The organism is Janthinobacterium tructae (genome assembly GCF_006517255.1).
Classification (GTDB): domain Bacteria; phylum Pseudomonadota; class Gammaproteobacteria; order Burkholderiales; family Burkholderiaceae_D; genus Janthinobacterium; species Janthinobacterium tructae.
Map to the genome: position 1 here is coordinate 1,594,700 of NZ_CP041185.1, position 57,083 is coordinate 1,651,782.

Annotated in this window: 53 protein-coding genes and 3 pseudogenes (2 of these 56 running past the window's edge); 19 read left to right on the forward strand and 37 right to left on the reverse strand. The window is 54.3% G+C overall.

The window, feature by feature from the left end; all coding sequences use genetic code 11:
• A protein-coding gene (locus FJQ89_RS07030; RefSeq protein WP_141169628.1) for an N-6 DNA methylase crosses the window boundary here: on the forward strand, positions 1-822 show its 3' portion. 660 nt of this gene lie to the left of the window's left edge; the window shows 822 of its 1,482 coding nt (coding positions 661-1,482); its start codon lies off the left edge, out of view; it ends in the stop codon at positions 820-822.
• A 10-nt stretch (positions 823-832) separates the two neighbouring features.
• Here the strand turns inward: FJQ89_RS07030 and FJQ89_RS07035 are convergent.
• The 3 genes and pseudogenes from FJQ89_RS07035 to FJQ89_RS07045 all read right to left on the reverse strand — a co-directional run bounded on the left by FJQ89_RS07035 (position 833) and on the right by FJQ89_RS07045 (position 4,802).
• A pseudogene (locus FJQ89_RS07035) lies at positions 833-2,013 on the reverse strand (IS3 family transposase).
• Between the two features lie 177 nt (positions 2,014-2,190).
• Entirely contained in the window at positions 2,191-3,168 is a 978-nt protein-coding gene (locus FJQ89_RS07040) for a hypothetical protein (protein WP_141169629.1), read from the reverse strand.
• Between the two features lie 2 nt (positions 3,169-3,170).
• Complete coding sequence (locus FJQ89_RS07045) at positions 3,171-4,802, reverse strand: AAA family ATPase (protein WP_141169630.1); 1,632 nt, start codon at positions 4,800-4,802, stop codon at positions 3,171-3,173.
• Between the two features lie 360 nt (positions 4,803-5,162).
• Between FJQ89_RS07045 and FJQ89_RS07050 the strand changes: the two genes are divergently transcribed.
• Entirely contained in the window at positions 5,163-5,987 is an 825-nt protein-coding gene (locus FJQ89_RS07050; protein WP_141169631.1) for a hypothetical protein, read from the forward strand.
• A gap of 15 nt (positions 5,988-6,002) precedes the next feature.
• On the opposite strand, the pseudogene FJQ89_RS28350 reads toward FJQ89_RS07050, so the two are convergent.
• The 4 genes and pseudogenes from FJQ89_RS28350 to FJQ89_RS07070 all read right to left on the reverse strand — a co-directional run.
• Positions 6,003-6,170, reverse strand: a pseudogene (locus tag FJQ89_RS28350) (IS5/IS1182 family transposase); the annotation flags it as partial.
• A gap of 409 nt (positions 6,171-6,579) precedes the next feature.
• Positions 6,580-7,056 carry a hypothetical protein gene (locus FJQ89_RS07060; protein ID WP_243136456.1) on the reverse strand — a complete coding sequence of 159 codons (477 nt, stop codon included), beginning with the start codon at positions 7,054-7,056 and terminating at the stop codon, positions 6,580-6,582.
• A gap of 256 nt (positions 7,057-7,312) precedes the next feature.
• Positions 7,313-8,080 (reverse strand): GNAT family N-acetyltransferase, encoded by a 768-nt coding sequence (locus FJQ89_RS07065; RefSeq protein ID WP_141169632.1) that lies wholly within the window; start codon positions 8,078-8,080, stop codon positions 7,313-7,315.
• Positions 8,081-8,282: 202 nt separating this feature from the next.
• Positions 8,283-12,038 carry a hypothetical protein gene (locus FJQ89_RS07070; RefSeq protein WP_141169633.1) on the reverse strand — a complete coding sequence of 1,252 codons (3,756 nt, stop codon included), beginning with the start codon at positions 12,036-12,038 and terminating at the stop codon, positions 8,283-8,285.
• Positions 12,039-12,610: 572 nt separating this feature from the next.
• Between FJQ89_RS07070 and FJQ89_RS07075 the strand changes: the two genes are divergently transcribed.
• Positions 12,611-13,312 (forward strand): caspase family protein, encoded by a 702-nt coding sequence (locus FJQ89_RS07075; protein ID WP_168208389.1) that lies wholly within the window; start codon positions 12,611-12,613, stop codon positions 13,310-13,312.
• Positions 13,309-14,208, forward strand: coding sequence for a hypothetical protein (locus tag FJQ89_RS07080; RefSeq protein ID WP_141169635.1), 900 nt, complete (start codon positions 13,309-13,311; stop codon positions 14,206-14,208). The genes FJQ89_RS07075 and FJQ89_RS07080 overlap by 4 nt, the downstream gene beginning before the upstream one ends.
• Before the next feature lie 61 nt (positions 14,209-14,269).
• Here the strand turns inward: FJQ89_RS07080 and FJQ89_RS07085 are convergent.
• Both FJQ89_RS07085 and FJQ89_RS07090 read right to left on the reverse strand, forming a co-directional pair.
• Positions 14,270-14,449: pseudogene (locus tag FJQ89_RS07085) on the reverse strand (efflux RND transporter permease subunit); the annotation flags it as partial.
• A gap of 506 nt (positions 14,450-14,955) precedes the next feature.
• A complete protein-coding gene (locus FJQ89_RS07090) occupies positions 14,956-15,705 on the reverse strand; it encodes a hypothetical protein (protein WP_141169637.1) in 750 nt (249 codons plus the stop codon).
• A 986-nt stretch (positions 15,706-16,691) separates the two neighbouring features.
• On the opposite strand from FJQ89_RS07090, the gene FJQ89_RS07100 reads away from it, so the two are divergent.
• From FJQ89_RS07100 to FJQ89_RS07145, 10 genes are all read left to right on the forward strand, one after another.
• On the forward strand, positions 16,692-18,005 hold the full coding sequence (locus tag FJQ89_RS07100) for a GTPase-associated system all-helical protein GASH (RefSeq protein ID WP_141169638.1): 1,314 nt from the start codon (positions 16,692-16,694) through the stop codon (positions 18,003-18,005).
• Between the two features lie 172 nt (positions 18,006-18,177).
• Positions 18,178-18,963 carry a TRAFAC clade GTPase domain-containing protein gene (locus FJQ89_RS07105; protein WP_141169639.1) on the forward strand — a complete coding sequence of 262 codons (786 nt, stop codon included), beginning with the start codon at positions 18,178-18,180 and terminating at the stop codon, positions 18,961-18,963.
• A gap of 3 nt (positions 18,964-18,966) precedes the next feature.
• Positions 18,967-19,803, forward strand: coding sequence for a TRAFAC clade GTPase domain-containing protein (locus FJQ89_RS07110; RefSeq protein WP_141169640.1), 837 nt, complete (start codon positions 18,967-18,969; stop codon positions 19,801-19,803).
• Between the two features lie 11 nt (positions 19,804-19,814).
• On the forward strand, positions 19,815-22,295 hold the full coding sequence (locus FJQ89_RS07115; protein WP_141169641.1) for a GAP1-N1 domain-containing protein: 2,481 nt from the start codon (positions 19,815-19,817) through the stop codon (positions 22,293-22,295).
• A gap of 16 nt (positions 22,296-22,311) precedes the next feature.
• A complete protein-coding gene (locus FJQ89_RS07120; RefSeq protein WP_243136457.1) occupies positions 22,312-23,466 on the forward strand; it encodes a caspase family protein in 1,155 nt (384 codons plus the stop codon).
• A 936-nt stretch (positions 23,467-24,402) separates the two neighbouring features.
• A complete protein-coding gene (locus tag FJQ89_RS07125; RefSeq protein WP_141169642.1) occupies positions 24,403-24,912 on the forward strand; it encodes an HAD family hydrolase in 510 nt (169 codons plus the stop codon).
• 5 nt (positions 24,913-24,917) lie between these two features.
• Positions 24,918-25,421 carry a hypothetical protein gene (locus tag FJQ89_RS07130; RefSeq protein WP_141169643.1) on the forward strand — a complete coding sequence of 168 codons (504 nt, stop codon included), beginning with the start codon at positions 24,918-24,920 and terminating at the stop codon, positions 25,419-25,421.
• Between the two features lie 122 nt (positions 25,422-25,543).
• A complete protein-coding gene (locus tag FJQ89_RS07135) occupies positions 25,544-26,029 on the forward strand; it encodes an ankyrin repeat domain-containing protein (RefSeq protein WP_081344878.1) in 486 nt (161 codons plus the stop codon).
• 474 nt (positions 26,030-26,503) lie between these two features.
• Complete coding sequence (locus tag FJQ89_RS07140) at positions 26,504-26,947, forward strand: T6SS immunity protein Tdi1 domain-containing protein (protein ID WP_141169644.1); 444 nt, start codon at positions 26,504-26,506, stop codon at positions 26,945-26,947.
• 215 nt (positions 26,948-27,162) lie between these two features.
• Positions 27,163-27,630, forward strand: coding sequence for a hypothetical protein (locus FJQ89_RS07145; RefSeq protein ID WP_141169645.1), 468 nt, complete (start codon positions 27,163-27,165; stop codon positions 27,628-27,630).
• 74 nt (positions 27,631-27,704) lie between these two features.
• Here FJQ89_RS07145 and FJQ89_RS07150 read toward each other — a convergent pair whose 3' ends face one another.
• Complete coding sequence (locus FJQ89_RS07150; protein ID WP_141169433.1) at positions 27,705-28,865, reverse strand: IS30 family transposase; 1,161 nt, start codon at positions 28,863-28,865, stop codon at positions 27,705-27,707.
• 474 nt (positions 28,866-29,339) lie between these two features.
• On the opposite strand from FJQ89_RS07150, the gene FJQ89_RS07155 reads away from it, so the two are divergent.
• Genes FJQ89_RS07155 through FJQ89_RS07170 form a run of 4 tightly spaced genes read left to right on the forward strand, consistent with a single transcriptional unit; the run spans position 29,340 to position 32,173 of the window.
• Positions 29,340-29,570 carry a hypothetical protein gene (locus FJQ89_RS07155; protein WP_141169646.1) on the forward strand — a complete coding sequence of 77 codons (231 nt, stop codon included), beginning with the start codon at positions 29,340-29,342 and terminating at the stop codon, positions 29,568-29,570.
• A 1-nt stretch (position 29,571) separates the two neighbouring features.
• Positions 29,572-30,249: a GNAT family protein gene (locus FJQ89_RS07160; protein ID WP_141169647.1), complete on the forward strand. Its 678-nt coding sequence runs from the start codon at positions 29,572-29,574 to the stop codon at positions 30,247-30,249.
• 3 nt (positions 30,250-30,252) lie between these two features.
• A complete protein-coding gene (locus FJQ89_RS07165; RefSeq protein ID WP_141169648.1) occupies positions 30,253-31,107 on the forward strand; it encodes an ImmA/IrrE family metallo-endopeptidase in 855 nt (284 codons plus the stop codon).
• Positions 31,097-32,173 carry a beta family protein gene (locus tag FJQ89_RS07170; RefSeq protein ID WP_141169649.1) on the forward strand — a complete coding sequence of 359 codons (1,077 nt, stop codon included), beginning with the start codon at positions 31,097-31,099 and terminating at the stop codon, positions 32,171-32,173. Before FJQ89_RS07165 ends, FJQ89_RS07170 begins: the two co-directional genes overlap by 11 nt.
• On the opposite strand, the gene FJQ89_RS07175 is transcribed toward FJQ89_RS07170, so the two are convergent.
• The 4 genes from FJQ89_RS07175 to FJQ89_RS07195 form a co-directional block, all read right to left on the reverse strand.
• On the reverse strand, positions 32,100-32,732 hold the full coding sequence (locus tag FJQ89_RS07175; protein ID WP_141169650.1) for a sce7726 family protein: 633 nt from the start codon (positions 32,730-32,732) through the stop codon (positions 32,100-32,102). The genes FJQ89_RS07170 and FJQ89_RS07175 overlap by 74 nt on opposite strands.
• A gap of 401 nt (positions 32,733-33,133) precedes the next feature.
• Entirely contained in the window at positions 33,134-34,375 is a 1,242-nt protein-coding gene (locus FJQ89_RS07185) for an RNA-guided endonuclease InsQ/TnpB family protein (RefSeq protein WP_141169651.1), read from the reverse strand.
• Between the two features lie 122 nt (positions 34,376-34,497).
• A complete protein-coding gene (locus FJQ89_RS07190) occupies positions 34,498-35,496 on the reverse strand; it encodes a S49 family peptidase (protein WP_141169652.1) in 999 nt (332 codons plus the stop codon).
• Positions 35,497-35,527: 31 nt separating this feature from the next.
• Positions 35,528-36,097 carry a hypothetical protein gene (locus tag FJQ89_RS07195; protein ID WP_141169653.1) on the reverse strand — a complete coding sequence of 190 codons (570 nt, stop codon included), beginning with the start codon at positions 36,095-36,097 and terminating at the stop codon, positions 35,528-35,530.
• Positions 36,098-36,249: 152 nt separating this feature from the next.
• On the opposite strand from FJQ89_RS07195, the gene FJQ89_RS07200 reads away from it, so the two are divergent.
• The gene (locus FJQ89_RS07200) at positions 36,250-36,582 is read left to right on the forward strand and encodes a hypothetical protein (protein ID WP_141169654.1); all 333 of its coding nucleotides are present in this window, start codon (positions 36,250-36,252) and stop codon (positions 36,580-36,582) included.
• Between the two features lie 2 nt (positions 36,583-36,584).
• Here FJQ89_RS07200 and FJQ89_RS07205 read toward each other — a convergent pair whose 3' ends face one another.
• The 23 genes from FJQ89_RS07205 to FJQ89_RS07315 all read right to left on the reverse strand — a co-directional run.
• Positions 36,585-39,461, reverse strand: coding sequence for a conjugal transfer protein TraG N-terminal domain-containing protein (locus tag FJQ89_RS07205; protein WP_141169655.1), 2,877 nt, complete (start codon positions 39,459-39,461; stop codon positions 36,585-36,587).
• 38 nt (positions 39,462-39,499) lie between these two features.
• Positions 39,500-40,921 carry a conjugal transfer protein TraH gene (locus FJQ89_RS07210; RefSeq protein WP_141169656.1) on the reverse strand — a complete coding sequence of 474 codons (1,422 nt, stop codon included), beginning with the start codon at positions 40,919-40,921 and terminating at the stop codon, positions 39,500-39,502.
• Between the two features lie 10 nt (positions 40,922-40,931).
• Entirely contained in the window at positions 40,932-41,786 is an 855-nt protein-coding gene (gene traF / locus FJQ89_RS07215) for a conjugal transfer protein TraF (RefSeq protein ID WP_141169657.1), read from the reverse strand.
• On the reverse strand, positions 41,783-42,196 hold the full coding sequence (locus tag FJQ89_RS07220; protein WP_141169658.1) for a hypothetical protein: 414 nt from the start codon (positions 42,194-42,196) through the stop codon (positions 41,783-41,785). The genes traF (FJQ89_RS07215) and FJQ89_RS07220 overlap by 4 nt, the downstream gene beginning before the upstream one ends.
• Positions 42,190-43,503, reverse strand: a complete 1,314-nt coding sequence (traN, locus tag FJQ89_RS07225) for a conjugal transfer protein TraN (RefSeq protein ID WP_141169659.1) — start codon at positions 43,501-43,503, stop codon at positions 42,190-42,192. Before traN ends, FJQ89_RS07220 begins: the two co-directional genes overlap by 7 nt.
• A 2-nt stretch (positions 43,504-43,505) precedes the next feature.
• Positions 43,506-44,219 (reverse strand): type-F conjugative transfer system pilin assembly protein TrbC, encoded by a 714-nt coding sequence (gene trbC, locus FJQ89_RS07230; RefSeq protein ID WP_168208390.1) that lies wholly within the window; start codon positions 44,217-44,219, stop codon positions 43,506-43,508.
• Between the two features lie 49 nt (positions 44,220-44,268).
• Complete coding sequence (locus FJQ89_RS07235; protein ID WP_141169661.1) at positions 44,269-45,276, reverse strand: TraU family protein; 1,008 nt, start codon at positions 45,274-45,276, stop codon at positions 44,269-44,271.
• Positions 45,273-45,899, reverse strand: a complete 627-nt coding sequence (gene traW / locus FJQ89_RS07240) for a type-F conjugative transfer system protein TraW (protein ID WP_141169662.1) — start codon at positions 45,897-45,899, stop codon at positions 45,273-45,275. Before traW ends, FJQ89_RS07235 begins: the two co-directional genes overlap by 4 nt.
• Before the next feature lie 11 nt (positions 45,900-45,910).
• On the reverse strand, positions 45,911-46,243 hold the full coding sequence (locus FJQ89_RS07245; RefSeq protein WP_141169663.1) for a hypothetical protein: 333 nt from the start codon (positions 46,241-46,243) through the stop codon (positions 45,911-45,913).
• A 15-nt stretch (positions 46,244-46,258) separates the two neighbouring features.
• Positions 46,259-46,783, reverse strand: coding sequence for a conjugative transfer signal peptidase TraF (gene traF, locus FJQ89_RS07250; RefSeq protein WP_243136458.1), 525 nt, complete (start codon positions 46,781-46,783; stop codon positions 46,259-46,261).
• Positions 46,780-47,124 (reverse strand): hypothetical protein, encoded by a 345-nt coding sequence (locus tag FJQ89_RS07255; protein WP_243136459.1) that lies wholly within the window; start codon positions 47,122-47,124, stop codon positions 46,780-46,782. The genes traF (FJQ89_RS07250) and FJQ89_RS07255 overlap by 4 nt, the downstream gene beginning before the upstream one ends.
• Before the next feature lie 5 nt (positions 47,125-47,129).
• Complete coding sequence (gene traC / locus FJQ89_RS07260; RefSeq protein WP_243136460.1) at positions 47,130-49,697, reverse strand: type IV secretion system protein TraC; 2,568 nt, start codon at positions 49,695-49,697, stop codon at positions 47,130-47,132.
• Between the two features lie 27 nt (positions 49,698-49,724).
• Positions 49,725-50,396, reverse strand: a complete 672-nt coding sequence (locus FJQ89_RS07265) for a TraV family lipoprotein (protein ID WP_141169666.1) — start codon at positions 50,394-50,396, stop codon at positions 49,725-49,727.
• Positions 50,397-50,398: 2 nt separating this feature from the next.
• Positions 50,399-51,175 (reverse strand): DsbC family protein, encoded by a 777-nt coding sequence (locus tag FJQ89_RS07270; protein WP_141169667.1) that lies wholly within the window; start codon positions 51,173-51,175, stop codon positions 50,399-50,401.
• The gene (locus FJQ89_RS07275; RefSeq protein WP_141169668.1) at positions 51,159-52,541 is read right to left on the reverse strand and encodes a TraB/TrbI/VirB10 family type IV secretion system protein; all 1,383 of its coding nucleotides are present in this window, start codon (positions 52,539-52,541) and stop codon (positions 51,159-51,161) included. Before FJQ89_RS07275 ends, FJQ89_RS07270 begins: the two co-directional genes overlap by 17 nt.
• A gap of 6 nt (positions 52,542-52,547) precedes the next feature.
• On the reverse strand, positions 52,548-53,354 hold the full coding sequence (locus FJQ89_RS07280) for a type-F conjugative transfer system secretin TraK (RefSeq protein ID WP_141169669.1): 807 nt from the start codon (positions 53,352-53,354) through the stop codon (positions 52,548-52,550).
• A complete protein-coding gene (gene traE / locus FJQ89_RS07285; RefSeq protein ID WP_168208391.1) occupies positions 53,305-53,907 on the reverse strand; it encodes a type IV conjugative transfer system protein TraE in 603 nt (200 codons plus the stop codon). The genes FJQ89_RS07280 and traE overlap by 50 nt, the downstream gene beginning before the upstream one ends.
• Before the next feature lie 17 nt (positions 53,908-53,924).
• Positions 53,925-54,224 carry a type IV conjugative transfer system protein TraL gene (gene traL / locus FJQ89_RS07290; protein WP_141169671.1) on the reverse strand — a complete coding sequence of 100 codons (300 nt, stop codon included), beginning with the start codon at positions 54,222-54,224 and terminating at the stop codon, positions 53,925-53,927.
• Positions 54,225-54,268: 44 nt separating this feature from the next.
• Complete coding sequence (locus tag FJQ89_RS07295; protein WP_243136461.1) at positions 54,269-54,649, reverse strand: hypothetical protein; 381 nt, start codon at positions 54,647-54,649, stop codon at positions 54,269-54,271.
• A 171-nt stretch (positions 54,650-54,820) separates the two neighbouring features.
• Positions 54,821-55,390 carry an OmpA family protein gene (locus FJQ89_RS07300; protein ID WP_168208392.1) on the reverse strand — a complete coding sequence of 190 codons (570 nt, stop codon included), beginning with the start codon at positions 55,388-55,390 and terminating at the stop codon, positions 54,821-54,823.
• Between the two features lie 137 nt (positions 55,391-55,527).
• Positions 55,528-56,151: a lytic transglycosylase domain-containing protein gene (locus tag FJQ89_RS07305; protein ID WP_141169673.1), complete on the reverse strand. Its 624-nt coding sequence runs from the start codon at positions 56,149-56,151 to the stop codon at positions 55,528-55,530.
• Positions 56,152-56,241: 90 nt separating this feature from the next.
• The gene (locus tag FJQ89_RS07310; protein ID WP_141169674.1) at positions 56,242-56,748 is read right to left on the reverse strand and encodes a hypothetical protein; all 507 of its coding nucleotides are present in this window, start codon (positions 56,746-56,748) and stop codon (positions 56,242-56,244) included.
• A 155-nt stretch (positions 56,749-56,903) separates the two neighbouring features.
• Positions 56,904-57,083 carry the end of an IncC plasmid conjugative DNA transfer DtrJ family protein gene (locus FJQ89_RS07315; RefSeq protein ID WP_141169675.1) on the reverse strand. It continues 435 nt past the right edge of the window, so the window shows 180 of its 615 coding nt (coding positions 436-615); its start codon lies off the right edge, out of view; the stop codon is at positions 56,904-56,906.

Here is a 57,083-nt window from a genome sequence, read left to right on the forward strand (position 1 = left end):
GAAATATTTGGCCAAGAAAAAAATGGTGCCGCTTGGGCAATCGCTAAGTTAAATTTATTCTTGAGCGAAGCAGATAAAGTAACCGTCACTCTAAGTGACTCATTGCGCTCCCCGCCAGTTGACAATCATGGAAATTTAAGAAAATTCGATGTATCCGTGTCAAATCCACCATGGAATATGAAAAAATGGGGCGATGACATCTTAGACACGGACCCCTTCCAACGGTTTATTCTTGGAGCGCCAAAATCAAGTGCTGATTACGCTTTTATACTGCACATGCTGGCGATGTTAAATCCGCGAGGCGTTATGGCAACAGTAAGTCCGAACGGCTTACTATTTAGATCAGGAGGTGACGGTTTAATTAGAAGAAATCTGGTCGAGCATAACCTCATCGAGGCCATTATTACACTTCCTCAAAAGCTTTTTTACAATACAACGATTCCTGCAAACATCTTATTATTCAAAAAAGACAGAAAGGAAAGCGATATTTTTTTCATCAATTGGAATGAATCTGAATTTTTCTCCAAAGGAGTTAGCAGGCTGTCGCCTGCAGCAATCGATAAAATATCAGATTTATATATCCATAAAATTGAACTTGACGGCATTTCGCGTTTGGTTAGCATCGCCGAAATTCGTGGAAATGAGTACAACTTATCATCAAATAGATATATACAAAACGAAAGTACGAGGCAAGTGGTTGACTTAATTTCTTTGCGCAAAGAAAAACATGGGATTGAGCTCGCCCTTGAGGAAATATCCAAGAGACTAAATCAGGCGATTATCGATAGCGATGAAAGGAACAAATATCTTAACTTTGAGTGAAATGCGGTGATCAAGTAATTTCGGACACAACGATAGGTTCACGTTCTGCCATTTTCTGTTCGTAGACAGAGGGTGGCAGATTGCCCAATGCTGAATTGATGCGCTTGCAGTTGTAGAAGCCGATGATGTAGTCGGTGATGTCGGCTTTGGCCTCGGTGTGGTTGGCGTATTGACGCTGCCAGACCCGTTCCATCTTGAGGTTCAAGAAGAAGCGTTCAGCGACGGCGTTGTCCCAGCAGTTACCCTTGCGGCTCATGCTACAGACAAAGCCGTGGCTGGCCAGCAGGTCTTGGTAAAGCTCGCTGGCGTATTAACTGCCCCGGTCGGAATGGACGATCAATCCGGCTGCCGGCCGGCGCTGTTGGATGGCCATCGTCAACGCGTCGCAGACCAGCTTGGCTGGCATGCTTGGTGCCATGGCCCAGCCCACCACTTTGCGCGCGTACAAGTCCAGCACGGTTGCCAGATACAGCCAGCCGGCGCCGGTACGGATGTACGTGATGTCGCTGACGTACGCTAGGTTCGGCGCGCTCGGATTGAACTGTCGGTTCAGCACGTTGGCGGCCACTGGCAAGTCGTGCTTGCTGTCTGTCGTATGAACGAACTTGCGCTTCCAGACCAGCTTCAAAGCCTGCTGGCGCATCAAACTGCGCACCTTGTAGCGCCCGATGACGAACCCTGCGCTGGCCATGGCAGTGACCAGTCGGCGGCTTCCGTAGCTCTGATGGCTTGCCATAAACGCGGCCCGTAGATGAACGCTCGCTTTGCACAAAATCGGTTTAGCAGAACGACGCTGCGCCTCGTAAAAGCAGGATCGGCTCACGTCCAGGACGCGACAGCTGTGCTGGACTGGGATGGCCTCCTTTTGCAATTGGCGAATGAGCTTATGGGTCACTTCATTTCGCGGGCAAAGAAGGCCGAGGCCTTTTTTAAGATGGTAACGTCCTGCCGTAGTTGCTGATTCTCCAGCTCCAGTTGGCGGATTCTTTGCTGCTCGGCAGTGAGCGGCTTGCCGATGCCGGGCTGCCCGTTCTGCTCGGCACTGTACTGCTGCAGCCAGCGACGGATCGCGGTCTGGCCGATGCCCATGCTTTCGCTGACGTTCTGGACGCTCTGGCCCTGCTCATTGATCAGCCGGACCACTTCCAGTTTCAGGCTCGGCTCGAAGGTTCTACGTTTTCTTGTTGTCATGCTTTTTCCTCAGATGGTGGATTTTCCACCTATTGAGGTGTCCGGGCAAATTAAACCACTACAGAAAGATTACATACGCGGACAGCCCCCTAGTTTCTATCCTATCTGACTTGGCCCAGCACCAGTCATCAGTCACATACGATGCGCCCAGATCTTCCACTTATAGCTCACCGATATTTACCTTGGCACCATCTCAAGTAGATGTTCAAGTATGCTATTCAGGCAAATTCCAAGTGCCCTCTCCTCACGGTCTACCTCTTTAAACCCTAAGACCATATTCCGCAGCGCCGGCTCCAATGGGCTATCCGCATCAACATAGCTTCGGTAATTGTTGTGCATATCCTGCACCTCATGGGCGTACCACTGATAGCGCTCAGGTAAAGCAAAGAAGTCAACGTGCCTACGCACCACCTCCCTTCTCGCTTCAACATTAATCTTAATATCCCCCAATGCAACTGGCCTATCATAAGCCAAAATATTATCCAATCTAAATTTTACTGCTTTTTCCGGAAATTTAAATGGATGAGGCAATTTTTCAGATAAAGGATCATCTTGCAGCTTAACCCCCGAATTACACTGATGGCACGATGGAATCAAATTATGAATAGATATTCCCAAATAGGGATATTTTGCACGCGGGTAGTAATGATCAAGTGGAGGCCGCATTTCCAATTTCCTCACGCTGCTTTTTTTCTTCGGAAGTACATCATAATGGAAATTCACATGATTGATATTACAATAGGGGCAAAGGCGAATATCATAAGCTTTCACCAAAAGATACGCGCTCCATTGCGATCGAGATTTGGAGAAGTCATCATAATCGAACGATTTCCTAACTGCATGGAGAATATAGGTTTTATCATGATCATAATTTTTACTTCTCGCAGATGGATTTTTTTGCGCATAAGAATGAAAAATAGGAAATTTATCTTCAATTTCTCGAATACATCTTCTTATTTCCGCGACACTTCCGGCAAGTAGTGATGAAATGTTGTCTTCCAGATAAATCTTTAATTCGAGAGTGGTGTTATTTATTCCCAACGGAATGATCGGAATATTTGCAAATTCCGTGTCGATATTTTCTAAAGTTAATTTTTCAAGCGCCGCAAGATGCTTGCTAAGGATAGTCGCATTAATTCGCTTCAATCTAATCAAAATTATTTCCCCTGTTTGATTCGTTCGGTAAGATATTGGCGAACTTTATCATCCGCCAGTGCTGCAGCAGTTAGCAAGGCTTCAGATTTGCTAATTTTTCCCTCACCATCACCAAAATAGGAAGTTAATTTAACAAGTGCAGGATTTGTAATTTCTCCCGACAAATCCACAACGTCGTATACCTTTTCCAATAAACTCTTTGGACCTAATCCAAAACCATTGATGGTTCTGGATTTGTCGATATCGATCAGGGAATTGGGAGGAGTATCGGCAGCAATTATGAGTGAATGAGAAGACACAACAATGTGAGCACGAGCAGCCAAGCCGGGGAACGCTTTAACCAGTCTCAATATCCTTCCGATGTATTCACGTTGCCACTTGGGATGAAGAAACATTTCTCCCTCATCGATGAGCAGAAAAAAAGGGGCGATCGATTTCTTATTTATACTGAGCTCTTTCAACGCACCATGTAGTGCTGCACTAAATACTGCCAGCGCCGATTCTCCTGAACTCAGGTTTGCAATTGAGAACACCGCTAACCCTAGCCTACTGCAACGCCCAAGTGCATCCCGATCCGGCAGAAATTTTTCAAGATTAGTTTCGAATATTCTTGGTGTTGCCTGAATCGCCCCGCGCTTGCGCGATGTCAGCCATTCAGTTAATGCCCGCATAGTTTTCAAGATTGGCTGCAATTTTGGGTAGTCCAGCTCCACCCTAGATTGAAACTGAAGCGTAATTTCGTTGAGGAGAAATTTCCTTCGCTGGAGCGACAATCTTCTTGCAGAGAATTCTTCAAAATTTTTGAATGCACGATCCAATTCCGTATGGATCAGTTCGAAGATAATCTTTGCCAAGTGATTTATCCAAGTATTCGGTAGCCGATTAGATTCTCCCCTTGACTCAGCAATACTGCAAAGTACTCGTAGCTCCAGCGTCTGGCTCCTAAGTGAGTTTCGACCGCTCTTCCACAACAAGTCCCTCAAAAACCTGCCAGCGTCAATCTTTGAGAAGACATCCGAAAGTCGCTCGCATATTTCTTGGATTGACAGCAAGTTATGGGTGATGCCCATTTTTGCACGTCGAACAACGCTATCGGGAAGATCTCTTTGTAGCTCTAGCAAAGCCAACCCATCAAGCTGGTTGAGCTCACCATATCGGGGTGACACATCACGACATTCTTCAACAGAAAGCATTGCTGTTCGACGCGCAGATTCAAAAGGAGAACTTGTATAGAAGATCGAGTGCAACACTATTTGCGCGTCATCAACACGCGTCACAGCGGCTCCCACAATTTCATGGTCATTCACTCCTGGTGAGGCGTAGAAAAAAAGCTGTTTCCTATGAGAGTAAAGAACCGAGACTTCACCGGCACCGGTTTTACTTGCAAATCCGGCAGCAATACGAAGAAGAATATCTGTCTTTCCCGATCCATTCACTCCAAACAATGTATGAAAGGATGCGATACCCTGCTCCAAGCTACGAGGCATCTTTTGCCCATCCATAGAAGTGATGGTGATACGCTGATCTGACACTGAAACGTCATAGTCGTTGCTAAGAAAAATGGGCAGCGGGCCATTTTCGGAGGGGACGATTAGCAAATGAAGGACTGCTTGAGATGGAATTTTTTTCAGCATAATTTAAGTGGATTGGTGAATGTAATATTGCCAAATACACATTTCCATCAATAGTAGTTGCGCAGGAGCACGACAATAAACTATTATTACCTAAAAAGAAATCCCATTACCAGCGCCGATCCGACTGATCCACGTCGTTCAACTACCTATTGAGGTCTACTCATGGCACATCTGGCCGCCTCAACTTGGGAAAAATTGGACCTGCACGTCCATACGGCAGCTTCAATTGCCCATAACGATTAAGGCCGCGACGACGAAACGTGGGAGCGATTTCTCAACGACTTGGAGAGAATTAATACCGAATTCAAAGTCATTCTGAGCAATGACTATTTGCCACTATCCCTCTAACATGAAACAGAAATGACTCATCCAGAACCAGTCCAAAAAGGTAACCCTCATAAATTGTCGCTTGACCAGCACACATTCCCAACCAAGAGTATTATAAGATTTTCCGAGGGCGGTGGGGTTGAAGTCCACGAAAAACGAGTCGGCCGCACATTACGCCGTCTTCCAAAAGACGTCTTGTTTTGTGCGAGACGCTTATGGGATCACAAGTCCGAAATCGGATACATGCGAGATATTGAAAATCCATTCCAGTCATTGATCGACAACCTATTAGGAGGGAAACGGAACCTATCTGCAGACAACCATTCACTAATTACAGATTTTTATTTTCTTTGGAATCTTCGTCAAAGAGTCCGGATGGAAGAGCCAATACATTCACAACTTCCTGGTTGGACGCCAGAGAGAGTAATTAGGAAGAAAGACACTCAAGAAAAGTTGGAAGGAAAGGGCATTCTTTTTTGGGATGAAAACGGTGAGATCCCCAATCGAATACTCACTGGAACTAGCTTGCAAATGCAGTTGTGGGCCGAGCGCGAGCGGATGCCGGTTACCAGGTGGGGTGTCATAGAAACCCTGCCTGGACAGGGCGAGTTCCTAGTTCCCGATAACCTCTGTCAGCACACACTCATACCAATCTCTCCGAACGTCTGTCTTGCGGCTAACAATCCGGATCAATTTGTCGATATGTCGTTTGTAGCATGGTACAACGGTTTGGCGGTCGAAAACTCCGATAACTACTATTTCGCACGAAACATAAAGGATTGCCCAATTTTGAAACATACGACTCTACGAACTGAACTTAAGGATGTAGGGCTGCTCAAATCTGCGCGAAGGGCTTAGAGGGTGTAGACAAAATCAACGCTTAAAAGCGAGTCTGTTGAGTAGCATACGTGCTTCAGCCAACCACACCCAAGCTGCCGAAACAGTGAATTTGCGGTCGTGATGCGTCACTCTGCGGCACCAGCGTTCCATCCACGCGTGTGTCCGTTCGGCGACCCAACGCATGGGCAGGACCCTGAACCCGGCATGCGCAACCGCAGCATCTTCAGGGGGCGTCTTGGGTTCGTGCAGCGTTCGGTCGTCCCATTGGCTGGATGACTGAATCGCCACCAGTAGCTTAGACTTTCCTGATCCATGGTTCTCGGACGATGAGAATCACGGATCGTGTCCGAGGTCTGGGTTTCGTGCCAGGCACCAGGTGTGCGATCTCGTAGCTGCCTAATCCAACGACGAGATCGGGTCTGGCCAGTCTATCTCCCCTGCCCTGCAGAGACTCCTGCAGCACTCAAGTAAAAGCTTGCCTGCCCTCGCCATAATGGACAACGAAGGATGTCATATCCAGCAGGGTGAGCAGATTTGCTGCATCGGCCAGCTCCTCCTCTAACCGAATAATGCGCTTTTGAGTGCGCCGTCACGACAATCTGACTGATCATTACGCTTCGCTTCCAGGCGGATTGACTGTTGGAGCGACGACTGTGAAGCCGTGATGTTCGAGAACAGCCCGGCACACGGCGAGGAAGGCTGGTACATCCAAGTCGTGTTTGGCATCGTTGACGCGCCAGCCACAGATTTTGAAGTCAGCCGGGCCGAGGCCGTCGCCGACGTGGTCGACCGTTGGCAGCAGGGCGAAGTCGTGTTTGTAGGTCCGGCCGCCCTCTGCAGAGTCGGCGTTATCGTAGGTGCCTAATAACGTCCAGTCGAGCGGCTCGCCGCTATAGGCGTCACACCCACTGCTTGCCCCCACTGCCGCGTGAATAGCGATCCGGTAAGCTTCGCCGATCGCAGTGGCATTGCCACGCTTGCGGTCGCGCTTTACATGGGCCTGCGCCTTGTGTACCAACCAGCGCTGGTAGGCCGTTGGTTCGACGACGCCGACAAGGAAGGTGGGAAGCGCGTATTTTCTTGGCACGGTATCTCCATCATGTTTCTTGAGGACATGATACCCGACTGCCCCGCATAAATATAATGCTGGTTCGGCAACACGGTCCTAAGGACTGCGCGACCTTGGCCCAGTCCGACTATGCACCAGACCGGATCTGCCATGCATCAAAAAAAATCCATTTTCGGAATCAAGGCTTACCTAAGGGCTCGATGGCACCTCGTCTGTCGGCGTGGGTAGCCGCAGAGCCATTGGGCAGCACACATTTCGGACCAGATTTAGGACATCAGACCAACTTGAAACCACTCCAAGCCGCTGCCACGACGCCGACAACCGCGATAGCGACCCCAGCAGGGCGATTCCTTAGCCACGCACGGGCAATCCACCTGACGGGATGGCGCTCGGCAAAACGCAGTTCGCCGTAAAGCTCTTTGAAATCCCGAACTTGTATACGCGCTGTGACTGCCATTTTCTCTGCGTCCGAGAGCGCCGCGCGCAGATAGCGAGGTAGATCATGCTCGGTGATTGTTTGAGCCCAGGTCGTCACTTCCTTGAGGTTGCCTGCAAGGATGGAACGCGATACGCCAGCTGACTTGTCCTTGTCCGTAAAGTCAAATTCCAATCCAAACCTTTCATAGAATCGATTTCGTCGGATCCTGTTTTGCGGATCGCCAGCATCACCGGCCAATAGAGTCACTTCCCGCACGGGGGTATCAGGCCATTGTTTCGCCCATGCTACAATTTCATTCATCAAATAGGTCCCCAGCCGCCCTCCCCTCAACCGTGGCGGGTCTACTCTGACATATCCGCCTGTGCTCAGGCTCGAGGAGGTGATCGAAATACCGTCGAAGCCCTTGTCGTAAAAGCCCAAGAATTCGCCATCCGGGATATCGGAAGCAGTTCCGGCGCTTAGATCCCAATAGAAAACGCTGATCTTGCCGCGATGGATTTCATTGGTGCGTGGATCCCGCTCCAGCTCCTCCTTCCTTTCGATAAGTATCCAGTCGACGCGCCCAGCATCTGTGGAGTCAGCGACGCGCTTGATCTCAAGCATGCGGACATCAGGCTTCCTGCGAGTTTGTCCATGGCCCTGGGGCCGAAATGATGAAGTGATCAAGGTTATTCCAAATAGGTTGTTTCCATCAACGACCGACCGCTAAAAATCGATCCTCGCGGTCGTGAGATTCAGTTTCAGTTGAAAGTTGACGCGGCCAGCCGCCACAAAGCTTCATCGCAAGCGGCTGCCTGTATCGGCTTTACCTCTTCAACTTGCTCTTTTCCGCCTCGACGTCCGCTCGCTCCGCACTTCGAGTCCAATCCTCTGAGATTGCTATCAGCATCGCTGATGTTCGGCGGTACTTCAGCGTCGCGTCCGCCCATGCTTTGTAACGCGTCGCAAGTTGGTACTCCTGCTCTCCGCCCTCGTTGATGCCCTTACTATATGCGCCACGCTTATTAAAGCACTCGATCATCAGTCCACTTTCGATCTGCACAGACGCCTCCGCTTCGATCACTTTGCATACTGCTGAAGGAGGCCAGAAGTGTTCGTCGACGTCTTGAGGAGCATAAGCCAGAACGAAACCAATCCGGTTATCCCCAATATCAACGAGATCCTTGGCTGCAGCCAGAACTCTTACAGTCTTCACCCAATCGGATAGCATATTCGCGTCGATCTTCCCGTCAAGCAAACCGGGCACAATCTTGAATTCCGAAAGCAAGTCGTACGATGTATTTGCCCGCGCCTTCGCCTCCTCAGTGAGAATTTGATCGGCGGGCGCGCTTTTGCCCCTGAAAACATGGGACAGCACATCGACGAACATCTCAGGGTCTGATGCCAACAAATCGTAGATGACCAATGGTTCTCGCTCTTGACGCAACAGTGGCAAGTAGGCGTATTCCGCATTGGCGATCTGCCTCTTTTCGACATCAGTGCGCGTTCGCAGTTCCTTCAATGCCAGTCCGATGTAATAGGGAAGCATGTTCCCCATGCGCTCGAATCCCTCGGCCGCCTGGCCAACACCCGAGGCAAGCATGTCCATCAGCAGGCCCGACGGTACGTCTTTACTTCTCCTCTGCATCCAGCCCAGTACTTCAATGTCCCGACCAACGCTTCGGTATTGGTCGATCGCAAACAGAAGATCGTCCACGGATCCTTCGATGGGCAACATGCTCAGGTGATGCCAATATTGTTCCCGCACCTCGCCGCCGAGGACTTCGACATAGGCCCAAGTCTCCCGAGTGCTTGGCCAACCTAGTAGGAGTTTGGCCTTTGCCGTGTTATCCGGGACTTGCGACAGAACACGATCCTGGAAGCGGTTCATCCATTGGTCGCCGAATCTGTTGAAACCATGTGTCGAGACGTAATATGAAAGGCTCGGTGGTGCGTTAGGGTCCAGAGCGCCCTCCATCAACTCGAACATTTGCTCGAGTGAACACGGAATCTGACCCAAGGTTTGGCCGAGAAGTTCCGGCAATTTAACCATCTTCGAGAGCTTCAGAATGCCAGGCACGCCGTCTCGCCCAAGCACGCGCTGGAGGACGTCCTTGCGCAAGTTTTGTGAGTCGTCGAGCACTTCTGCACCCGGGATGTACTTGCCAACATGCGGCGTCCAGTCATCAAAAGCATGGCGGTCAGACACAAGAGGATCGGTAGGACGATGACGTTCGACCAGATCTTTCATAGCGGTAAGCTCCTCGCCTCTCAACGCCCAGTCAGAACCACCGAAGTATTCATTGCGCGTCGCCTCATCTTTGAGGGCATGCCAAATCGCATTGCCTTCAGCAACGCTGTGTGCAACGAGATAGATGTCGATGTGGGCGAGCACCTTCGCCCGATTTAACGGCTGTAATTTGCCGATCTTGTTGACAAAGGTTCCTAGACGGTCCTCGTCGTCGCCAGCTGCGCCAAGGGCTCGCTCGACGACCGCGGTTTCAAAGTCCCACACCAATCCGTAAGTAATCTCTTCGAGCTTTTCCGGCGCCAGGTCGCGTAGCTTTGGATGCTGGGTAGGAGTGGTCGAGTCCATACTTGAGGGTAGAAGCTTTTTTAGCAGTTGCCACCCGACCTCGGGACATTCCGCCAAGACTGAATCAAGGCATGCGATGCGCTGAGGCTGCAATGCATATGTGTTGGGCGCCCACCCCAATAAAATGTCGCGCAGGCTGTTGATGGGTCGGTTGACGTGATTCGATTCCGGTTCCGGATCCAGTTGTCCAAGCTTGGCCAAGACCACTGCGGCACGGTTTAGATATCGGGGGTCCCAGGCTATAGTCTCCAACGCCCAAAGAAAACGTACATGTGGACTAGACGGGCCGAAAAAGTGCTTTTCCTCTGACTCAAAGATCTGTGCCAACTGCTCCGGGGCGCCCGCGAGCATAGACTCGAGGGCCTGCAAAAAAGGGTTTGGGGCGGCCTCCGCGATCAACGCGGTCTGGTCGCCAAGGCATACTATCGAATGGTGCAGTCTCCCCCATTCGGGCAACGCATTAATCACATCGTCGACGTACCTCTGCGGCGACTTACCCTTGACGTACAGGTCTGCCACCTCATGCATTGACGCGATGATCAGCAGTGTCAACGCAAGACCATCGCGTAACCATTGACTATAGTCTGACGACGCAAGTCTAGCCTGATTGAATTTTTGCTCTCGAGACGGCTGTTCGGGCTGTGTGCCGAAGACCTTGATAATGGCATCGCGTAGCCGCGTCAGGTCGTCATCGGTAAGCTGCCGGCCGTAGAAATAGAAGGCGTCCACCGGAGCGCGTACCTGCCACACCTCAGCCTCTCTGTCGACAGGGCGATCTGGCATGCCGAGCGTGGGCATTAGGATCCCCTCAAGCATGCCATAGGTGGCATAGCCGCCAAGCTCTTTGAGCACATCGCAGTCGGCGGGGACGTCGCTAGACCAACCACCGGCGAGAAGCGCTGGTTTAAGTGCAGTCGCATGCCCCACCCATACGGGATCGGCAACGGGCGCGTTTTTGATGAGGCGTTTCAGGATAGTCAGGCTGCGTCCACAGCGATGCGCCAGCTCGTAGCCCTGCCCATGATCAAGCCCCATATCGATGAAGCCGGGCACCATGCCTGAAGCCGTCGGCCGTTTTAGCACGGGGCCGCGTCTGGCCTGTGCGCCCGTTGCAGCGGACAAGGTGGGGCAATTCTTGGAGAGCATTCCTGCTAGTGATTCGGCAGTGCCCGTAGCGATGACGACCAAATTGGATTTCATCGCTAAGAAGCGGGCGGCGGCATCGGTGCGAACGATCAACGTCCTGGACTCCAGCGATTCACGCACGCTAGGCTCCGCACGGCGGATCGCCGCAACCGCGAAAGCTATAACCTCCTCGGACGTCTCGGCGCCAAGCATGAAGGATTCGGGTTGCCCGAGAAGTTTGGCAATCAGCGCGTCGGCCTCCTGCTGTCTATCAGCGATGACAAGTTTCTCACTGAGCTGCGGCTTATACTGTGTACTGAATTCCTCCCAATACTCGTCGGTGCTCAAGGCATCGTGTTTCGGAGCTAACTTAAGGACATCGCGAGCGTAACGAGCAGCAATGGCCGGATGATCGTCGAGCCAGTGGACCAAAGACGAACCGTCAAGGTATCGGACATCCTTCCACTTCCCTTCGTTACGGCGCTCATCCTCCCATTCGGGGATCTTTTTAGCGGGCGTGTCCCAACATTCCAGATTGACTAGGACGAGCGTATTCTCGGCCATCTCGGCATCCGAGGTTTGGCCGGTCCGCTTGTTATAGTCGTTGTCGGCCTTCTTAGCACCAGGACCGGTACCAAATTCCCATTTGGACTTACCCTCTGGAACAAGGCCCTTCGCCATTTCCGTTTCCAGGTCGCCATCCCACCCGCGAACCTGACTGGCCTCGCCATTTGGGAAGCGAAATCGCGACGCATCGACGATCGTAGCGCGGATCAGGTCTGACACCATGGCCGGCAACTTCTCGCGAGCGTTCAGGAAGCTTGCCCAATTATCTAGGGCGATTGTGTCGATCCATTGCATGCCGCTCTCTCTCTTCTCTTATGGCGCGTAGCGCCTTCGATATTAATTGATTAACGCGCGTTGAGAACTCTGAATCCACCTCGATGCGTCAGCCACTTATTTGACCGCGCAATCGTACACCGTCGAGGTTCTCTGCAACAGAGTTTTCTATGACTTGAATCGCCATCTTTAGCTTAGGCCCTCTTGAGTCATAGTTTTAAAGCTATGAAAAACCGATCGATCGTGTTAGTGGCCAGTGTGTCCTTCCAATCTCGTAGCGGCCTGATTCAACGACAAGATCGGGTACGAGCCGTCTGTCCCCCGGTACGCCGTCGCAATAAGAGCGTGATGTTGCAGTGAAACGGAAAACTACGGGGGGTTCCCAACTCTCTTTTCCAATTAGGGACGCCCACACAATACTGAAAAAATAATACGCTAAGGATTTCCGCCGGTCCGAAGCGGACGGAATTTTCGTTCTTCAAAGTTCCGACTCCGCTCCCAAACATAGTCACCGGTTACATTGATATGTTACCTGGGAACTATTCGTGTCAGCTTAGTGTTAAGCTATGACAATCAAAACTATAGGGGGAATTATGAAACGTAGAGCACTGCTTATCGGAAATACCGGGGGACTTGATGGTATCGGCGTTGATATTAAACACACGGCTAGATTCTTGATGAGTAGCCGCGGTGGTCAGTGGTATTCGTCTGAGATAACAACACTAATGGACCCGTCTAAGAAGCTCGCTACTGAGACAATCGCCCGAATCCGCGCCGAGAAGCCCGATTACACGTTTTTCCTTTTCACCGGGCACGGAAGCCACTACGGCCAAACCGAACTCTGCGTGAACGACAAAGAAACGATTCTGGAATCAGATCTGAACGGTATGGGTGATCGTCAGTTGAGCATATTTGACTGCTGCAGGGTTGAACGCCCACTTGTAAAGGCCACAAACGAATCGTACCGGTCTATCGCCATGGATTCCATGGATGCCACGCGAGATCGGTATGGCATGCGAATTATGCAGGCCGCGAAGTACCATGCAAAACTCTACGCATGCTCTGTTAATGAATTCTCTTATGACACACCAGATGGAGCGATGTACCTTTCGAATCTTCTGCGCGCGGCGGCTTCTTTCCCGGTAGGTTACTCGACCGTGTCCGTTGAGGAAGCCCATGCAACTGCGCGAGAAAAGACGATCGCGGCCGCCGCTCGTGACGGTAAAAAACAGACGCCGGCCGCATCGCAGGCAAAACTGCCACGCGACATGCAACTGATTCTGTCTATTAAATGATTGCCGTTTCGGAGACGATTCCATTGCCTAATTCAAACTGCACCGCTGCGCTACCAGAGGCCCAAGTCACGGAGAAAAATTTACCCAAACATTTTTCCCTTACGGCCGGGGCACACGATCCAGAATTAGGGAAGACAATCAAGGACATTGTTATGTGTTCTGAATTGTTCATAGTTTACGTGGATACCGAACTCAATATTCAGTGGTTCACACTGGATGCACATACCTCGCCAGACTACTGTGGTGACGTCCTCAATTTAGTGGCAAAACTTGAGGCCGAATCGAACTTCATTACCGACAAGCAGATGTTGTTCAATTACCGAAAAAGGATCGGTGAAGGCTTGGCGAGATGTCTTTCATGTTACCCAAAAGAAACTGCGCTCGCTGCACTCAAGGAAGTCGCAGCTGAATTGAAGGCGCGAAACAAGGAGGTCTCTTGGGGTTGGTATTTCCAAGCGTCTTACTGGGTCACTCTTGTCTTGGCAATGGTTTTCGTCCTTTTTTGGTTTGCGCGCGACAGTCTTCGTGCAGCCATCACACCGATAGCTTTTGAGGTTGTCCTCGGCGCGATTTGCGGAACTTTCGGGTCGTTGTTTTCTGTAACGGCCCGGAGCAATCGCCTCACGTTTGACGCAAATGCAGGCAAAACACTTCACATGCTCGAAGGTTTAGCGCGAGTGGCCGCCGGCTTCATCGGAGCGTTGTTAATGGCTTTAGCAATCAAGGCTGGCCTAATCCTTGGGGGGACAACATTTTCGGGCAATCAACTAGCACTGCTGCTGTGCATTTGCATTGCAGCAGGTGCTAGCGAGCGTATTGTTCCATCGTTGATATCCTCCGTGGAGAAGGCAACTTCGCGTTCAGACGGCGAACGTAAAGAAGAAGACGGGAAATAAACCATCCTTTACCAGGGTGTTGAGCTAATCGCCGTGCCCGTTAAGCGGTACGGCGATTAGTTCAAGACCCTGGTAACGTAGTATTTTTCAGTAACGTAGCCAAGATCAGCCCTCCAATTACCACCGTGGCAAGCGGTCGCTGCACTTCGGCGTCAGCACCGTTAGCCAATGCCATCGGGACAGATCCATGCAACGCGACCAATACAATCAAAAGTATTGGCCGAAGACGCCGCAAAACACCTGTTTGGCGTCAGGTTACCTGCGAAACTGGTAGTTAGAAATAAAATTCTTTGCTTAGCAATCAAATTCCAATAGTGTTCGCCCAATACAGTAAGTCGGCAAGCTTACTGTTCATCGCTGCGAAATACATATGATCTTCTCCGATTGGATTTACCAAATTTAATCGATTCAGCTTCTGGAGGATCGCGAACTTTCTATTGTTTTCGGGATCAGGGGTGATGCTTTGATTCGGAGCTGGTGGTTGAGGCTCAAACTAGGATCAAGCGGAAACTCATAGCTAGCCGTCTTAAACAGAGCCTTAATTTGTTTTAGATTTCGTAACTGGATGGGTGGCGCAACTTTACGCGATGATGTAAACGCCTTGACGTTTGTTTTGAAAATAGTCCGCTATTCCCACTCCCCTAGTGATTGGTCGATATGTGCATAAATGCTCAGGAAAGTGGCGCTAACTAAACGATTGGCTGTGTCTGGTTATGGGGAGGGAAGGTCAAGGGTGATTAAACAGATTCAAAATCCAGGCCATGAAATGGGGGCACTTGTACTGCCGATATTGGGAGTCGATTCCGCTGCGCTGTAGGAGCCAATACTTACAAATTGCAAATCAGCACACCAGCGACTACCCACTGGACCGAAAGGGCCCCATCCGTACCAAAAAGTGAAGATTAGCCACCTGTAGAAGTAGGCGGAAGCATAGCATGAATGTCTGACATTACTGACGATGAGGTTCCCGGTTTGAAGCTTGGCCTGCTCTGCCGCAGGTTTGAGTATCTCATCTTCGTTCACAGCAATGCAAACGTTTAGTGCGGTCTCGAAAATCTCTGTATTCATCACCGCTATAATGTCTGGAGGAACTTGTCGTCCCACCCCGGAAATTTTGCAGCCAAGAGTCTTTGCGAAGTATTTAAAAAGATTTACCTGTTCAATTCTCCAGTTATCTCCGTAGACGGATTCGAAATCGATTTGCCGTCGAATTAACAAATCAGCCTGGTGAGCATCCACATATTGAATAAATTTTTCGTATGCGCGATCAATCGGCTGTGTCTTGTGGTTATTGCACGGAGCGCAGAGGTTATTAGGCCATTTTACCAACTTCGAGTCCGGTCCTTGAAGGATGACGACAGTGTCATCACTACGAAGATAGTTAAGCGATGCCGACGTAAAGGAATCACCTCGGCCGTGTACTCGCACGAGGTCTGATTTCTTGATCTTGTGTTCGGCTGTTGTCGCGGGGTTTCCACATATCCAGCAAGCACCCATTTCTAATCCAACGTAAATAAGATGTCATATCCAATAGGTATTTCAAAGAAATTTCACCTAATGTCGAGCTTTCGGTTCAAGCCTCGATGGTAGAAAGTAAGATCGATGTAATAACCTCCAACGCAAAACAAAGGCCTGCAAGGTTCTTGCCGGTCAAATTTATTTGACTGTACATGGCGCCGATATACCCGCGATGCTGGCAACTTACGAACGACCACTCTTGGTGATAATTCGGCTACTATGCGCGAAGCATTTATCAGTATCCCCTTATACCTGTTGGATAGTGCCTGATAGTTCACTATTGTACAAGAAATCTTCACAAAGACCCGTCGCTGAAGTACCTTCGCCTCTTCCACATGGAGCTACATGTGGAATGCTTTTTGGCTGAGACCTGCCCGATTGAATCGATACCTCATGTAACCGGTGATGTTGTCTTCATGGGAAGAAATCAATAATTACCTATCTGATAATTCACACCTTCACAAGTCGGTTAGCGATGCCATATTAATTTCATCCAGCGATTGTGCAGGGTCATCAATTAGCACGAAGGCACTTTCTGCACATATCCAATTTAGCGACAATAAGAATGATAGACTTAACGCAGAAAGCCGCCCAGAACTCATTGCTCGTGTCCCATCAAGCGCAAGACCTATTAAACCAGGGATGACGCCAAACAGGACATCTTCAACGACATCGAGATGTTCTACAATCCCAAGCGTCGTCACGGGTTTAATGACAGGCTTTCGCCAACAGAGATTAAGCGAAGGTACTTTGAACGGCTCGCGGGTGCCTATCAGACTAGTGGTGATTCAACTGTTAGTTAAATTCTAGCAATCTCCCTGTATAATCCGACCACAACTTCGATTTGGCTGAAGAGAGACGTATTGCCCTGCGCCGCCGCGCTGGCGTAACTGCATCGTCCGCAAGAAGCCAAGTTCGCATAGACATCATTGTGCAAGCTAAATACCACGTTCAGAAGGCTAAGGATGGGACAAGAATTTTTGCTGCAATTTCTTGAAGTCGGCGTCATCGACCTCGGTAGCGACGATAGCAAACTAGAAAAACTTCGAGAGACGGCTAAAGACCTGTCTGCAGCCCTACGGCAAGCTCCCCCGAAAACGTCGAGCTTCACGATGGCTGCAGCCGACCCAGTAATTGCATCGACCGATCCAACGATCGTCGAAGCCATGGAGGCTCTCAAGAAGCAGTGGCAGACGATTTCCAATACCCACCGTAGTCCGCCGGTCGCCATCCTTCGTGCCATCCTGCTCGACGCCATCATGCAGGCCGCGCGGGCGGATGATGCGATCGCCGTAGCGTTTGTCAATACTGCGCGTAATGCCCTCGCTCACGCCTCGGTCGCCGATGAAGCGGACATCTGGCGCACTGCTGTCAGCGAAATTGAAACTAAGGTAGATTCACGCGCTGAAGCCGAATGGGCAACGCCCGAGATGATTTCGGTCAAGCCGTTGAAATATGTCCCGCCGAATCCCAAGGGAGTGGACTACGAAGTAGCCAGTATTGATAAAGAAAAGCTGCAGGCGCACATTCTCTCCGCCTCTGGCCCTTGGGGCGGTGGGAAGCAAAACCGGTATTGGATACATAACAATCCTCAAGAATGGGGCCAAGACTTTGCAGGGCTGATGTCCGCGGCAATAGCTGAAGCAGTCGATGCTGTGACCTCCCAACTTAAACCGCCTTCAGTAGACATCAAGTCGCCCCTTTCGGCCCTGGCGAATGCGGTTTCTAGCCATGTTAGCGACGCGCTAGATGGCTTCAGTGGCGCGACCACGGGGCTGCAGCGCCGCACAAACCTCCTATGGTGGAAAGAGGCGATGTATTCCCCCAGCGCCCACGAGAGTTATCAGGACCTGCCGCTGTTTGAAGCAGCCGCTCTCATGGCGTTGGACCTGCACGAACAGGTGCCGACATATTCGCCAGCGAGTGTCTCAGCCCTGCTACGACAGACGATTCAGGCGCTTCCCGTAGGAGACGGCGGTCAGGACGCCAGCCCACGCGGATTTGCGAGCCTGGTACAAGGCGCAATCAGCTCCACACACATGGAACCATTCCGAGCGCTGGCAGCAGCGTATGCACCTGCTCCCGAGGGCCGTGGACCTTTGCTGTCGCTCATTGGGAATCCTCGGGAAGCTAAAGCTATCGAGTCGGAAAACCTCCGCGATTATGTCGGCGTGGACGCGTCAACGGTCATGAGCCCATCCGAGTGGGGCACGCACCTGTTCCGAGAGCTGCAGGCCGCGCGCGCCACCAGCCCAACCAATCGCGCCGCGAAGAAATAGGTGGCTCATGGACGGCTGCCGACACCTGCATTGTTTTGCGGACGACAACATCACCTGCACGCTTGGCCACCTCAGGAAGGATCAGTGCCCTGAGTGGCAAGGCTCGAATGACGCTCCAGCTTCCGCCTTGCCGGAAGCTGGCCAAACGCTCCTTCCATGGAGTGGTTCGGCCATGGGGCCAAAAGACCTCAACTTTCTGAGCGGGGTTGGGAAGCCAATTACTGTTGCCATCGTCGGCCCGGAGAGTGCCGGCAAGACCACGATCTTGGGTGCGTTCTACCAGCTCCTTTGGCAAGGCAAACTGACCACCGACGCGCACAGCTTCAGCAATTCCTATACCCTTAATGGCTGGGAAGCCGTTGCGTCCGCACTGCGCTGGAAGCCAGATACCCCCCCAAGCTTCCCGCCACACACGCCCAGCAGCGAAGCGCGCGCACCCGGCATGCTGCATCTCGGTTTCCGTCTCGAGAATGGTTCTCTTCGCGATTTCATTTTCGCCGATGCCCCTGGCGAATGGTTCCAGAAATGGGCAATCGACGAGCGGGCCGCCGACGCCCAAGGCGCCGCCTGGATCGCGCGAAACGCTGACATCACCCTGCTGGTGGCCGACAGTGAAGCGCTCTCTGGCCCCAAGCTTGGCACCGCGCGCAACGACTTTCAATTGCTCGCGCAACGTGCGATCGCGAACGCCCATGGTCGCCCCATCGCGTTGGTTTGGACTAAGGGTGACCTTCCAGTCCCCCCCGTCTTGGAAGCTAAGATCCGCAGTATGTTAGCCTCGGTGTCGCCGGTGGTTCCAGAGTTCACTGTAAGCGTGCACGGGGCTGACGACGAAGCCGTTGTTGACGGCTTCCGCCAGCTGTTCGGGTGGATTCTTGAAGCGAAGCGGCCGGGCTTAAATTTGCCAGCGACCGACGCACCAGGGCACGACCCACTTTTCCGAATTGGCAGGAGATAGGCATTGGGAGAACAACACACCATCTTGCTAGTCGGTGAATCCGGCGTAGGTAAAACTCACTACGGCGCCCAGTTCTTGAAGCGCCTGTCGGTCCAGACCTGCGCTCTCAAGGCAGCCGTTGCTCCGTCGAACGTGACGCCATTTGCTACGGCGCTGAGTTGCTTGACCGAGGGACTGGCAACCCACCATACGCCAGCGGATTCTTACGTTGAGAGCGTATGGCCAATTCGTGATGATGCCGGCCGCGTCGCAGATCTGGTGTGGCCCGATTATGGTGGGGAACAAGTGCGCAATCTTGCCGTCCAGCGTCAAATTCCAGAGGCCTGGCGGGAACGCGTACTCAGCGCCACGGATTGGGTTTTACTGATTCGACTGCAGTCGATTCGGGTGGAAGATGATCTGTTTTCCCGGCCTTTGCAGAAACTGAGCGAGTTGAAGCCCCTGCCGACAACAGCGGCTCACGCCATCTCAGACCAAGCCAGGATGATTGAGCTCCTTCAAATCCTGCTTTATCTGGGGCAATTCCATCTCGAGAAACCGCTCCAAAGGCCTAGCTTGACTATTTTACTGACCTGTTGGGACGAGGTAGACGACCCGCGCGTCCCTACCGAGGTTCTCGCAGATCGGTTGCCGATGCTGTGGTCCTTTGTACGTAGTAACTGGGCGACGCCCACCATAATGGGATTGTCCGCTCTCGGCCGGGCGCTTAGCACGGAAGATGCAGACGTGGAGTTCGCTAGCCTTGGACCAGAGGACTTCGGTTACGTGGTGCTGCCCGACGGTCAACAGAGCGCGGATATCACCCTGCCAATCCGACGTCTCATGAGCGGGCGGAGCTGAGCGATATGCGCGTGGAACAAGCGATCTATGGTGAGGTTGCCCGCCGTGGTCATGGGCTCAGGGCCGCCAGTCCAAATGCGCTGATGGCGGAAGGCATTGCATCGAAGCTCGACCTGCCTGACACCATTCCGCCAGGCGATCTGAACTGGGCACCGTTTGTCCGCGGCTTCCCTCTCTCGGACCACTACGTCCTGGCTCGTACGTTTTTGGACCCAACAGCGTCGCGCGGGGGCATGGTGCTCACCCACGCCCTCTTCATTCCATTGGACGAGATGTGCGCCGCCAGCAGCCTGTCCCCACTTTTCGCCGGGCTACACTCTACCGCTACAGATTGCGTAGGACAGCTAGAGCACCTGCAGCTGGCAACATCGGGCGAAACTCCAGTAGCGCCTCCCGATCTGATTGGCACTGCCAATGCATTGACGGCCGGCGGGCCTGGCCCAGTGGTCAGGGTTGGTGTTGACGGTTTCGAAGAGCTAGTCGACGCCTTGTGGCGCAATCTCTGGCCCTCGATTAGGCGCTCCTTCGCGTTTAGGCTCAGCTTCGGCCCGAACGATGTCATGATGCAGCCTCCTCCGGTACTCGTATGCACGCCCGCGCAGCGGCAAGGTCAATGGACCAAGCATCCTGTCGTCAAGCCCGGTGATCTTGTGTGGGCGAACGAGTCGGCCAAGATTCTGCTTGGTCAACGCAGCATTGCGCCAATTCTGGTACTGGCCAACGACCTGGGGCTGGACGTTCAGTCTTTCAAAGATTTGGCCCGGTTGGAACGCTTGGAGGCCCTGCTTCCCACTGCCACCACGTTGGACGCGCTCCTTTCTGTCATACGCATGGTCGATGGGTTGTCCGGTCAAAAGACTTGTGGCGAGCGATTGAAGAACCAATTAATCGATCGCTTTTCGGCCGTGCTGGCCAGCGCACAACCCAGCCAACTACTTCAACTCAGGAATTTGGGTCTCGATGGATTCCCTAGCTCAGCGGCCGTATGGAATGCAATGGAACAAGTCGTCGGTGATCTCGATTTCGCGCCCCTGGACGATGTCAGTACAATGGAATTGGTCGCTGCCTCCGTTAATAGTGATCTCGCAATTGCACCTTGGCGCGGAGCCGCTAGCGCCGGGCTAGGTGTTGCTGCTCACCGTACTAAACATACCATCTACAGCGCGATCTGGAGATGGGCCGAGGTGAACTCCGAGGCGTTCGTCACGGCCCTCTGCGTGCTGCCGGATGACTCCGAAGTAGAACTGAGGCTGGTCCAGGTCGCCCCAAAAGCTTTGGCCGCCGCCAGCCAGGAGGCACTGCTATCTGCTCTGATAAGAAAGCGCTGGTTGATCGCCCACGGTGCGGCCTTGGGTGCGATTGCGCCGCCCCTGGAAGCCGTGCGGCGCCAGCTAGTCGCGGAAGTTGATCAGACAACAAGCCAAGGTATCCGAGCGGCCATGCGGAATGCAACCCCCGCGCAGGCGCTTGAATGCACCGTCAAGCTGAAAGATGCTCGCCTCGTGGATCTGTGCGTCGAGCTGGCTAGGGAGAACCCAGATTTACTGGCCGATATTCGCTGCGAGGAGATTACTGAGCAGAAGATCTGGGCAGCAGCAATTGCCAGACAGCCGGCACGGTGGAACTCTCCTCGAAACGCGGCCGCTGTACGCGACACCGTTCTGAGGCGGTTCGCCGGTGGGCATGCGGTTGAGTCCGGTCTGCTGGACGCGCTCTCCCATACCCCTCTTGCCAATCTAAATGGTACTCCGGAGCGAGCGCAACTTTGGTCACGTCTGCCTGCAGCGCTGCTCCCCCGCTATTTGGACGCGACTGCCCGCGGTTGGTTGGACGTGGCTACGGCCTCTAACGTGACGCAACCAGAACCAGTCTTGGAACGCGCGATCGTTGCATGCCCCCGGTTAAAAGAGGTGCTCGGCGACGAGCTGAAGCCATTTGAAACTCGCCTGGTAATTGTCGCCTCCCTGCCTTCATTCGGTGAAGAAGCGCTCATCACTTGGCTCGGCGACACATTACGAAGCATCCGTGCATTGTCCACTAGCCAAGCCGAGCAACTCGGAGGTTTGGTCGCGGCTCGTGGTTGGAAACGAGCTGCCAAGTTCCTTGAGGAAAAACGCAACTGCGATCGTAGCGACCTCTTACCAGCGCTAAGGAAATCCGAGCACTTACTCGACTTTTACCTGCGTTTGAAGCTGAAGCTCTCGACACCTAGTAAAGCCGAGAAATGGGAGGCACTTGAACGTGAGGCTTGTGAGCTGTATCCGGATGGACCTGAAACGAACGAACTCTGGTCGCGCGCCGGCGGCAAAAACTACCAGCTTGGAAGGGGGGCCCAGAATGGTATAGCACGTTGGCACAGCGCGCTGTCATCAGTGCGCATGGGCTCCGGCCCTAAAGCTAGCGAACTCCTCGCGAAAATGTACCAGGACTTTCCAAACAACGAGCATCTTCGGTTGTACGCGCAAGATACCGACATCGTTGGGCACCATTGAGATTGGAGGAACCACCATGTTTTTCTACTACGACTTCCAAAGCACCAGCCCTAACACCATGACAACGACAAGCTACCTACAAGGCTACGCGCTCCTCATCGGCGTGGCGAACTACCAAAATATCTCGAGCCTGCCGGCCGCGATCCTGAACGACGCCACGGACGTGGCGGCAACGCTATCGTCAACGCAGTATTGCGGCTACCCGCTGGCCAACGTCGTCACCCTCCTTGATGGCGCGGCTACTCGGGCAGCGGTATTGAAGGGCTTGGCCGACCTTGCTGCTCGCACAACTCCGGACAGCACTGCATGCGTGTTTTTCTCAGGCCATGGCGGCATCGTGGACAACAATGGCCAGGAAGACAGTGTGTGGGCAACGGTGGACACGGATCTGGACGACCTTGCGGGCACATCAATCAGCTCCCAAGAGCTGGCCAGCGCATTTGCCAACATCAAGGCGAAGCAATTGCTCGTCTTCATTGACGCATGCCATGCCGGCGGCGCGGCAATTTCTAAGCAGTTGACCGATGGCAAGGGCCACGTGATGAAGTCAGGCTATTCGCAAAAGGCCTTTGAAAGACTGGCTGCAGGGACCGGCCGCGCCTTAATGGCGTCCTGCCGTGCTGACGAAACTTCTGGGGTGTTTACCAGCGCGCGCAATAGCGTTTTCACTACGACTCTCTTGGCGGGACTGAAAGGCGCTGCCGACAAAGGCGCCAGCGGCGTCATCAAGGTATTCGATCTCTTCAACTACATCTCCGAAGAAGTGCCGAAGCTGATACCAGATACCCAGCATCCAATCTTCAAGGCAGACAACTTGGAGATGAATTTCGCTGTCGCGCTAAGCCAAGGCGGCGTGAAATCGGCAAACGCTACGGCGAATGCCCAGACGAACGCGCCCTCTGCCCAGCAGCCCGACCCTTGGCAACTGCTTGAGCAGGAGCTCGTCGCCGTGTACCCATTCGGACCGAGAGACCAGGAAGTTTGGAGCCGCGCCGGCGGGGACCTGTCGCGATTGCAGTACCAGTCGTCTGGCCAGGCCGCCTGGCATGCCGCGCTACGCTCCCTCAAGCAGGGCGGCGGCGGTGCCAACATCAGCTTTGCTAGCCTGCTTCGTACAGCTAAAGAGGACTACTCACAGAACCCACAACTCGCCCAATTGCAAGCGCCCTGAGAAACTATCCATAAAATGAAAAGGCCCGGCCTTCCCATCACGGGAGAGCCGGGCCTCACTTTTTCTAAGTTGGCTAAAGTATCATCGATCAAACTGATCCGTCCGCGTACGATGTACTCGCCAGCTCCGCCTAGTTTCGGATTCAAGGGCTTGTGAGCACGGCTGAACCCCCGTTATCTGAACCCAGTTTCGCCGTCGCAGGTTGCGAGCAGGTTATCAGCAGCCCAGTGACGATTTTCTGGCCTCAATCCTTAGTGGCCGTTCGAGCGACTTCATTGCCTTTTTGTCGACGATGAAATCCAAGCGAATTGTTGGCTGCGATCGGCAAGACTAGGTAGCTGCGTTCATGCGAATATTCACTCAAATGGCGTGATTGCGGCGTCGTGAGAGTTGCGAAAGAATTTCGTATGTTCTCGAAGAGAGTACTGAATCGCCACCAGTAGCTTAGACTCTCCTGATCCATGGTTATCGAAAGAAAAAGAGCCGATGTTCGTGTTAGTGACCTGGGTGTGCTGCCACACTCCATGTGTGCGATCTCTTAGCAGCCTGATCCAACGACGAGATCGGGCCTGGCCTGTCTATCTCCCCTGCCCTGCAGAGACTCCTGCCACGCGCTAGCAAAAGCTACTTGAGCTTCGGGAGGCTCATGCATTAACGTTCCCGCGGCAAAACGCCTTGCGACGGTAATCTTGGGCTTCGTGTGTCGCGGCGCAATCGATTCGAGTTCTCTTTCGCATCATTTCCGCTCTGCAACGATGCATTTAAGTTAAAGTGTTGCGTTGATAGATTGAGTCCGCAGGCGGAACCTGCCGACGACCGCAACCGGCCACAAGCGGTCATTCGCGGCAGCGTGACAATTTGTGAGTTTTTCTGCTTAGCAATCCGCTATGCTCTGGTGCCGCTACCGGCCAGAAGCGGACAACGAAAGGCAAGAACATGGCGCGGGTTCGACTGATTGTCTTCGACTTAGATGAAACCTTGGTGCATGCTACTGAGGTTGCCTTACCTTGTGCTCACTCCTTTCGCATTGGCCCATATTTTGTCTATGTACGACCGTTTGCATCTGACCTGATCAGGTTCTGTGCGTCGCACTTCGATATGGCAGTCTGGTCTTCATCGAGCGAACGCTATGTCGAGATAGTCACCGAGGAGCTGTTTGGAGCTTCCTATCCCGTTGCATTTTCATGGGCGGTATCAAAGTGTGTTCAGAAGGTTGATCCGAAAAGTAACGGTTATGTGTACATAAAGGATCTGCGCAAGGCGTTGAAGCACGGGTATGCCGCAGACGAGATCATCATGATCGATGACAGTCCCGAAAAGCTCCAGCGTCAACCCACGCGGCATCTTTGCCTAACTGAGTTCACAGGTGATCCGTGTGATACGGAACTTCTTGGCGTTATCGAACGCGTTAAGGCGATGGCGGAAATGCAGTCAACGACGGCCTGAAGCGAATGTCTGAAATGGGGCGTAACCTGCTAACGACGGCAACCGGCCAAAAGCGGACATCGATTTCCCTACGCACCTGGCAGGTGTCACCAAACATTGAATCCCTAACGATGATTAAACGTGCGCTCCTAAGTTTCCTTCTACTGGCGAGTGCTGCTGCAAGCGCCCAATACGCTAACGTGGAAGGGCAGTTCCGTTCGCAAGCAAGCTCTCTTGATTTGATTGCGCTCGACGCGGAGTCAGGGGCAATCGCAGCAAAAACCACGGTAGTACAAGGCAGTTGCTCAGGCTCGGTGGCCGGTGTAGGCAAGGTTGTAAAGAACGTCCTGACGTTCTCGCCTTATACGAAGGTTGATAAGGACGATGCTTGTGTCATTACCGTAACTTTCGATAAGCAGAAGAACACCGCCAAGGTGGAGGGCGCCTCTTGCTCGATGCATAGTGGTGCAGCTTGTGGTTGGGAGGGCGACATTGTGCGCCGCGTGAAAGAAGGCCAGTCCCGTAAGTAATTAGCCAAGCCGAACGTCCGGATTGGGTCGGAAGCTGTCGCACATGAACGTCGGCAACCGGCCAAGAGCAGCCATTTCCAATTGTCTATTTTGCTAACCATGTACCGAATAGCGATATCATCATGAATAAATTAAAGGCAGCCTACGACGCCATTCAGGAGCGGCGAATTGAAAGCTTAGAGCAGCTATTACGCGAAGATTTGGCTCTACTAAACAGTCAGACGCCGTTCGGTCCTCTTTTGCATGTTGCAGCAGGTGCTGGAAATTTAGAAGCTCTCAAACTCCTCCTATCCTGTGGTGCTGACATTGATGCAAGGGGCGGTACCTTTGGTGGTGATGCCCTAAATTATGCTGCCTCAAAGGCCCATGTGGAAGTCTGCAAATTTCTCCTAAGTCAAGGAGCCAAGTTTGATGTAAGTGAGCCGGAGAGAAACGCGTTATTCAGCGCAATCTATGTTGGTAGTACCGAGTTGGCTGAATTATTTATTGAATATGGAATTGACTACAGCGTGGCCTATACAGGTCAATCAATGACAAATATGGATGCAAGAGCGTTTGCAATCGAACGTGGGCAAAAAGAAGTTTTGGCAGTTTTACTTACTCAGTAACTTCCGCTTTGGGGCGGAAGCGGACAGTGCCATTGAATCACCACCAGTAGCTTAGACTTTCCTGATCCATGGTTCTCGGACGATGAGAATCACGGATCGTGTCCGAGGTCTGGGTTTCGTGCCAGGCACCAGGTGTGCGATCTCGTAGCTGCCTAATCCAACGACGAGATCGGGTCTGGCCTGTCTATCTCCCCTGCCCTGTAGAGACAAACACCTCGCGCTAGCATAAGCTACTTGAGCTTCGGCGGGTTCCCGCATGAACGTTCCCGCGGCAAAATGCCTTGCGACGGTAATCTCGGGTTCCGCGGGGCACAGCGCCATTGATTCGGTTCATCATTCGTATCATTTCTGTTCTGCAACGTTTTATTTAAGTTAAAGTGTTGCATTGATCGATTGAGTCCGCAGTCAGAAGCGGACAAACGACTTGATAAGCTTGTGCTCTTGGGCGACATCGACGGAAAGGGAATATATATCATGTACCGATTGCTGCTTCAATCTACGGCCGTGTCGCAAGCGATGGGACGCTGGGCCAATTTTGTCGGCGAATTCGACGAAGTCTTTGGATATAGCTATTTGAGAGACGTTTTCTTACGTAATCCTTCCGGTGGACAATGTGCAGTTCTTTTTACAGTAAATCCGGAAATCGTTCCACTAGGAATGAATTCAATCACTGCCTTTATCGAATCCTTTCTTACTCATCCCGAGACCAAGCGATTGATTCTAAAGGAAGAAAAAGTCGTCGAAATTGAAACCCGACTTGGGGCTCTCGATAATGGCGAGATTTTCATTCCTGTACCTTTTCCATTTATGGGTGGGGACAGCTCAGTCGCGTCATACAAGAAGGGGAATTTCTTCACATATGTGGAGTTGGTGGGTGGATTGCAGGATATCGAACCGTCTGGAGCGGTGGGAACGTAGCCTAATGTGTCGTCCGATTTTGGGCGGAACCTGCCAACGACGGCAACCGGCCAAGAGTAGACCTTTCAAAAAGATAAGAGGCAGCTTACAGATTGCCTTTCTTGCATAAATAAATCAGAACTTGCACTGAGCGGACATGATCTTCAAAGGGCAAAAAGTCAGCCCAATCTAAATAGTCCAAACCGACCATACTTGTAACCAATCTAAAGAAATTCATGAAGAAAATTTTTCGAGCTCATCGCCTGAGCGAATTACATGAGCAGCAAGGTATCCTGGTCAATCCATATCTGAAAATAGCACGGCAACCAAGAGATACGTCTGGTGAACTACACAGGCTAGCAGATGCTTGGTTCGAGCAGCAGTTTGATTTGGGTTTTCGAAGCAAGACTTTGTTTGGTAGTGGAAATCGCTCTGAAGCGGAACACTATTGTGATGAAGAGCACGTATTGATATCCATCGAACCGATCGATGATTATGTGCTCTGCTATTCGCCTAAGTGCCGCGACATGTTCGATCACTTCCAGCGTGTCGGCCGCCATCCGTGGCAACAGGATTTTGTGTGGCAGGAAATGAAATCGTTGCAATATCAGCTAGTCAACAATACATCTTGGGACGCTGCAGCAACCAGTAATTGCGAAATCATGATGTACGCCCAAAAATTCAAATATAGAAGGGAAGATTGAAGGGGAGGTGTTAAGCACGTACATAGAGGATGGCGATTTGTCTAATTTTACAATGTCCGCTTTGGGGTGCGGATTCAATCGGTCAACGCAACACACTGTTCAAATCGTTGAGCCGGTGTTTGGTAGTGTAGCGTCTTCCTGGGGCGCTCGTTGAGTCTTCTGGCTACCGCATCGAGTTGCTCTTGCGAGTAAGTGGAAATATCCAGTCCTTTGGGGAAATACTGCCGCAACAGGCCGTTGGTATTTTCATTTGAACCGCGCTGCCACGGATTCTGTGGATCACAGAAGTAGACCTGGATGTCAGTGGCCAAAGTAAAACGCTTGTGGCCAGCCATCTCTTTGCCTCTGTCCCAGGTCAGTGATTTATACAGTTCGTGGGGTAGCCTGCGGGCATTGTCGATCAGCGCATTGACAACCGTCTCGGTGTCCTTGGCGGCAACTTTCACCAGCATGACGTAGCGCGTCTGGCGCTCGACCAAGGTCACGATCTGGCTATTGTGGCTGCCGAACAGCAGATCACCTTCCCAGTGCCCGGGCACCGCTCGATCCGCTGCCGTCGCTGGACGCTCGCTGATCGGCACGGCGTCGACAATTCTGCCGTGGTTGTCAGTCTTTTGGGTGTGATGACGTGAGCGGCGCATGGCGCGCGTCCGGCGCAAGTGCTCCAGCAGTTCCTTCTTTAAGGCACCTCGGGCCTGGATGTAGAGGCTGCGGTAAATGGTTTCGTGCGACACGTGATACTCCTCGTGGCGCGTGAACAGCTGCTTGAGCCAGCCAGCAATCTGTTCCGGCGACCACTGCAATTGGAGCTTGCTGGCAACCATGTTGGCCAGCATGCGGCTCTCCGTCAGCTTACAAGGTTTGGGGCGACGCGCCTGATCCCAAGCATGCTGATCCGCCTGAGTCGCACGATATGCTTCGCGGCCACCATTGCGCCTGAGTTCCCTGCTGATGGTCGATGGTGCGCGTCCGAGGCGTCTGGCAAGTGCGCGGATGGATACGCCGGAAACGACGGCACGCGATATCTCCTCGCGCTCAGCCAGCGTCAGCGCCAGTCTGGAACGGCATCGCTGTGCTGGCTGTATGCCACCAGATTCAGCCAGAATCCGCTGTATCGACGAGTGATTCCGATCAAATAGTTGGGATATCATCTGCAGGGAGTCGCCTTGCTTCCAGCGTTCCCACATCAAGGCCTTCTGGCTCTCGGTGTAATAAATGCGTGGTTTCTGTTTCATCTTCAACACTCCTGTAACCTGGGCGTTTAGGTTAGAGTGTTGCGACCACCGATTGAATCCGCAGGCGGAAGCGGAGGATGCCATTGAATCGCCACCAGTAGCTCAGCCTCTCCTGATCCATAGTTCTCGGACGATGAGAACCATGGATCGTGTCCGGGGCTTGGGTTTCGTGCCAGGCGCTTGTGGCGTGCGATCTCGTAGTTGCCTGACCCGACGACGAGATCGGGGCTGGCCTGTCTATCTCCCCTGCCCTGCAGAGACTCCTACCGCGCGCAAGAAAAAGTTGACCTCCCCTACCTATCACTGCCGGCGAAGGATGGCTTAGCTGACCGAGGCAACAGCAGAGCACCTGCTTTTGCGCGCGATAGCGGCACAGTTGGCTACGATAAACTAGCCCGTCTTCTGCTTCGTGCGCTCGGCCAGATCGGGGACTTTGCGCGATGGCGGTGGAGTTGCGATCACGGCTGACGCGACATGGCACTTGCCAGCATCACGCCAAAACAGAAGCTTGCCATGGCCGCTTACCATCTACTTTTAGAGCGCTCTAAAAATGGGGGGATTTCCGAGGGCGGTGATAATTCGCGTATTTTCCAGATAGACATAAATGTTAAGCTTAAGGTAATCAACGGCGTTGAACCAACGGTCATTGCTATAACTATTTTTTTCGGCACTGGCCTGCCCACAGTTGCGAAACCAAGGAGATGATTTGAACTTCACGATCGAAGATATTCGACGGGCGTTAGATGCGGCGTCACCTACAATCATCACTGCTGGCATCATCTCTACCGGCAAGTTAATTGGGAAAGCTGGTGAAGTCGAATATTCGATCTACGCCGGATGGGACTTGTTGTTTGCAAATTTATGTGACCGATCATGGGGAGGATTCAATGTAAGCCTTATGCGTCATATTCAATCGCTCGACGCGGAAGGTGTCGACATAGATCCAATCCTAGAGGCGGCACAGCTCGAAGACTACCATTGGCGTTGGCTCGATAAGTGCTTGCACTACAGAGGTAACTGCTACCAATGGTTCTTCTTGGTCGCGGAAGGCTACCCTCAGGCAGCATGCCTCATCTATCACCCGAAATCGAGCGTCGTCGGTGCGGGCGACATTTTCTACGTAGAATACATCGCGGCCGCGCCATGGAATCGTGAAAATGTGTTGGCAGATCGTATTTTCAAAGGCGCGGGAGCGAAACTTTTGGACCGGGTGATTAGTTATGCGCAAGAGGATTTGAAACTTCGACCAGGATTTTCATTGCACTCTCTCCCTAAAGCTGAGAGGTTTTACGAACGTATCGGGATGAAGGCTTTCCAGGCATACGACAAAGAGGGCCTGAAGTTTTTCGAATGGATTGCCTCCGAGTCGATGGCGAAAGGATAATTTATGAAAATCCTGAATACGCTTGAAGAAGATTTTCCTTGCCCCGCTTCCACTGCGGTCGAACCGCGGAAATTTTACGAGGCGTTCCTTAAAGCCGATGCAATCCTTGCGGCGGCGCCCAAGAAGTATCGGGACACAGCTGATACGCGCCTTCCGGAATTGATGAGCTTTATCTATCGTGGCGGCGATGCTGCTGCAGCTCTTTACCGAAAACGCGATGATGCATCAGATGTGCTGATCAATGTGTGGTTGTCTTCCGTGCGACGAACGGCGGGATGGTATGTCGCAGCCAACTCACTTCCTCCATTCAGTGGTTTAGATGGCGGCATCTACGCCGATCTACCCAAGAGATTCAAGGATGCGGAAAGCCTTCCTGAGATCGGTCCTTATCTGGCGGCGTATGGGATAGTTATTATCTGGGAAGAGTCAATTCCTTCCATGAAGCTTGATGGGGCTGTATTTTCGCTCCCCTCGGGGCACATTATTGTTGCGCTCAGTTTAAGGTACTCGCGGCTTGATCATTTCTGGTTCACGCTTATGCACGAACTCGCGCATGTAGTATTACATGCAGATCAATTAGATAATCCAATTCTCGATGACTTCGATGTTGAATCCGATAGTCTTGTGGAAAAACAAGCCGATCGTCTTGCTTCTGACAGTTTAATCCCCAGAAATGAATGGCGTAGTTGCCCCGCTCGTTATACCAACTCGATAGACGATATTGTGAGCTTTGCAGATCGACTGGGCATTCCCGCGCAATGTGTGGCGGGCCGCATACAGAGAGATCTGAAACGATACGACTTATTCTCTGAAATAATCAATAAATATAATGTTCGAGAGATATTGAATGGCACTTAATTATAACTACACTCCATTTTTTAAGTTCAAAAGTAATGAAGTGGCAGGTCTCTCCATGCTGAACTTGAAGCTTAAGAAAGAACTCACCCCATTTTTTGATTTTGCCAGAAAAGATGGCATCACCCGTCTCGATTTTGAAAAAACAGTTGCAACATGCGCCAAAAAAACTGAAAAATATCTAAAAGATTTTCTTTATATATTTATCGATTCATTTGACATCCCGGATTCAATAGCACCTGCAAAATCACCAAATTGCAGAGTTATCATTGAAGAATTCTCTGATTTTGAATACGTTCCTGTTCTAGGCTTAGATCGTGCACCAAACCATAATCAAGCTATTTTTGACGCGAAGATGAAGGGTGAAATAATTTCTGACAAAGTGGCGATACGGTTTCAACCAGAAGAATTCGCATCTTTTGACTTAGTTGAAAGCGAACTTCTGGATCTCATTAAGGAGGGATCGAAGATCTTCACCGATTGGATCTTCATATTTGACTGTCGCGTTTGTTTGGAGAGTGATAGGACGAAGCTTGCAACGGAAATCGCAAATTTCGCGTCATTAGCCGATGAGGCCATTGAGATCGAGAAGTACATCGTGGTGGGTTCTTCTATCCCAGCTTCGATTACAGACATTGCCAAACCAAGTGACGAATCATTCGTTCCCAGGGCCGAACTCGAAATCTTCCACACCGCGCAATCTATGGCAAAGGGTATTACACTGTCACTTGGTGACTACACTATTGTAAGCCCGCTTTACTCAGATCTTACCATAGCGCCCGAGTTGCTCCTTAGCGTAACGGCACCAAAGGTATTTTACACCTACGAAAATCAACATTACATAGCCAGAGGTGGGCGAATAAAAACTGGTGGCTATGGGCAATATGATTTGATTTGCGATGGAATTGCACAGAAAAGATTCTTCCGAAAATTCCAATACTCTTGGGGAGATAATTTTATTCAGGAGCGTGCGGATGGGAAGGGAATAAAAAATGTCACTCCTTCAACAATTCTAAAACCGACGATATGTGCTCATATTGAGTATATGTCACGGGATTATCCAAAGTAGCATTATTCGAACTACGAGCGGCTAACGCTTTCCCCACAACCTCATTAATTGCGTTAGTCGGTAAGCTTGAAACAATCAATTCAGCAATTCTCTGCCTATTCATTTTTTCAAGCGATGGGCTACTAAAATTGGGGAAGTTAACCAGCTCTGAACGCCACAAACTCAGCAAGGCAATCTCGGGAAGGTATGATGGATTCCTTGTCGCGCCGCGAATATGCTTGAGCGTTACAGAATCGTTGGGAGATGAATTAGCAACGATGATGCCCCAATGCTTGGGCGCAATCACCTCAGCCCTGTTTAGGTGATTTTTAGTAGTGACAAGTGTAATTAAAGGGAAGGCTTGGTCATAAAACTGGGATTGACGAACAATCCGGTTTATCGAGTCGGTTTCCCCTTTAATCTCATAACAGTGCATTGTCTTATATACCGCGACAACGTCTGCAATCGCATTCCCATTACATACGTGGACCTCTTCCAGAGTAGCATGCGGCGGCCTTGCTCGTCGTCCTAAATGGACAATGAGTGCTCGTCTTATTTCTTTGTCCGTTAGTTTTTGCATAATGGGAAAAGTCCTGCGAGATACTGTTTGCCTGGGCGGCAACTCATGTTGTACACAGGATGACCCGATATTTTCCCAGATAACGCCGTCGAGCACCAGTCCGAAAATCGGAAAGTTGGAGTGCTTGGGTTGATGATATCGCGGAATAGCCCAAGCAATTATACTGATTATTTGTACAGTATAGTGCCTTGCCCCCCCCCCCCCCCGCTTTCACCTCCAAGACTATGCCCATGCTGGGCGCGCGCATCCTCTCCGCCCTAAAGGACGGAATTCCTACGGCGCTGCGCGATGACTTGCGAAGCGCTTCGGTGGGTTCCTGCTTCTTCGAGCGGCCTGACTGCGCCATCGCTCCACAGGCTAACAAGCGGTGCCCCCGCTCCAGGATTTGACATCCTCCCTGCCTAAAGGACAGAGATTTCTACAGCGCGGCGCGATGAGTTGCGACACGCTTCGGCGGGTTCCTGCTTCTTCGAGCGGCCTGACTGCGCCATCTCTCCACAGGCTAGCAAGCGGTGCCCCCGCTCAAGCACATTTATCGCGCCAACTGTATCGGCGTGATTTGTGTAACCGCAATTGACGCACTGGAAATTTGCCTGCGTCTGCCGATTGTCTTCCGACACGTGGCCGCAAGCTGGGCATGTCTGGCTAGTGTGGTGCGGCGGCACTGCCAGGAGCATACCGCCGTTCCACGCCATCTTGTAGTCTAGCTGCCGCCTAAACTCGCCCCATCCCTGATCGAGAATGGCGCGGTTCAGCCCCGACTTTTGACTGACCCTCTTGCCCGGCTGTTCGACAGTGCCTTTGGCGGACCTGGACATTTTCCCTACCTGCAAATCCTCAATGCAGACGAGCACGTGGTTTTGGGTTATTGCTGCGGTAATTTTGTGGAGGAAGTCTTTACGGGCATTGACGATGCGGGTGTGAATTTTCTGGACGCGCGCTTTCGCCTTCCTCCAATTACTGCTGAATTTGACCTTACGGCCCATACGGCGCTGGTAGCGCGCCAGGCGCTGCTGGTGTTTCTTGAAGCTGTTGAGCGGCGCGATGAAGCTGCCGTCGCTCAGGGTGGCAAAGCGGGCGATCCCAACGTCAATGCCGATCGCCGTCGCTGCTTTAGGCAAGGGAAGTTCGACCTCGCGACGGGTCAGAATCGACGCGAACCACTTGCCGCACGATTTGCTAATGGTGACTTTGCGCAACTCGCCGAAGACCTCGCGGCTGTTGCGGTAGCGTATCCAGCCCAGCTTGGGTAAAAAGACACGGTCATTACCTTTATCGAGTTTGAACTCCTTCGAGCTCGCGTAGCGGAAGGCATCACCCGTACCCTTGCGTTTGAACTTGGGAAAACCGGCACGCTTCTCAAAGAAGTTTTTAAATGCCCTATCGAGGTCTATTAAAGCTTGCTGCGAGCTGCTGCACGGCGTGTCCGACAGCCAAGGGGTTTCGGAACTGTTGCGCCATGCTGTCAGATATTTCGCCATGGCCACATAGCTGATGAATTTGTTGCCGGCTGCGTGATTTTCTTTTTGCAGAGCCAAGGCTTTGTTGTAGACGAACCGGCAAGAACCGGCGAAGCGGCGCATGGCGCGCTCCTGTTCGCCGGTTGGTCTCAACTCGAACCTATAGGCTTGATATCTTTCCATGATTCTTCAAGCTTACTCGTGTGAAGGCACTATCGGCCACAAGAAAGCTAGCCAATTTGCGCCGTATTTTTGCTTGACATGGATTGCATACCGTACTGAATTGCACCTCCGCTCTCCCTCCTCTACCTGAGCTGAAACCTCTGCCTCGCGATGAGGTCGTCGAGCGAAGAAATGAGCGAGGTTGAGATCAGGGCACCCATTTGGCCAAATCCGCCAGGGTGTGGTCCAAAGTTGAATGCAGTCCCCTCCTTTTGAGCATCCACGAAGTCATCCACCGTGCCGATGGCATCGATCAGGCCAATTTCCTTTGCCTCTAACCCGCTCCAGATTTCCCCGCTGGCGTAGTTGACGTCGTGCCGCAGGACGCGGCCGCGCCGTTCCTCTAGTTCGCGCAAAAATGTTCGCCCTACCCTGTCCACCAAATCCTGCGCCTTGGCTTGCGCGTCCTGGCTAGGCGGTGTGAACGGATTCAAGAATGCCTTCAGGTGACCGGATGCATATACCTGCTGCGAGATTTCCAGGCGGTCCAGCGCACGCGACAGCTGCCATGGCGCGATGATGGCGCCGATCGATCCCACCAGACTGTATTTTCCGGCGATGATCTTGTCGGCGTGCAAGGCAATCATGTAGGCAGCCGATGCGCCGACGTTGCTGATCGCCGCCACTACCGGTTTCGGGTGCTTTTTCCTGAAGGAGTGAATCGCGTTTCCGATACGCTCGGCCTCGACCGGCGCGCCGCCAGGACTGTCTATCGCCAGAACTATCTGCGTAACGTTGCTGGACTCAAACGCCCGCTTCAGGGCCGGCACGATCTTGTCTGCGGACGCGAGTGAGGTTGTAGCGATCTCGCCTTCGATGTGCACTATGCCTATGACCGGGCCGAAGGGACCTATTTTAAACTGCAACGTTTGCACGAAAAAGTACAGGCCGAACAAGAGTGGCATGAGAACGAGCAACGACTTCAGCGCCACGGTGAGGCGGCGAGCAAATTTTCGATCCCGTTCAAGCGCCAGGCGTTCTTCCCTGAATCCCGCGCGTTGTTCGCGTATCTCGGCCAACATCAGTAGTGCGAGATTGCCGGCCTGCAGTTCAGCTTGACTCTTATCGTCTTTATTTTCCATGGCGTTTCCTTGAGAGGCTAGGCGCGATAAGTTAGCGACAACTGCCCCCCCAACCCAGTACGACAGTTTCCCAGGTCATCTTGTCACCACACGCTTTTTTTTCTTCTTCTCTCCGGTTTGGCTGTGCACTTCGCATCGGTGCACCTTGCGCGATCATGGCTTCCGTCGATTTTGCTTTTTCCATTTCGGCTAATGCCGCGGTGGCTTCTTTGAGCTTTGAGATTGGGCAGCGAACCATAAAACCTTGAGGATAGTCTTCGGTTCCAGCAGGTTGTCGCTGAACTTCTACAGGTTTGCACACTTGGTAACTTACCTTACGGAAATAGCCCTCGTCGAATGACGTTCCCATTTCCGAATGCAAAAGCAGAATCTGGTTATTAGTGCATTTTTCCGTGATGAACTTCATTGCGATACGAAAATAAATTTCCGACTCGTCGCGGGTTCCGGCAGGCACAAAGGGTTTCAGCCCTAGTCGGTACGTAGTTAGCGGTGAAAGATCGCAGACACTATCATCTGTCTCACGGTTCGCCAAAGATACCGAGTACGCTACCTCTTGGTGAAGCCCTGAAGCAAGAAAAATAATAAAGATAACTTTTTTCATTTCAAAAACCTCAGTAGTCGATATTAATTATCATGTATATTTGATAACAATCAACAATTAAGTTGATAAGAATAAATTATTGCAATAACCTTGAAAAATTTAAAATATTTTGTATTATTATTGAACTATTCCCATCTATTTCGAGGTTGGCGATGAAAGCACTGAAGCAACTTTTGGCATGTGGTTTTGCTGGTGCAATTTTCGGATGTATTTTTTTAAGATTTGAAGATTCTTTATTAGGCATGGCAATTGGCTCCTCAATGGGCGTTATATTTATATGGATACTTTATACCATAGCTTTTTTGCTGGTTTTTGTTGGGAAAAGAATTTTTAATGACTGGATATTTATTTTTCCTGCTGGATTTAGTGAATGGCATGGTTTTTTGTTCCTTCGTGACAGTAATTATAAAACAAGAATTTTTAAGATCGATATGAACGAGAATTGTGGCGTCGAGGTGACGAAAAATATTGCAGACGGAAAGTGAAATTACTTTTTTAAAATATCCTTTACTTTTTCTTTTGCTTGATCGCTTAACTCTTTGAGACGTTCCGCTATAAGGTCAGGATCTTCTTTCACTTGTTCATTTGCCTTAAGAAAAAGAGACTTTTTGGATGAAATATGTCCGGAAGGATTTTCTGTAACCCCTGTATCATTTTTTTCGCTTTGTCGCGCCTGCTCTATTTCGGCTTTCTCCCATTTTTGGTTTAGTTCCGAATGCAGATTAGAAGACGATGTTTCAACGCTATTTATTACTGCCCCATTCCTGTTCCCCCTGTGGGTCGGCTTTAGCGATGCGCCATGATCTGTTGTCCCTTTTTCAGAATTTCCTGAATTTCCTGAATTTTCTTGACGTACATGTGTCATATTATTCTGGTGTTGTTTATCAATGTCAGGATGAAGTGATGGATCTCCCTTTATTTCTTCGTAATTTTCCTTGATGGATTGGAAGGAGTGAGGAAAATTACTTGTCGCAGTCGGTAATATCGGCGTTTTTGCGATACTACCTAGGTACGAATCAATTATTATCCTGGCTGCAGCACTTGTTTTATTATTCGATAAGAGGGATTCAAAAAATTGACTATTTTGAGGGTCTTTGGCTAGATCGAAATGAAACGACTCACCTCGCGAATATGCAGCCGACAGGCTGGCTGCATATTCCGTTTGTTCACGCAGCGTCGCCTCCGCACGGATTGATTTGGCGGTCGTTTTGGTGATGCGCGCTGCATTTTCTGTTGCGCTTCTATTATCTGTCGTAACAGTATTTAGTAAGCTGGTGTTGCTTGTCACTGCATTTGCCCATTCTTTGAATTTTGACACGTCATCAGTTTTCAAATGGCTGTTAATGTCTGAAGTCTTTTTATCTATTCCGGCGGAATAGTTCTTGCTACCTTCGGCAGAGATGCCAAGTTTTGTGCCTGGAATAATACCGAGCGCCGGAGTGCCAACGCTCAAAGCGGCTTCTGCGCCAAAAGCGACATTTGCGACTTGTTGTTCGGTGGCGCCTATGGCCTTGGCAATTGAACTTGCAATTTGTCGAAGCTCATTAGTGCGTGTACCAAAACTTTCAGTGTTTGCGTGGGTTGTACCATTTGACTTAATGTCCGCTGCGGTAGTTCCGACCGATTGCACCAAGGCAGTGGATAAAGCTGTGGCTCTCTCTCTGGAGGCAACGACGGCGTCTGATTTTGCTGCTGCCATTAACCGTGTCGCCGTGGCGACATGGTTTTCCGTAACCTTGCCCTCGACCGACCGAGAGACTGGTCCTTCATTAGACAATGCCTTAACCGCAGTCAGACCAGACAACGTATTGGTGATGAAGCTATTTCCTGAAAGATCGTTTTGCCGATTTCTGAAGAACGGTGACGAGCGGACAGGCGCCAAGCTCATCTGATCCATGGCGACATTTCCCATCGATACGTTGCCTGTTGCCGCCGAATTGGTGGCACTGGTCACGTTACCTTGCAACAGGCGCATGCCGTCGACGAGCGCGGTGCCAAAGTTCTCCATGCGCTTGACGGCGGCCCAGGCAATGAATGGAATGCTGATGGTCATATAGCCGACGACGGCTTCGCCTGAAATGGCGCTGGAAAAAATGGTCGAGGAGGTAGTCAGCGACAGGGCATTGACCCCGTTGCCTACGCTGGCTGCGGCGGCCAAGTCACGCATTGCATACATGGTCGCCATATAGTTCAGGATGGCATAGAGCGGTGGCCATAGCTGAATCCAGACTAAGATCATCGCGTAGTTTTTAACGCCGGCCACAGTCTCCTTACCATTGGTCAGTAGCAACAAAATAATCATGAGCGGGAACACGGCATAGACGACTGCTTCGACGACGTTACGGATTACCGGCAGCGCTTGCTCGGCCACCTTACCGTTGTTAATCCACGCGGCATTCGTTTGGGCCACCGCCTGCGCGCGCCCAACAGCAAGCAACATCGTCGCCGGATCGTTGATTTTTTGCCCCGCCATCAGACTGGTATCGTTCACAGCATTGATGAGCGCATTTTGCCGAATAATATTGGCTGCGGTGGCCGAGGCGTCGGCGATTTTTGCTTTCAGGTAGGCTTGCTGTATCTGATCGGCGATCAGGGCTGAGGCTACCGTCCCAGGAAGCGTCGGATTCATGCGAAATGCCAGTGTGCCCTGGATGCGCTGAACTTCGGCCGGCATTTTCGCCGATAGCTTTGTATATGCCTGAGGGCAGGTGAGCACTTCCGAGGTACCGGCCGCATTCGTGACGCTGCTAAACCGGGCGGGATTCGGGTCACCCATGAGACTCCACACGTCGCCCGAGGTCGCAAATGCGTCCGGTGACAGGTAGCCAGAGGCCAGATCGTAGGTAGTGCAATTATGTATGAAATTGATAAGATCTGTGCGAAAGTACGGACTTTGGAAAACCACTTTGGAAGCCTCACGCACCATCCGGCTGCCAAACATGAGGCCATTATTCTGATAACTCAGCTTATCCGGCATGCCGGCCGCCCCCGGAATTACCTGCATGGCCGTTTCTTCGAGTTCCGTCAGACTATTGCCGACCGTACTGGTCAGCGAGGCAAGCACCGCCAGGCCGAACGGGACGTTGTCAACGAAGACTTCGGCCGAACCGCCCGTCTTGTCGACAATACCGACAGTGACCTTCGGCACCAGTAGCACCGACGAGACCAGGACGATCGAAGCGAGCCACTTCCAGCCCACCATCTTTTCCGGAGCGAAGGCATAACCAATTAGGGCGGCCACGAAGCCGCACACCGCGACGATGCCGAGGGCATTTCGGTAGGTGTTGGCGCCGACCATGGCGGCCACGGCATTCATCAACCCGTACAAACTGTCCGAGTTCTGGTATGCGAAAATTTCCCACATGACTATTTACCTCCTCCTTTTACTTTCCCACCTTTTTATCACCGGAGATAGGCGGCTTGGCGTCCCAGCAGATCGAGTACCTGCTGCGGCATATTGGCGCGCATTTGCCGTTCCAGCTGTTCCAGGTGGTTGGACACCACCGTGATAGAGCCTACTTTCTGGTAGACGAGGGCCTTTTCGCGGGACAGCTGGGCCAGCATGTCACTGGTTCGCCGACGGATGACCTTGGAGCGCTCTATTTGATCTTTGTTTAAATTAAAATCCTTCTCCAGGGCTTGCATCCCCAACCGCAGGTTCTTCTCCAGAAACATGTAGGCGTAATCCGCGGCAATCACATCCCGATACGTGGCAATCAGCTGCTCATTGGCTGAGGCAGAAGGAAACGATGCGCCGATCGACAGCATGCGGTAGACAGGCTCGCTGGTCTGGTTCACAAAACCAACCTCCGGCGACATGTTGGGAATCGGTGTGCGCGTCTCGATTTTGTAGGCGATAGAACGCATCAGTTTTTCAACCTTGGCGGTAAATGGCGTGTGGACGTAGGCGGGATCGAGGGTGACCTGGTCGCAGTTCGTGTAGTTGTTGCAGCGCAGGACCGTTTGGTGGACGTTGCCACTCCCGGCATCCGACTGGCCATAGAGCAGCTGGGAGATCGACGTGAAGGTCGGTGCGATCGGATTCGGGTCTCGCCCCTCCGAATAGAAAATAATGGTCCCGACCATGCTCATGATCATTTCTCGCTCCTTGTCGTCCAGGTAGTTGCCGGCAAGCTTGAGCGATTCCCAGGTGAGGTTGCCGACGAACGGGGCCTTGTTTTTGACCAGGGGATCGGAAGATTTGCGCGCCGTCTCCAGAATGGAACCTTTGTCGGATTTGCAGCGAACGGCTGCGGCGGCATAGTCCGATTCGAGGCCTAGCGAGACGGCGATGTCCTCGCAGGCCTTGCTGGAACTAAATCCGGTGGCCTCGGCGGCCGACGACACCAGGGATTTGGCGGTGTTGCAGGAATTGATTTGCGCATTCGTCATCATGGATTCGAGGTTTTTGGTCCACTTGGTGATACCACCTAGTAGCGGGGACACCGATTCGAGTGCGAGTTGAAACGCCACGCCTGGCAACGCGGAGGTGACGTTTTTGAGCATGTTCTTGAATTCGGCCGCCGAAATGTAGGAGAACGAGCCGCCGAAAAGATCGATGCCACCGCAGCCGGCTTTGGCCGTCGGGTAATTGATGGCCATGAGTTGGTATGTCTTGTTCGGCGCGCGCAGCATCAGGCTGCCGCCGCTATAGGTGTTGTAGACCTGGCCACGGAAGGCGCCCGGCGCCGAGTAGTTGCCGATGGCGCCGAGGTCGTTGAACATCTTGTTGACTTCGGCATTCAGGTCACCGGCCAAGGCCGGATGGGTGTACAGGGTGCTGGTGGACAGGGATAGTGCGATGATAAGTTTGCGCATAGGCATGATGAGCTCCTTAACGAGATAAGTAATTTGTTGTCAGCGGCGCTTCGACGGCTTCTGCGGCGCGCGGCCGCAGGGCATCGATCCGTTCCACCAGCTGGCCTTCCGACAGCACGCCAAAACCGACCGGCATGATCTTGCCGGTGATCGGCTGTGCCAAAAACAGCGCCGGAACTTGCTTGACGTTGAGCGTGGCGGCGGTACCGTTGTCGGTGCGGGCATTGGTAAAGCCCGGCACCGCGCCGCCATCCAGGCTGACTGGCAGCACCTGGATACGGTACTTCGTGGAAAATGCCCGCAATACCGGTCCATACGCATGGCAGTACGGACAATCGCCACGGAAGAAGAACATCAGGATGTGGTCGCTCCCGATGTTGGCGAGGGCGGATGACCGCTCCTGCATCTGCACCTGTTCAAATACCTCCAGCGCCTGGGCATTGACGGGGCGGCCCTGCGTGGTGGGATCCAGGTCCGGATTGGCCCACGCCACTTTCTGCGACAGGTCGGCGAACAGCGAGGCATTCCTGAGGACCTTCGATTCGAGCTCCATGTAACGGCGCACGTTGGCGACAGTGGGATGCATGACGGCGACGGCCTTGAGCTGTTCCAGTTGCAGCTGCAGCTCATGCAGCGCCTTGACTTCAGGCGGTGGCTGCGGCGTGGTGGGTTTTGGTAGCGCGACTGGCGCAGGCGTTACTACTTCCTTCTGCGGTTCGTGCACTGCCGGGTCGTCATAGAAATGCCAGCCGCGCCGCACATCGGCCTGCGCGCCAGCAGCGCGCCCTTGTGCAGGGACACTGGCGGGAACCTGAGCGTGTACGGCTCCGCATGCGAGCAGCACTGCCAGACAATATTGGTGCCTCATCATGGGGTTTTCTCCAGGCGCAGACTGGCGGGCGGCTGGCCATTGCGGCAGTAATTGATACCGATATCGATCGTTTGCTTGTGTAGTGCCTGCCCTGCGGCGAGCCTGACGCCTTCCTGCCAAAACCGGACGTTGAGCCGGCGGCAGCCGTCCTGGGCGTAGCGGGCCAGTGTCGTGACCTCCATGAAGAGCGCAGAGGTGGCAGAAAAGCGCTGGGTGATCGCGTCTGCCAGTTCTCCCGTCAGCTTGCCGGCTGCGCGGCCGTCGGGTGCATCGATGGCCGCCAACATCAGTACTTTCGGATCGTTCACCGCCACGCGTGGCGCGGTTTCCGGGGCCGCACTGGTTGCGGCGCAGAGCATGGCGGAGCAAAGGGCAAGAGAAACTTTGTACGTCGTGGTTCGATTCAGCATTTCCCTCTCCCCAGATAACAGGTCGGCGCGCGCTGGGCGGCAGCGTCCTTGAGCGCCGCCGCGTTGGGCAGCGTCGGCACGATGGAGGCATAGAACTCGGTCAGATCCAGCTTTGCGAAGTCGATGCTTTGCAATTGATCCACGTTAAAGCCGGAACAGGCAGGATTTTTTGGTGCTCCCCAGCCCATGCCGAGCTGCGCCCTCCCCTGTTCGTTGATCATCCTGGCCAGGCGCGAGTTAAAACAGCATTTAGAGGTCGTGTGCTCGATGCACGACACGCATTTGCCTAATACCCGGATGCAGGAGCTGCACCAGGTGCCGATGGTGTGACATAGCTGGGCGCCCTCCTTCATCGCCAGCTTGCCCTCGCCGGCGTTGCAGGACATCATCGACACCGCGATGTACATCACCGCAGTCATCGCCAGGCTCCAGGGATTGAACGCGATCGCCAGGTGTTCGGTAGTCGCCAGCGTGACCGATCCTGCCGGCAGCGCCGTGCCATTGACGGCCACCGTCACACCAAACGTCGTATAACTGCCGCTGAAACCGCCACTGGTCAGCAGTGCCTTAGCGCCTTGCGTGATGAACTCGCGGTTGCCGCTGTTCATCAGGATGTCGAACACCAGGCGCGAGCCAATGCCAAACAGGGACTGGTTAGTAAAGTGGGCCCCGGCGCCATCGGTATAGCAGCAGTTTTTGAGGAGCCGGTTGCGGCAGGTATTACCCTCGCCATTGAACAAAGTCATGGTCTTCGGATCGAGATAGACGCCGGCCTCGCGCACGGCCTCCATGTAAGTCATGACCTGCGCAAAATCGACGTCATTCGTATAACTCGTACTGAAGCATTGCGTACCGAGACAGAACGTTTTTGGCGCACAAGTGGCGCCAGCAGGGCAGCCGGTGGTGTACGCGACCAGCGTCGTCTCGGCACTCAAGGGATCGCGGGCGATGGCTTGCGCGGCGGAGATGGTCGGATCGGTGGCCAGCACGGGCGGGCGCGGCGTGTTGGCCGAGTTCAGGGCACCCACTTGCGCCGCGCAGGCCGGGTCGCCGGGTGTCACGGCGCAGGCCGCCAGATGTGCATTGGCATCGCTTTTGAGGTTACCCTTGCCGTGGTAGACGGTTTCGGGAGGCGTCAGCGTATAGCCGGGCACGTGGGCAGTGGCGCTCTGGGTGGTGACGCTGGCCCGGGCGGCCTGGTTGGCAGCCGTGGCGCCGGCCAGATCCTGGTTGACTTGCGCCAGGACAATGGCAGGCTGCATGCTGCTCAAGCAGCATGCGGTCGTCAAGGCGATCAGGCGGCGCATGGCTATTTCCCCATCTTGCCCAGGAAGCGGCCAGCGCTGTCGGCAAAGCGCGGTGTGCGCTGCTGGATGGTTTTGAGCGCGTATTCCAGCGAGACGTCGCCGGCGACGCGGACGTAGGCATCCGGTGCGAAACAACTCCCTGCCCCGCAGGCCTGGGTGGGTGCACCAGCGCGCAATAAAACGAAGGTCGGTGCCTGGCGTACGGCAAAGCGGTCAAAGGCCTGCGGATCGATTTGCCATGCCACCTTACGCTCACCCATGATCTTTTGGGCATGCGCCACGGTTTTGACCAGTGATCCGTCGTCCAGGCCCCGCAGTAACAGGGTCGCCTGCAGCTGCGCCGCTTGCATCGCCAGCTTATTCAGCGCGGCTTCCGGCATAGCGAAGGTCACAAAGACCAGTAGCCGGTCGCCATTCAACGCGGCAAGCGCGTTTGGGTTGGATGCCGATTCGTAGCCTTTGGCAATGGCGCCCAGATCGACGGGTGGCGTTGGGCGAGGCTGGGGCAAGGCGTCGATCCGCATCCGTGGCGTAGTGGGTGCTTGCCCTGGCGGCGGGTCGTGCGGCATGGGATTGGCCCGTACCGCGCGGGCGATATCCTGCTCGGTGATTACAGGCTGCAGCTTCTTGGCGCGTTCAATATCCGCGTCGGTAATGTGCGGCATCGCTTGTGCCGCCACTGCCTGGGCCAGGAACAGTGCACCCAGCCCTGCCATGGCACGCAGCGCAGCAGGCCTGGCTCCCGCAGGGGGCACTTGGATCGGATTAGTAGCCAACACAGCAGTTCCTTTTTCGAAATAACATAAACGCAAAATCTTCACCCTTGACCGGGTATTCCTTGCCCGCTCCCCAAGCGATGGTGGTGCGTCCAAAAGGCTGGCAGCATTTGCCCAGTTCCTTGTCGGTGGCCGGGATGGGATATGTCAGCTGGGATTTGTAGGCCGTCTTGTCCATTTCCGGCAGGAAGTACGGACCGCACAGCCCTTTTTGGCCATGCATGCCCCACGTCAGCAGCTCGCGGTGCATCTTGGCGGTGATGCGCTGCATCATCAATTCGGCGGTGCGCACCCCGCCTACGTGGTAGGCCGAGTGGCCATCGAGCGGGAAAAGACCTCCCTGGCAGCCGGCGCACCAGAACAATTCCGGACGGCCAAATCCCGCCGTGGCGGCAACGCAGTCCGCAGCACAGGCGGCGACCGCTCCAGGGTTGGCGAACAAAACCGTTTCCGGATTGATGATAAGTGTCAGCTCGTCATCGTCCCAGAGAGGATCGACCTCGGTCATGTACGCGATATCGAAGGAGCCAGCCTCCAGGCAAGGGAAATCGGCGACCGCCTTGAGCCAGTACATGACCGGATTAACATAAAAGTGCGCTTGGTAGAATGCGTCCTGGGCGCCGCCAGCGTCTGTGACCCGGGCAGCTTCCGGCGCGGCAATGCCCGGATTGAGATCAATGCCACCGAGGGACACCAGGCAGAATGGCTTGCGCACCACTTCCACGTGGCGCACGGGTTCCCAAAAGCCGATGGACAGGCCGATCACCGGATTGACTTTGCACGTGCAGATCGGACTGGATGGATTGGCGGTGTCTTCCTGGCCGCCCAGGTTGCCCAGGGTGACGCTGCCCAAAGAGATCGGCAGGATGCATGACCAGCAGATATCCGTGATCGGGTTCGGAAAGGCACCAGTGCAGGTGCCGACAGGCGCCGCCTGGGCATGGCCTTCCCCGATGAGGAGCAGGATCAAACCGATGGTGTGTTTTAGTAGGCTCATCTGGCCACCACGATTTCGTCAATTCGAAGGCGCATGCCTTCCTGGTAGACCAAGGCCGGGACATGTTGGATGCCAAAGCGCCGCACCAGAGTGCCCTGCTGATCGAAGTAGATTCGCGTTTTCCACTGTTTCATCAGCTCCAGATAGGAGCCGCCAACGAGTACCGGCTTGATCCGCGCGCCATCGCGTTGAAGCAGAGTGCGCGCCATCCTTGCCTGTGCAGGATCGCGCGCATCGAAAAACATCAGCTTTTTCGACATGGACGTGATCGCCAGCGGGTTGGTGCGGGTGCCTGCGGGGAACAGGACGCGACCCTGTGCGTCGAGGATGTTCTTGTCGAGCACATAGGTGGGATCAACATAGACAGTTCGTGGTGCCTTCGCTGGCGTCAAACCTGCCACCGGTGCCGGGTTGGCCACGGCCGCCCTGCCTTTGGCGATCGCCTGCTCCTGCAGTGCGTGAAGCTGGCCGCTCTTTTCCAGCGCCCGCAGGCGCTGGGCGATCATGTCGAGCAGGTGTTGCTCGGCAATCGGATAGGTTGGTCCGATCGCGGGCAGTTCCTCTGCCTTGGCCAGGGTGCCTATGAGGCTACTGGCCAGCAACAGGATCAAAGTGGTGCGCATGGGCAGCCTGCTTAATGACAAGGTATGGAAGCGCCCAGCTCGCGCATCTTGACGGTGTCGATCTCCTTCACCGCCTCAATCATCTGCGTCACAATGGGATCGCGAGGCGTGCTGAAAAAGGCCTGTTTGAGCTCTGGCAGACTGAGTTGGCGTTGGCATTTATCCGCATACGCATGCAGGTACCGTTGTGCCGCTATATGCAGCGTGGGGGAAACGGAGTTGAGCACAAATAAATAATTCTCCATGGAGTCTTTGTGAGGAGGCTCGGCGGCGGGCGTCCATCCTGGGATGGTCAGGACCACTGAGGTAGTCAGGGAAGCGAGGGTTGATTTCATTGAAAGCATGATCTACTCCTTGGTTTAAAAGATGGGAATGACGACGCCCAGGACCGCGTCGGCGTGTACCAGGCCATTGATGCTGTAGCGTGAATCGAAGCTGTCCTGGCTGGTGCCTTGCACATAGAAATACGAGGGTGGAATCACCGTCTCGGCGATAGGTTCGAGCCGGAGATGTTTGACGGTGGTATGCGTCTTGGCAATACCGACCTCCTGGCCATTGACGAAAACGTGGCGATCCCGGACGGTCACTTTGTCGCCGGCCACACCGCGCACGATCTTGAAGAACGGCTGGTGGTACAGGCCGGGGAAGATGCGGTACGCCGCCCCTTCGAATGCATAGACCACATAATCTCCGCGACGGATGCCGTCCGCCCGGTAGTCGACCACTGCGACCGTGTAGGGCAAGCTGGGTGTCACGTTAAACAGAATAGGCAAGCGCGGTGTCGCATCGATAAACAAACGCACATAGGCGAGTGTCCAGATCACAAGCAGCACCAGGTACAAATACCAGCGTCTGCGCGCATGCCTAAAAAAATCGCGGGTCACAGTTTCACCTTTTTTCTGAGCAAAGGCGTGAGATCGATCAGCGTCGCGCGGCTGCCGATCACCGCCGTTTTGTCGATCACCAGGCATGCGCACTCTCGCGGCAATTGCGCCAACGCAGCAGCAAAACGGGGGACGAATCGTTCAGCGTCAGATATCGCCTGCCGTCGTTCTATGTCGGTACGGCTGTTCGTCATGGCTTTAAAGACCTGTTCCTGCTTTGCATTGAAGACGTTCGCCACGTCGACGACCCCGATGACCAGCATCGGCCGCAGCACCAGCCGGTCATATGCCGCAATGCCGATCGCCACGAAGCAGGCCGATACGATGAAATTGATCAGCATGATCCTCATTGGAGTCCCCTGTCGGCCAGTACCCGGGCGATGGCCTCGTCGATGGAGTAGCCTTGGGCACGCAAGGCATCAATCGGCTTGTTATCGGCGAGTTTGTTCGAGAACAGCAGCTGCGTGGCTGGATCAATGACCAGGCGTACAACGCCTTCGCCGATCGGCGACGAGACATACATTTCCGCAAAGGCGCCGGCCTCGGTGCGTAGCGAGTTCAATAGCCGTTTCTTGGCGGCGTCCATGACGATGCGCTTGTTGCTTTCCAGGATTTCAATCGACTCCGGTTTTTGCCGCAGCAGGAAAACCCAGTCGGAGCAGTTGAAAGCGGCCGTCATTTGCACCGAACCGTAATAGTCATCGGCACCCTGCGTCGCGGTGCCCAGTGCACCGCCATACTTGCGCGCACGCCGGGCTGCTTCTTCCACCACGGCGGCCTTGACCGGGTCGTCTGCACCGATCTCGCCAAGCTGTTGCTTGAGCTCATCGACGATCAGGAGCTTCTTGCGATCACGGTTCAGGTACATCTCGCCGGTGATCTGGTACATCAGCAGGATATTGACGACGGCATGCAGATCTGGCTTGCGTTTGAGCTCTTCGTTTTCGATCACGACGAAGTCATTCGAGAAGTCGACGTTATTCTTGCCCTCGAAGAATCGTTCGTACTGCCCGTCCTTCGAGTATGGATTGAGCATGATGGCAAGATCGCGGATGCGGTCATCGCCTTTGATTTCGAGCTCCGCGATATTGCCGGTCTTGAATTCGTCGCGCAAAGCGGTGATCGTCAGATCATTGCCGTACGACTTCCATAGCTTGAGCAGGACCGTTGAAATGGCCTTATATTGCACTTCTTGCAATTGCTGACTCATGGAACACATCTTCGCCAGGGCGGGCAACAGCATATCGATGTCTTCGTGAATGTCATTGACCGCCGTAAACGGGTTCAATATGATCTTCGAGCGGGGGCTGAACTCGACATGCGTTCCATTGGCTTTCTTGCACAGCTTCTCGAATGAGCGCCCGAGATCAAGCAGGCGCACTTGCGCACCACCGGAACGGTATGACCAGGCTATCTCGTTGAGGGTGACGGACTTGCCGGATCCTGGGGCGCCGACGACGGCAAAATTGTAGTTGCCTAGGTCGTTGTCATACAGGTCCAGCGTTACGAGCTGGCCGCGGCGGCCGGCGAAGATGAGCGTTGGCGTGTCGGTTCCTCGCCATTCCGCCAGCAGGGGCGCGAGATGGATGGCGTTCGCCATGGATTTGCGCGTCACCCGCTTCATCTTCTTCATATCATTGTGGAATGCGGGCGTCAGAGTCATGGGCAAGCTCGCCAGCAGCGCCTGGCGGTGCATGTACACATCGGCATTGAGTTCAAAGCCGCTGGCACGCCAGATGGCCTTGGCCGCTTCTGCCGCCGCCGTCGCCTCAGCGGGCGGGCAGAAAATGGCCAGCTGGTGGTACATCGAGACGAGGTTGCCGCCGACATCCATCGCGTTGGCGACTGCATTCCAGTCTTCCTGCTTCTTCTGCACGTCCGGCATGATGGCTGCCATCTTGCTGCTGGCGTTCTGTGTCGCGCGGATATGGTTCGCCGTAATCAATGTCCGTGTCGTGTTCGTATCGAGGATGTGCACGCCCATGGTGAGCAGGAACGGCGCACGGTACTGCAGTGCCGGTTGCATCACGTGCCCGATGAGCGCACCCATCTGCCAGAGGGGGAAACGTCCAGGAAACGATTTAATGGAGAAGAAGCGTGCCTCCACCTGCTGCGGCTTGCCTGGCTTCGAAAACCGGATGCCTTCGTTGGTCGGCTCCTGGACGGTATCGAAGTCCACAATCTGATCCCGCAGTTCCCTTCCCTCATCGTAGTTAATCCGTGGGGTGAAACCATCTGTGAGCCGGTGCGGATTGGTGAACAGTGCGCACCAGTTGATTAAGTCGGCCGCGTCGCATACGTTGCTGGGAAAAGAAGCGGCGTCAAGGGTGCTTGCCATCGAGTCGCGCAAACCGATGGCCGCTTCGCGCTTGCCGATATCATCGGCGCGTCCATCCATCGTGACGCTCATCATCAGTCGAAAGTCGCGCAGCGTAAAATGAAATCCCTTCGTCAGGGATTTCTGGCTCCCGGCCAGCAGATGTTGCACGCGCTGGCGTGCCAGCTGACGGTAGAGGTTGCTGTTCCGGGCCGGCCGGCCCCACTGCTGCGAGTTTTCATATTGATCCGCGTCTTCCATGCGCATGTTGGCATATTGGATCAGCGGGGCGCGGATGTCCGGCGAGCCAAAGAGGTGAAATTGCACACCCGTGTTGGCAGGACAGTTGGTATACAGGCTTTGCAGCACTTCCACCATGCGCTCATCGGCGCCGGCCTGGGGCATGAGTTCGAGCATGAAACCGAGCCGGTGATGGCGATTGATGAACAGCTGCTCGCTGTCGACATAGGGACCGTACGGTAGCCAGCTGGCAAACTGGTCGGGGGCGAAACCGTCACCCCGGTTCAAGCCAAACATGTCGCGCACGCCGGCACCAATCCCGTCGCCGCCGGTTTCCGCTGTAAAAAATGTGAACATATCGTTCCTTTCCGTATCCGGCAGGGGCTATGGGTGGTTCGCCGCTGGCATCGGCGCCGGCGCAGGTGACACTTCTGGCGCGGGCGTACTGGTATCGGCAGGCGTGCTGGCAAAGCCTACTGCCGCCGGCGCGGCTGGCCTGGTGTCGACGTTCGTACTCGCCTGCGCGGTAGCGGCCGTAGGCTCCGGCGCCGCTGTTTGCGGAGAAGCTGGCGGTGTCAAGGGTGCGTAGGCATCACGTATCTGCCGCTGTGCATGGGCGATCTGCCACCGGCCTGGGTCTGTCTGCAGGTAGACAAAAGACTGATCGTGGAGATCATGGTCGCTGTCCTCCCACGGTTTAATCCAGAGCCGCATGACGCGCGGCGGGGAGCGCAGCGCGGTTGGCTCGAATGCAGGCTGTCCCTGCATGGAACTACCGCTGGAGGCAGCTTTGGCCATGGAGTACATGCTGCGCGGGACTGCACGCGGCGTTCCTTTTGTGGGAGCCCCTTTAGCCGCCGCGCCGCCGCCCGCTGGAAACGCATTGTAGTAATTGCCGGATACGGAATTGCACTGCACGCCTTCCGGTGCCTTGCAGGCATATTCGGACTTGCCGCCCAGGCCAGTCATGTCGCTGCACCCGGACAGGATCGTCAGGCAAACCGCTGCTGCGAACAGGTTTTTTGCACATAAGGCGAGTGGTACAAGAGATCGCATGATTACTCCTTGAGGTTCTTGCTGGATTGGCGGCTGGAGACGGCTTGCGTCAGGAGGGCCTCAATCTCGCCGGCACGTATAAAACCCGTTTCCCGTGCGCCATCAGCAAAGATGAGGGTCGGCGTGCCCTGTACGCCCAATTTGCTGGCCAGGGCCAGGTTGCGGTCGAGCGGATGGACGCATCGGACAGGTGCGCTCTGCCCGTCCAGCGTGCCGCTGACGGCGCTGCGCCAGGCAGCCAGGCGGTCGGCAGCGCACCAGATGCGCACAGGTAACGCCTGGTCCTGGAAAGGCACCATGAAGTTGTAGATGCGCAGGTTGGGTACCTTGACCAGTTCCGGTTCGAGCTGGCGGCAATACGGACAATGTGGATCGGTGAAAAGATAAAGGACGCGTTCGCCCTTGCCCTGGGTGGAGACGATCGCATCGGCCAACGGCAACTGGCGTACATCGATAGCCGCTGCCGTCGGCGCTGCCGGGTTGGCGGCGTTGGTACGCTGCTGCAGTTTCGGCGCGGTCAGGTCGCGCATGGCGCGCAGGTCGACCAGGCGGCCAAAGATCATGTAGTCAGGGCGTGTCTCGGCGACGAAGCCGACGTTGTCTCCCATCCACACTTCGAAGACGTGGGGAATCGGTGTCGCCGTGACTGTATCAAAGGCCGTGCCGGGATAGGTTTGCTTCAGCGCGGCGAGCAGTGTGTCCTCGGCCGTACTGGCATGGGCGACCAACGTGGCAGCGCAGGTGAGCGCGGCGAGACCCAGTCTAGTCAGCTTCGTCATTGGGAACCTCCATCGTGCGCTCGGCAAGGCCGAGCTGATCCTGCCGGTCCGCGTCGCTGCGTGACATGGGCCGCGCGGGAATGCGCACGCCACGAGTCAGCACCACGTCCACTTTGCGGCCCGCATGCACCTCGATGACGGGAAACGTCTGTTCGGCCAGCCGGATGTAATAGTTGGCCAGGTTGTTGAGCGCGCTCCCCATGCCGCTGCCAATGCCGCGGCGGAATTGATCGCCGGTGCCGCCGGTCGTCGTCGACAGGGTGCCAAACGGCGAAGTCGTAAATGAGCTGTTGCCTTGGGCGAAGCCCTGGCCGATACCGCTGACGATGCCAGCGCGCAGGCTGTTGGCCAGCAGCTGGCCCTGCTTGGAGACGAGCGTGCCGCGCAGCCCCAGGTTGCCATCCTCCCCAAAGATGTTGCCCTCGATCTTGACCTCGATCACCGAGCGGTCGTAGCGGATGCAGGAGAGCACATCGGTGCGCAAGTACGCGCGTTCGGAACTGATGTCGCCATAGCCGGAGGCAACCACAAAGCATTCCTTGACGTCCGCGCGGAACTGATTCGGCAGAATGGCAGCGGCTGAAATCTTGATTAATGCGGGCAGCGGATTGCTTTGGGCCTGGCCGCCCGTCGGCGCATCGATCCCACCGAGCAGTTCTCCCGGCAGGATGCCCACTGGCAGGAAGTCGTCCAGCGTGTTTGCCGGTTTTACGCCATTGCCCCCGGCCTCCTTGGCGGCCCCGGTGTTCCCGCTGGAGTCTGTCGCGGCGCCCAGGGACACGCGGATCATGGGGGCGGACGTCTCCGGTGGCTCGTTTGGCCGCAGTACGCCGGTGTTGCCACTGGCTGCGTCGGTGGCGGGTGGTCCTGGCGGCGCGTTGCCACCTAGTGGCGTGCCGGGAGGGTACTGCAACGGAGCCGGCGTCGATGGCTGGGGAATGGGCGGAGTGACGGGCGCAGGCGGCGCAGGTGGCGGTCCTTGTTCTGCCGTGGCGGCCGTTTTTGCTTCCAGATCCGCCAAACGCTTGAGCAAGGCTGCTTCGACGACCTTGTGATCGTTGTTGATTTTGTCTTGCGCTTCCTTGTCACTGTCATATTGGGCCAGCTTCTTGCCGGCATTGCCGACCCATTGATCTTCTGGCGATATCTGGCCCGGCACCATCATGCTGGCACCATCCACATTGACGGTGGTGCGTTTGTCGGTCGACTTGGGAAGCTGCCGGGCGGGGCTGCCGGACTCGGAATAGGCCAGTACCGCCCACAGGACGCCAATGCAAGCTGTCACGATACTGGCGGCGGCCAGGTACTGCTGCTGCCTGGGTGTCAACCGTGCCGTGAGGGATTTCAATGTTTGCATGATGCGCATGGCGGTTTACTCCCCTGCCCGAATGACGTAGACCCGCGTGCTCTCGTTCGGACGCAAGTTGAGGTTGTCGATGGCGACGGCCAGGACATCACCATCGTCACGGTCAAATTCCTGCTCTGCGAGCACCAGCGGCGCACCGCTGATATTGCTCAGTGCATAGGTCTCGCCGATAAGACCACGGCCTTCAAACTGGCGGATGAGCTTCATTTCTGCTTCCGCCCACAGCATGCGCGCTTCGTCGCGCTCTTCCACCCGGACGTCGTCGGGCACCTGCTCGGAAGCCATGAACATCAGCATCGATTTCAGGGAGCGGACGAATGTGGCGGACCTTGCCGGCGCCGCGCCGCTGGCATTGGCTGCCTTGACCTGGCGTCTGGCCGACTTGTCTGAGATCACGATGGTGTCTGCAGGAACCTCCGCGCGATTCAGGCGCAAGGTGTAGGTGGCCGTGGCGGAAGAAATAAACAGGTTGATCGGCTTGGCAGCAGTGCCCACCGGCTGAATATAGATTTCGCCTTTGGCCAGGTCGCAGGCAAGCGACAGCTGGCCGCCGGGATTGACGGCAGTGACGGCGCCTGGCGCCACGGGCAGGCTGGCGTCAGTCGGTTTGGGAGCACAGTTGCTGCTCGAGTAGATGTTGCCAACGACATCGATGATCTTGCCGCCCTCGATGCGGATGCGCGTGGGCTCATGCGCGGCGATGACCGCCTCGATGGTGGCGCCGTCCCTGACCTCCCTGGTCTGTACGGCCCAGGCGGGGAGCTCAACGAGCCCCAGCAGCAGCCACGCCAGTGGCAGTATCCGGTTTTCCATCTTTCAACTCCTTAAAATCTTTCAAATGCACGCGCGCGCCACGGAAGACGAAGTCCGCACGGTAGGTCTTGAGGTTGTCAGAGGTATTGGCCCCGTTCACCTGGGTTTTGAGGTAACCGGTCATCGTGACCGATTGCGTTTCTTCGTCAGGCACCAGCTGCTGCATCTGGAAATAAGTGCTCGCATTGAGCTTCTTCAGTCTTGCCGCCTCCAGATCCTGGCGCGTCTTGATGCTGCCGGCGCTCTCCGGCAGGCACCAGCTGAGCAGCATGTCCTTCTTCCATTCGATGGACTTCGGCGTGACGTCCAGCATCAGGTAGGCGATATAGCCGGACATCTGCACCAGATAGTCGTTGCTGGCCCTGCCGTCCTCGATCCAGAATGTTTTATTGATCGCCGGCGGCACGATGACGGTGCGTTCCGTGCCGGCGATGCGGACAATGATGGTCAACGCCAGCATCAGGCAGACGGAAAGGATGCCGATGGCCAGGCGCTGGTCGAACACGCGCCGGCGTAGTGCGCCCAGGTCATCCTGATAGGTTTCCAGTTTCACTGGTGCTCTCCTTGGTGCTACCCGACCATCTTGCGGATATGCGAGGGCGGGGTTGCGCGCATGGACGTCAGCGGACTGACAGGCAGATACCAGTACGCCCAGTGCAGGACAAAGGCTGGATGCTTGTCTGCTTTTTTGCGGCTGAGCCAGCGCGACACGGCGACGCCGGCGCAGACCGCGAGAAAAAATCCGAGTTTGCTGCTGGCCAGATAGCCGACAAAGATGGAAAGGAGGACGGGAAAGGCGACATCAAAGTCCCATAGGCCAAGCTTCCATTGGTCGTCTAGCCGTCGGGGAATATAGGTGTCGGCTTGCATGATGTCCTCCTTGTCTCAATGTGCGGTGTCTGCGCCAGCCTGGTTCAGATCGTGGCACCCATAATGGAGCCGCCGATGATCAGCCCGACCGCGCCGAAAATCGCCATGCCGATGTAGAACAGCACCGGACTGAAATTACGCAGAGCGGTCAGCGAGATCAGGGCCACCACGAAGCCGATGAAGCCAACCAGTGCTTTCACGCCGGGGGCCAATGCGGCCAATTGCGTCAGTGCTGACGTCAGCGGGCCGGTGATGCCGGTGAACGCGACGAGGTCGATGGCGGTGGCGGGAATAGCGGCGAGCAGGCCCAGGATAATCAGGGTCAGCAGTGCCAGGACCTTGGCCGCAGTGGAGACGCGCAGGCCAAGCGGCCGCTTGCCGTGTTGTTTGAAAGGGAGAACTGTGACGTATTGCAGGGTGTTCATGTGCATTCCAATCGTGATCGTGAAGAAAAATTCCTAAAACTGTCTGTGCGGGCGGCTAGGTGCTGCGGCATGGCGGCACAGGGGGACCACGCACGGGGCATTGCCACGCGATCTTGCCCGGCCGGCACGCTCTCCATGCCGAAGTCAGGTTGATCAGGTGCGCTTCGGTTCTCATCTCTGGACCTGCCGAGGCGTATCGGCGGTGAGGCTGAGCTCCACCCTCCGGTTGTTCTGGCGGCCCGTTTCGGTCGCATTGGCGGCGGCGTAACAGCAGGCGCCGCTACTTCCCACCTCAAGCTGAACTGCAGGCACGTGCAGATGGCGGCGCAGATAACGCTCGACCCTGGCCGCGCGCTGGTGTGCGATGGCATCGTTCAGAGCCGGCGTTCCAGTGTTGTCTGTTCTGCCGGCGATACGAATATGGGACCCTGGCTGCACCTGCGCGAGAAATTGCTGCAGAACGTGTTGGGCCGTTCTATCGAGACGAGACGAGCCCGGCGCAAAGTGCACCGCAAGTTCAGTGACATCGGACAAATCATTTTCGTTCGCTGCACCGGTACCCACGGGTGTTCCAGCCAGTGTCCGCTGGGTGCTGGCTGCCGCGATCGTGGTTTGCGGCACCTCTTCAATGTACGCATCCCGCCTTGCCAGCGTCTTGGGCGTGCGCGTAGGGCAAGCTGGATCGATGCACAGGCCGTAGCGTGCATGTTTACCGTAGTGAAGCTGGGTGATGTGCTGCATGTGGGACCCAGGCGTGACTGCGCGGGAAGACAGTCCTGCAGGTTGTGGCTGGGTATGCACATTTTCGCAGGAGGCCATCAGCAAGCTGACTGCAGCCATTCCTGTGGCGGCTAGTGTGGCATGAGCAATAGAGCGTCTCATGTCAGCCCCACTGCCACCAGCGCAAGCTGCGTTGGGACGACCGATTCAGCTCGCGCATTTTTCTGAGTCTGGTACCTGCCCCGCGGCGTAGCGCGGCGTATTGCCGGCGGCTTGGTATTGGTCAGAAAGCCGTATACGCGCCAGGCGTAGCGGGTGCGCGTAGCCTGGCATTGGGCCGCATCAAGTTTGGTACACGAGGCGTTGTATGCTCCGATCGCCTCCCAGGTGTTGCCGTACCTTTGCAGCTTTTCCACGAGAATGCGGGAACCAGCATGAATGTTTTTACAGGGCTCATGCAGTTCTTGCTCGGTCACCCCCAAATTGCGTAGGACCCGTGGATCAGAATTGACACCCATATAACCGATATCCACGGTACCGGTTTGGCGCAGATGGCGGCGATTGACTGCGTTCGGATCCAATGACGATTCCGCTCGAGCAATCGCATAGAGCAGCGCTGCCGGCACATTGTGGCGAACGGCGGCTTGTTCCCAGCAAGCCCAGGCAGGACCCGGACAAACAACGAGGATCGCTATGAAGCATAAAAGATGTCGTTCCATGGCAAGGAGCAGGCATAAACCCGAAAGCGTTGATCCACCCGGCGCGCGCAGGCGCCAGACCATCGAGGGTGCACATCGGGTAAGCCTGGCATCAGCCTGGCAAGGTCACTTCGGGTCGCATATCCGTTTGCGGTATGCCTTGCAATCTGCCTCTTATGGCAGGTGCGATACTGCTCGCTCGGCGATATTGCGCCGGGCCTGTTCAAATACTTTCCCTTGCGCCCCCTCTTCCTGCAGGGCAAGGGCGATGCACGCGGTCGTAAACTGTCCCAGGTCAAATCGAGGATGGGGATGCCGGTTCATTTCTGACTTCTGCAGCGCCAGCAACAATACATACTGGGCGCGCCAGATTTCCTCTTGTCGACGCGGCATGCATTGGTCTCGCAGCACCATCTGGGTATGCAAAAAGGAAAAAATATGCTTCGCGGGTTCCGGCTGCGCAAACACTCTTGCAATACAAGCACTAATCAGATCGGGATGCCGTAATTTTGGCGAACAATTGTGATGATGGTTGAACAGCTGGTCGAGCTGATGAAATTCCTCCAGCCATACTAGCGTACCAACCGTTTCCTCACACCCCGTCGATGAGGCCGCAGAACGATGCGTAGCGGCCGTGTGAGCGGAAGATGAGGACGGCATCGGACGATATTCAGTATTCATGGCGACTCGAAATCGAAATTGACTGCGTATGACATCATGCTAGCGTATCGCAGCTACAATGTTTGTCCAAAAAGTCGCGCTTTTTGTGGACTATTTGGATGAACCCAGATTTCCCTCGGCGTGTCGCTACAGCTACGGGACTTCTACCTTCACACTCACGCATACTGCGCCACCATTTGTCCTGCCAGCCACGCGATCACACACAACATGGCGGGCAACAGAAGCGGGGACAGTTGAACAGGAAGCACACACGCTACTGCCACCAGACAAATCAGCAAAATCGCCATGCCCATTGCTGCCGCGAACCACTCCGGGTGCTGCTTGGCGAACACCAA

What these genes read in the sequence shown, in the direction of transcription:
- FJQ89_RS07080 (WP_141169635.1), top strand. Translation starts at nt 13,309, where the DNA reads ATGATTGCCGTTTCGGAGACGATTCCATTGCCTAATTCAAACTGCACC.
- FJQ89_RS07270 (WP_141169667.1), bottom strand. Translation starts at nt 51,175, where the DNA reads ATGACGAAGCTGACTAGACTGGGTCTCGCCGCGCTCACCTGCGCTGCC.
- FJQ89_RS07165 (WP_141169648.1), top strand. Translation starts at nt 30,253, where the DNA reads ATGAAAATCCTGAATACGCTTGAAGAAGATTTTCCTTGCCCCGCTTCC.
- FJQ89_RS07090 (WP_141169637.1), bottom strand. Translation starts at nt 15,705, where the DNA reads ATGGGTGCTTGCTGGATATGTGGAAACCCCGCGACAACAGCCGAACAC.
- FJQ89_RS07245 (WP_141169663.1), bottom strand. Translation starts at nt 46,243, where the DNA reads ATGCTTTCAATGAAATCAACCCTCGCTTCCCTGACTACCTCAGTGGTC.
- FJQ89_RS07305 (WP_141169673.1), bottom strand. Translation starts at nt 56,151, where the DNA reads ATGGTCTGGCGCCTGCGCGCGCCGGGTGGATCAACGCTTTCGGGTTTA.
- FJQ89_RS07105 (WP_141169639.1), top strand. Translation starts at nt 18,178, where the DNA reads ATGGGGCCAAAAGACCTCAACTTTCTGAGCGGGGTTGGGAAGCCAATT.
- FJQ89_RS07195 (WP_141169653.1), bottom strand. Translation starts at nt 36,097, where the DNA reads ATGAAAAAAGTTATCTTTATTATTTTTCTTGCTTCAGGGCTTCACCAA.
- FJQ89_RS07280 (WP_141169669.1), bottom strand. Translation starts at nt 53,354, where the DNA reads ATGGAAAACCGGATACTGCCACTGGCGTGGCTGCTGCTGGGGCTCGTT.
- FJQ89_RS07170 (WP_141169649.1), top strand. Translation starts at nt 31,097, where the DNA reads ATGGCACTTAATTATAACTACACTCCATTTTTTAAGTTCAAAAGTAAT.
- FJQ89_RS07070 (WP_141169633.1), bottom strand. Translation starts at nt 12,038, where the DNA reads ATGCAATGGATCGACACAATCGCCCTAGATAATTGGGCAAGCTTCCTG.
- FJQ89_RS07175 (WP_141169650.1), bottom strand. Translation starts at nt 32,732, where the DNA reads ATGCAAAAACTAACGGACAAAGAAATAAGACGAGCACTCATTGTCCAT.
- FJQ89_RS07065 (WP_141169632.1), bottom strand. Translation starts at nt 8,080, where the DNA reads ATGCTTGAGATCAAGCGCGTCGCTGACTCCACAGATGCTGGGCGCGTC.
- FJQ89_RS07155 (WP_141169646.1), top strand. Translation starts at nt 29,340, where the DNA reads ATGGCACTTGCCAGCATCACGCCAAAACAGAAGCTTGCCATGGCCGCT.
- trbC (WP_168208390.1), bottom strand. Translation starts at nt 44,219, where the DNA reads ATGGCAGGGCTGGGTGCACTGTTCCTGGCCCAGGCAGTGGCGGCACAA.
- FJQ89_RS07265 (WP_141169666.1), bottom strand. Translation starts at nt 50,396, where the DNA reads ATGCGATCTCTTGTACCACTCGCCTTATGTGCAAAAAACCTGTTCGCA.
- FJQ89_RS07200 (WP_141169654.1), top strand. Translation starts at nt 36,250, where the DNA reads ATGAAAGCACTGAAGCAACTTTTGGCATGTGGTTTTGCTGGTGCAATT.
- FJQ89_RS07210 (WP_141169656.1), bottom strand. Translation starts at nt 40,921, where the DNA reads ATGCCTATGCGCAAACTTATCATCGCACTATCCCTGTCCACCAGCACC.
- FJQ89_RS07075 (WP_168208389.1), top strand. Translation starts at nt 12,611, where the DNA reads ATGAAACGTAGAGCACTGCTTATCGGAAATACCGGGGGACTTGATGGT.
- FJQ89_RS07275 (WP_141169668.1), bottom strand. Translation starts at nt 52,541, where the DNA reads ATGCGCATCATGCAAACATTGAAATCCCTCACGGCACGGTTGACACCC.
- FJQ89_RS07150 (WP_141169433.1), bottom strand. Translation starts at nt 28,865, where the DNA reads ATGAAACAGAAACCACGCATTTATTACACCGAGAGCCAGAAGGCCTTG.
- FJQ89_RS07220 (WP_141169658.1), bottom strand. Translation starts at nt 42,196, where the DNA reads ATGCTGAATCGAACCACGACGTACAAAGTTTCTCTTGCCCTTTGCTCC.
- FJQ89_RS07300 (WP_168208392.1), bottom strand. Translation starts at nt 55,390, where the DNA reads ATGCAGCACATCACCCAGCTTCACTACGGTAAACATGCACGCTACGGC.
- FJQ89_RS07120 (WP_243136457.1), top strand. Translation starts at nt 22,312, where the DNA reads ATGTTTTTCTACTACGACTTCCAAAGCACCAGCCCTAACACCATGACA.
- traC (WP_243136460.1), bottom strand. Translation starts at nt 49,697, where the DNA reads ATGTTCACATTTTTTACAGCGGAAACCGGCGGCGACGGGATTGGTGCC.
- FJQ89_RS07235 (WP_141169661.1), bottom strand. Translation starts at nt 45,276, where the DNA reads ATGAGCCTACTAAAACACACCATCGGTTTGATCCTGCTCCTCATCGGG.
- FJQ89_RS07145 (WP_141169645.1), top strand. Translation starts at nt 27,163, where the DNA reads ATGAAGAAAATTTTTCGAGCTCATCGCCTGAGCGAATTACATGAGCAG.
- FJQ89_RS07185 (WP_141169651.1), bottom strand. Translation starts at nt 34,375, where the DNA reads ATGGAAAGATATCAAGCCTATAGGTTCGAGTTGAGACCAACCGGCGAA.
- FJQ89_RS07140 (WP_141169644.1), top strand. Translation starts at nt 26,504, where the DNA reads ATGTACCGATTGCTGCTTCAATCTACGGCCGTGTCGCAAGCGATGGGA.
- FJQ89_RS07045 (WP_141169630.1), bottom strand. Translation starts at nt 4,802, where the DNA reads ATGCTGAAAAAAATTCCATCTCAAGCAGTCCTTCATTTGCTAATCGTC.
- FJQ89_RS07130 (WP_141169643.1), top strand. Translation starts at nt 24,918, where the DNA reads ATGTCTGAAATGGGGCGTAACCTGCTAACGACGGCAACCGGCCAAAAG.
- FJQ89_RS07190 (WP_141169652.1), bottom strand. Translation starts at nt 35,496, where the DNA reads ATGGAAAATAAAGACGATAAGAGTCAAGCTGAACTGCAGGCCGGCAAT.
- FJQ89_RS07050 (WP_141169631.1), top strand. Translation starts at nt 5,163, where the DNA reads ATGACTCATCCAGAACCAGTCCAAAAAGGTAACCCTCATAAATTGTCG.
- FJQ89_RS07135 (WP_081344878.1), top strand. Translation starts at nt 25,544, where the DNA reads ATGAATAAATTAAAGGCAGCCTACGACGCCATTCAGGAGCGGCGAATT.
- FJQ89_RS07100 (WP_141169638.1), top strand. Translation starts at nt 16,692, where the DNA reads ATGGGACAAGAATTTTTGCTGCAATTTCTTGAAGTCGGCGTCATCGAC.
- FJQ89_RS07310 (WP_141169674.1), bottom strand. Translation starts at nt 56,748, where the DNA reads ATGAATACTGAATATCGTCCGATGCCGTCCTCATCTTCCGCTCACACG.
- traW (WP_141169662.1), bottom strand. Translation starts at nt 45,899, where the DNA reads ATGCGCACCACTTTGATCCTGTTGCTGGCCAGTAGCCTCATAGGCACC.
- traL (WP_141169671.1), bottom strand. Translation starts at nt 54,224, where the DNA reads ATGCAAGCCGACACCTATATTCCCCGACGGCTAGACGACCAATGGAAG.
- FJQ89_RS07205 (WP_141169655.1), bottom strand. Translation starts at nt 39,461, where the DNA reads ATGTGGGAAATTTTCGCATACCAGAACTCGGACAGTTTGTACGGGTTG.
- FJQ89_RS07295 (WP_243136461.1), bottom strand. Translation starts at nt 54,649, where the DNA reads ATGAACACCCTGCAATACGTCACAGTTCTCCCTTTCAAACAACACGGC.
- traN (WP_141169659.1), bottom strand. Translation starts at nt 43,503, where the DNA reads ATGCGCCGCCTGATCGCCTTGACGACCGCATGCTGCTTGAGCAGCATG.
- FJQ89_RS07255 (WP_243136459.1), bottom strand. Translation starts at nt 47,124, where the DNA reads ATGCTGATCAATTTCATCGTATCGGCCTGCTTCGTGGCGATCGGCATT.
- FJQ89_RS07125 (WP_141169642.1), top strand. Translation starts at nt 24,403, where the DNA reads ATGGCGCGGGTTCGACTGATTGTCTTCGACTTAGATGAAACCTTGGTG.
- traF (WP_141169657.1), bottom strand. Translation starts at nt 41,786, where the DNA reads ATGATGAGGCACCAATATTGTCTGGCAGTGCTGCTCGCATGCGGAGCC.